The sequence below is a fragment of the Pedobacter sp. Leaf132 genome (assembly GCF_920984695.1).
Taxonomy (GTDB): domain Bacteria; phylum Bacteroidota; class Bacteroidia; order Sphingobacteriales; family Sphingobacteriaceae; genus Pedobacter.
The window spans coordinates 57,672-115,342 of record NZ_CAKLBO010000008.1 but is presented as its reverse complement, the minus strand read 5'-3'; the positions used below and the strand labels follow the sequence as shown (position 1 = coordinate 115,342).

The window sequence follows — 57,671 nt, the reverse complement described above, 5'->3', positions numbered from 1 at the left end:
AGCCCGATCCCAGATTTTTTCACCGTCAACTAATTTGTTAGATTGTTTCCAGAATTTAACTTCACTATCTGTGTCATCATACCAACCATTACCAACAATACCGGTTTGTGCCGGATATTGCCCCGTTAAGTAGCTTGATTGTACACTGGTGGTTACCGCAGGCAATAAAGGCTCTATATTACTTAAGTTTTTCTGCTCAATGTATGCTTTAAGAAAAGGCGTATGCTCGCCAATAACGGATGTTGATAAACCTACTATATTGATAACTACAGTTTTATTCATGAGGATGGTTTAAAATGTTTTTTACCCAATTTAATTCCCGAATGATAGATTCATTCAATGGTGCTTTAAGGTTCTCCGGCAAAACTTCCCAGGTGTAGGTTTCTACTTCAAGATGATTAGTGAAATGGTGTTTTTTGAATATGTTTAGCACCTCAATTATATCGTTTTGCGTAGATTGAATAAAGCCCATATCTGCTATAAAAATAGGCACATGAAAATGAGCACGCCATTCTTCGGCAAGGCAATTTTCATCATCATTTAGTGCTAAACTTAAATCCGGATAACGTTGTAAGCTGCCATCTGCTTTTTTAGCAATAACCTGATGCAGATAAGTTGGCTCATCAAACCTTGAAAGTTCAGCTTTAATTAAAGATCTGCTTTCATCAGTTGCCGGAAGTTTGGCCTTTAACGCTGCACTAATCTGAATTTTTCCAATTTGTATGCCTTTTTCTTTCAGCGTTTTGATAATTTCTTTATGAGGTTCATAACCAATGGCAAAATGACAAACATCATAACACAAAGTGATGTGTGTTTTTAAATCCTCAACCGATAAATTTTTATCTGCCGAAGGCAAAAGTACGTTTTCATACCATTGGATAAATTCTTCTCCTGATTCTAAAAAGCCATCTGGTTCCGGTTCAATATCCAGATGTAATATTTTTCCGGTTTGTTCTTTAATTGCTTTAAGGTTATGCGCAACTTCGATTATATTTTTAGTAGCGATATTAGTTGCTTCAATAGATTTTTCAGCTTCGTTAAACCAGGGTTTATAACTTAATGGAGAGGTTGAAATGCCGCCATCAATTCCATCAGGCAATAATTCGGCAAGTATTTTAAATAAATGGGTGGTATAATTTAAGCGCTCTGGCCTTGTCCAATCGGGCGCATGAACCTGATCCTTTACCCGCGTATTATGAAAGCCGCCATAAGGGAAGCCATTCATCGTAAACACATAACCGCCTGCTTCATCCAGCCAGGCTTTAAAAATGCTTAAATTATCATTTTCCAGAAGTTCTGTACTGGCCAGGTTTGATAAACGTAAACCAATTCCCATCGGTTCTGATGGTGAAAGTTGTTCTTTTAGTTTTGGAAAACTATCTTTTAAAACGGCAAAATGTGCCGCCCAATTTTCACCTGCGTATATATTGGTACAAAAGGTTAGCTGTGCTGAATTTATCTTCATACCTAATTAATGGGTTCAAGATTTGATAGTTTATTAAGTTGTAATGCAGCCTGTTGTAAAAATTTTGCATCCATTTCATGTACTTCTATACCAACACCAAGCTTACTCAAAAGCGTTATGGTTAGTTCGCCACCTAAATGCTCACGAAATTCTTCCAGACCTTTTAACAGCAAACTTTCATCACCATTAACTTGCAACAGGGGATGGGTAAGTTCGAAACCTAATGCAGTTAGCAAATTAAGTACACGATTTGTATCAGCTGTGCTGAGCATACCTGCTAAATTAGAATAAACGGTATCAAGCGCTATACCCAACGCTACTGCTTCGCCATGTCTAATTTCAAAGTTTGTTAAGTATTCTAATTTATGTGCGCTCCAATGTCCAAAATCTAAGGGACGGGCAGAACCGCGTTCAAAAGGATCGCCGCTTTTGATGTGATCCATGTGTAAAGCCGCACACTTCCAGATTTGATAATTCATCACCTCAAGGTTTCTGTCGGCCAGTTGTTTTGCATTGTTTTCCAGCCATTCAAAAAATGTCAGGTCTTTAATTAATGCTACTTTTACGGCTTCAGCAATCCCTGAACGCCAATCTCTATCGGATAATGTGCTTAGAAATTTTTCATCATTAAAAACGGCAACAGGTGGAGAAAACGTGCCAAGGAAATTCTTTTTATTGAAGTAATTTATGCCGTTTTTTACGCCTATACCCGAATCGTTTTGCGAAAGTACAGTTGTTGGAATTCGGATATGCTTAATGCCTCTATGCGCTACAGTTGCGGCATAACCAACCATATCTAGCAACGCCCCGCCACCAATTGCTGCGATGTAAGAATGCCGATCGATCCGGTAGTTGTTAACTGCATCTAAAACTGCATCAAAATGCTTGGTTTCGTTTTTTATAATTTCTCCTCCCGGGACGATTAGTATATTTTCTACTAGCTCAACCTGGTTATGCTTTTTAAAATAAGCTTTAATTTGCTGGCAAAGTTCAGGGTGTGCAGATGCTACACCACTATCCATCACAAAAAATATTTTTTTGGCTGCGCCTGAGGTATTCATTTCCTCCAGAAAATCGGCTATCAGCAAATTTTCTATAGAAAACAGGGAAGAGGTAAAAAAAACGTTAAAACGATATTCTACGGTAAAGGATTGTTTTAAATGCTCCATCTCAGGGAAATATTCTTATAAAATAAATTAGGTAACGGCAAAAAGTTTAGCCAGATACATAGATAAAGGCAATAAGGCTGCAATCACGATTGCAAGCAATAATGCATTGAAGGTTGCTGCCCATGCGGCGTCCATTAAAATCAAAGAGATAACGCCAGCTTTAACAGCGCCGCCAATATTTTTTCCAACGGGATTTTTTATTGCCTTGATTAAGGGATTAAAAATCATCACGGCAAACGGAATCAAAAATAGTAAAGCCCACAGTAATTGTCCGTTTGCGAAAGCAATATAAGTAATCGCCAAAATAACTAATGCATATAATACGGCTGCAATTTGCAGGTTTGTACGTTTTCCACCATGAACTTCGCCACGGCTGGTCATGGTTATGGAGAAAATATAAATTACCGGAATTATAGCCAGCCAGTAGTATTGAGGCAATGCTGCCGGAACAATGCTAATACCAAGCAATAAATTTAATCCTCTGCAGGTGCCCATATTTAAGGGGCCAAAGAAAGGATGATGCTTGCCGATTTTATTGTAAAGCAAGGCAAAAGCACTAATTGCTAAAGCAAAATAGCCAGAAATAGTATTGGTAAAAAATGCAAGCGTAACTCCGATTAGTAAGAGTACTGCACCTAAAATGCTGGCATTGGTAATGCTAACAATTCCGCTCGGAATGGCACGTTCTGGTCGCTCAATTTTATCAAGCTTTGCATCAAAAACGTCGTTGAAAACAATACCGCCTCCGTATAGGCAGGCAGTAGCCAGACAAAGGCTTAAGACTGGTATCCATAGCGTAGTGCCGTCATTAACTAATATTCCGGAAATGGCAATTCCCGCAAGGATATCTGCAACAGAGGTTACAATATTTGCAGGGCGCATCATACGCAGGTAAGCAACTAATTTCATCTGTTTAGCTGATTATGATAGAAGATTTATCAGTTCTTGGTTGCTGCCCGCCCCGCAAAATGGTATTGCCCTCAAACTTTCCAGATTGATCTATCGAAACTGAACCCGCAAAATCTGCTTCATCAATTTGTCCGCTTTGGGCGAAAGCATTTATCGCATTGCGATAAGTTACCAGTTCAATATCTTCATTGCTGATGCCTTTTAATTTCATTAAGGCTGCCGTTTTAGGCACAGCCAGTGGGTCGCTGATGCCCCAATCGGCAGCAGAGTTGACCATAATTTTGCTTGAACCGTACTGTTTAACGATGTCGACCATTCGCTCATTGCCCATTTTGGTAAAAGGATAAATTGTAAAAGCTGCATAAAAACCTCTCTCGAGCACTTCTTTTACAGTTTCCTCGTTATTGTGATCGATAATTATCTGCTCAGGGCTAAGGCCATGCTCCAAAGCGATATCCATACTACGCTGTGTACCTTTTTTCTTATCGCGGTGTGGTGTATGTACCTGAACGGGTAAGCCTGATTCTTTTGCGAGTTCTAACTGTAAACGGTAGTATTTTTCTTCCGCAGCAGTTTGATCATCAAAACCAATTTCCCCAATGCCAACAACACCTTCTTTGTAGATAAAAAGGGGTAAAATTTCCATCACCTGTTCGGCAAGGCGTTCGTTATTTGCCTCCCGAGAATTTAGTCCAATGGTACAATAATGTTTTATACCGAATTGAGAGGAGCGAAAGCGTTCCCAACCAACTAAACTGCTATAATAATCGCGAAAACTATCAATGCCTGTTCTTGGCTGGCCGAGCCAGAAAGCCGGCTCAACAAGGGCTACCACACCGGCATCAGCCATTGCCTGATAATCATCCGTTGTGCGGGATGTCATGTGTACGTGTGGGTCGAAAAATTTCATTCCCTTAACCACGCTAATATCGAAAGCTTCCGGTTCTCCCATCGTGGCCTTATCTCTTGCTATTGAATTGCTGCAACACATATCTTATGCTTTAATAATTTTAAAAATCAATTTATTTAGAAGATTCGGAAAAAGCTAAATCTTCCATATACCGCTTTGCCGGCTTATAATCTGATGATTTTATCGCTTCTGTTATTGCCATTTTATCAGCAGTATCCTGCTTTTGTAGCCCGATTTTCATCGCTTCAAAAATTTTTTCATCCAGAAATGGCGCAGTTAGTTGCCAAAGTGCAGGATTAACTTTGCGTCCGGCGGCGTAACGTTCTCGTGCATAATCACTAAGGGTTAGCGCTAAAGATGCATTTGCTCTTTCAGCAAGACCAATGATATTGTTTATGTTTTTCTCTGTGAAAAATGCTTTCAAAACCAATTGGTTCCAGGCAGCTTCAGATAAATATTTTGATGGGTAAGGATTATTTTCCATTATCGCCTCCAAAACAACACCGATATTGCTTCTAATTCCCTCGGTACATTGATTAATCCAGCTTTCAGGTTCTGATAAAAAAGGTATTGCCAAATAGAGTGCAACTGCTTCATTAACCTCTGCAGATAAAAATAAATTTTCTATTACCGCTTTAGCCTTGCCTGCTGGCTGATAACTTTGGCTGTGCAATAACCAAACCCGGGCCAGGCGGTCAACGGTCCATTCTTTTATCGTTGTTAACTCCAATTTTTCGATGGTTTTCAGCTGGTTTGAAGAAATTTTGATTATAAGTTTGCCAGTCTTTCTGGGAAGCAAGACGAAAGATTGCCCCAATTTAGTTAGTTCAGAAGCTTTACCGGCATGTTGTAGCCAGGCAAAGCTTGCTTCATCCAGGTTATCCTGTAAAATATCAAAAAACAGGTTGCTTATTTCTTTATAATTATCCGTAGCCATTACAAATTCTTAACTAAAAGTGCCGGAAGAAACCAGGTAGTTTATTAACAAGGCACCTGCAATTATAAGCAATCCAAAAAATTCTCTTGTTTGCTCTATGTAAGGTTTATCGGCTTGCATGCTTTCTACCAAACTTGGTTTATTGTATTTGCCAATCCAATCTCTTACTCCATCTTTCGCGAAGAAAATTTTAACCGCGTAAATTAAGTAAAAGGTAATTAAGGCCAGATACACGTTTGGATAGAAATAGCCTGCTGCGGCTAAACCACAACATATAGCTGCAGCCATATAAATCGGTACCCAAAGCCATGAATCTTTATCATTAAGATTAACATAGGCAAACCCGGTAAAGGCTATAGCAAAAATAATATTGATGATGAGTAATAACATTGTTCTATTTGGTGCTTAATCGTTTTAGCTGGCTAAAATAAGTATTATATTAGTAAATAAACTTAAGGTAGGCGTGTAAATGTATGTCACAAGTTAGTGGTTAATAGCCTAAGATAAGGGGAATGGATTTTTGAATCAAATATGATGTGAATTTATTTTATTCAGGCTTAAGTATTAAAAAATTTTACAATGCAAAGCATTGCTATGTTGATAAACTCAAATTGTTTATATCTTATCTAAGAAAAGCAAAACAAATACTAGGGCAAAGGGTTGTCATTGAAATTATAACCTCTATGAATAAAGAATTACAACCAACCGCTGATTTAAAAAAGTTTATTGAAAAATTTGAACCATCTAAATTTAAAATGCTTTCCCGCGGGATAGAAATTAGGGGCATCAAAGATTTAAACAGAAATATAAATTTTGCCAAAGAATTAATTGAGAAGCTAAAACTTAAATTATCGGTTTCACATAGTGCTGAAATGGCTATTTACGGAAGTTTCGAAGTAGTTTACAGCTAAGGCAGATTTAAAAATAAAAGCCTGTAAAATTAAAATTTACAGGCTTTTTTAATTTAGTAGATATTTAGCGCAAATCTATTTCCATTATTCTACTTTAGAATTCCAGATAAAACCTCATCTCTTCCATCAATCTTTTCATGATAAATGAGATTCAGAATTCTGGTGAGTAAAGGGTAAACGTGAATGTTTTCAAATGATTGAATTTGTTTGTTTTCTTTAAATGAGGGTCCCCATGCTATAAAGGTTGCTTGCATATCTCTGACCAATATTGGATCAAAACCATGATGCCCGATGCCTGGTCTCCGATTGGAAAATACACGTGGCCAGTCTGGAAGTAAAAGTATATCTCCAATCCTGTTCATGTAATCATCCGTGCTTCTGTAATGAAGATAATCTGGCATTTCGTCTCTCAAATATACTTTATAGCCATCGTTTTTAATCTTTAATTTATTATATAGAATGCTAACGTCAGCTTTGTTTTTCGCATGCACAACCATCATGGTTCCCGACGATGCGATAGTATATTTCGCAGTATCAATCTCATTCGGCGTTTTAATTGGGTTTTCTCGGTCCACCTCAGTCATTCCGTGGTCTGAAACAAAAATATAATTTACAGGAAGACCCAGAGGCTTAATTGCTTCTGTAAGTTTATAGATAGCTGTGTCAACTTTTTTTAACGCTTCAATCGTTTCTGGCGCCTCAGGGCCATAAATATGGCCAGTGTGATCGGGTTCAGAAATGTAGAAAGTAATTAAGTGTGGTCGTTTAGCTTCTGGTAAACTTAACCAGTTTTTGATGATATCTATCCGGTTATTAACTGTAATATTCTCAGTGTAATTAAAATAATAAGTTGGACGGATTCCTTTAATCTCTGCTTCAGAACCAACCCAAAACATATTTGCAGTTAGCATTTTTTGTTGCTCTGCCAATACCCAAATTGGCGTTCCGCCATACCATTTACCTTGACGCACTTTTGAAAATGCTCCCATAGAATATCTCTCTCCACTTTTTTCTTCCAAAAAGGAATTGTTTACCAAGCCATGATGGGATGGATACATCCCTGTTACAATACTATAATGGTTTGGAAAGGTCACGGATGGATATCCCGGAATCAATGATTTTGCTACCACACCACTTTTTCCAAAACTTAACAGATTTTTAGTTTGATATTTTGACGCATAGTCATACCGAAAACCATCTGCAGAAATAAGAATAACATAAGGCTTCTTTTGTTGCTTTAAAGCGTTTGCTCTATCTTTATTAATATGTTCTCTTCGCTCATTCTGTGCCCGAACCTGGCCAAGCAGCAGCGTTAAAATATTTAATATTAATGCAGTGCTGTAAGTCAGTTTGTTCATAATTATTGCGATTTCTTTTAACTTTTGTGTCTGTGGTATATACCTAGCTGACACAAATATCACGTTAAGAATTAATGTCTTATTAAAATTTTGTAAACAAAATTATTTAAAAGTATCATTATATGACTCTTCTGCTAAAACAATCAATAAAAACTTGTAGTAATTTCCCGATTTTAAAAAGGGTAAATTTACGGCATGATTGATTATGGTAAGTTGATAAATTTGTTAAAGCCTTACAAATCAAGTCATGACGAATCAAACTAAACTTGCAACATTACAATATCTGGTAATGAAAATTGAAATGATAAAAGTTTATGAGCCAGACAGTTTTAATGATATTTTAAGTATGTTAAGTAGTGTTCCACAACTACAATCTCCGGGTATTAAATTATTATTAAGAAAAACACCAACAGAGAAAAACTGGCTTTGCCTAAAATATAATATGTTAGAGGCTATGGTTGCTAAAGTAGGCGATTTTCTAAATAATTAACTGCCCTTCACATTCTCTTTTCTAAAATTTTGGAGTTAACTCCAGTGTTTATGTTCACTTTGCTAACACCATAACCATGGCTAATTCAGGTAATATTTTTAATACCGTTGTAAGTATAAATGGCCGTACTTGGTTGCTATCAAAAAATATTGATGAATGTCAATCAAATAATTTAAAAAGGGTGAAATTACTGTATTACTAGTTAGTAAAAACTTTAAATTTGTGGTATGGAAAATCTAAGTAGAAAATCAGCGCTCAGTTCTTTTCTGTTAAAAGTTAAACAGCTAAGGGGTTATGGCGATATGAATTCTTACAGTTTGGCTACAGAATTTAAAAGTATCGCTAATGTTTCAGATTCAATGATTAATCATATTATAGAAGATATGTCATCTCCGCAAACCTGGAATAATGGCAAGTCATTTTTTATTGAGACGGTAATAGAAAACATGTCGGAAAATTAATTCAAACTACTATTATATAGAGCCTTCAGTTAAAAATTGAAGGCTTTTTTTATACAGTATAATTTAACCACAAAAAACCTTATCTTCAATTAAACTTAATGATAATGAAGAAATTAATAACATGTCTATTTTTTACGGCCATTTTTTTTGTGGCTGATGCACAAAAGTTTGTGCCAGAAATAAAAACCGGAACGGTAATTAACGCCACTGCTGTAGTGGGTGGACAAGAGTTTCCCTTAGCTTTAAAAATTCTTAGTGCGTCAGCACCTTACAGTATAGGTTGGGGTGTTGATGGTTATGGCGAAGGTTCTTTCGAAATGAGTGAGAAAGCCTTTAACAGCGCTACAGAATTCTTGCAGGTAACGCAGCCAGCTTTAGGAAGTACTAAATTAAGTGATAATCAAACCTTTTCTGTAATTTCTAAAGATGCTTTTAAAATGCTGATGGATAAAAAAGCCTTTACCTACGGCGATAATAATTTTAAAATTAAAACACCTGAAACAGCCGCTATAAAGGTAAATGGAAGAGATGTTGATGTTATCCACGTTGTAAATGAGAAAGGTTCGCAGGAGTTATGGATTTTAAATAACCCGGCATTCCCTTTAATTATACAAAGTGCTGGCCAGGCTACGGATATCATAATAACAGAAATTAAGTAACGATTTTGAAACCTTAAAAAATATAAAGCCCGAAAGGGCTTTTTTAATTTCAAAGCACTATTTTTACGCCAATTATGGAAAACGACAAAAAAGAAATATTCGATAACGTAGCACAACGTTTAAAAATTGAAGGTTTTAATGTAGTAAACCGCGATGAAACTCGACCATGGGGAGGTTTTTTTGTTATTGATGAAGCACAAGCACAACAATTTGCTGATACTTATTTTGATGGTTTAGATGTTGAAAGCTTAAAAATTGGCGGTAAGCTAAGTCCGAAGATTTTAATTGTTGCACCCAATACCCGTTTATCTTGGCAATATCACCACCGCAGAGCTGAGATTTGGCAAGTAGTTACAGGAACTGTTGGTATTAAAACCAGTCAGACTGATGAAGAAGGCGAAGTTAAAAGTTACGGACCAAAAGATCAGATTAAATTACAACAAGGCGAACGCCATCGTTTAATTGGTTTAGATGATTGGGGCGTTGTTGCAGAAATTTGGCAGCATACTGATGCTTTAAATCCATCTGACGAAAGTGATATTGTAAGGGTTCAAGACGATTTCGGTAGATAATTTTTTTGCCCTGCTCTGAAATTTGAGCAGGATTTTTTTTATTTTAGAACACAAGATTAAACGTTGTAGAAACTAAATTCACTAAAATTTCGTTTGTATAGCATACACACAATAAATGATTATTCTAATATTTTTTCTTTGCCATTGGTTTTTATCTCTCTTTAGCCAAACATTTTTCCTTCATCGTTATTCATCGCATAAAATGTTTAAGATGGAGCCTTTCTGGGAAAAGTTTTTCTACTTGATTTTGTTAATTTCTCAGGGTTCATCTTTCTTAAATCCCAGAGCTTACGCAATTTTGCACCGTATGCATCATGCCTATAGCGATACGGAGAAAGATCCTCATTCACCACACTTTTTTAAAGATGTTTTCGGGATGATGATTGCAACTAAGAATATGTATATGAATTATTTGCATTTCAAAATACAGCCAGAACCTGCATTTCAAGGCAATTATCCTGAATGGCCTTTAATTGATAGAATTGGTGATTCGTGGTTTTGGAGAATTGGTTGCGTTTTATTTTACATTGGTTTTTACGTTATGTTTGCAAATTACTGGTGGATGTTTCTTTTACTACCTATCCATTTTTTAATGGGACCATTACATGGTGCAATTGTAAACTGGTGCGGACATAAATACGGCTATTCTAATCATGATAACGAAGATCATAGTAAAAATTCTTTACCATGGGATTTCCTTTTAATGGGCGAATTGTTTCAAAATAATCACCATAAAAAACCTAATAGTCCGAATTTTGCGACTAAATGGTGGGAGTTTGACCCAACTTACCCGGTTATGAAGGTTTTGCACTGGATGAAAATTATTAAGATTAGAAAGGTTTAGTTAGAATTATTTGTAGAATTTAGTTTCTGCAATTTGCATTCCCCTCTTTTAGTGGGGTGCCCGGAGGGCGGGGGGGGTTGCTTGTCTTGGCCAGACAGGCTTTTTTCTTTTGACAACAAAAGAAACAAAATTGCCGGCTGAAAATTTTTGTTTTGAAGTTTCTACTTCGGCTTTGACATTGCATCCCCAAAAATTTGTTAGGCCGGTTAAAAGTAGAACGGAGAAATATTGCTGTGGCTTTGTGAGGTAGAAATTAAAACTGCAAATAAAATGCTCATTGTTAGGTGTATGCTCATAAATAATAATGATAGCTAATCGGATTTTTAATTGAACTCCATGCGTGGTTTTAATTTTCCTTGCATTGTTTTTCGTATATTAAACCCGACAGTAGCGAGCACGAGTGTAACGAAGTAAAGCGGATGGCGGGACTTTCGTAACCGATAAAAACCGAACCTTGCTTTTCAACTCATTATAAATCGTTCCACTATGATAAACTTTCTAAAAATTATTTTTTCGGCACTTTTCGTTTTTATGTGCTACAAAGTTATTGCAACTTCTCTTGAAAGCAATTTGTTTGATGAATGGAATTTTCTGGGCAGCATACCGTGGATGCGAGCTACACTATGGGACTTTTATGCCAATATTTTCATCATTACTTTGTGGATGTTTTATAAAGAAAAAAGCATTATTCTTAAAATCTCTATCGTAATTTTATTCGTATGTTTAGGTAGTATTGGCACTTTAGGCTATATTTTAGTTAAATTATTTCAACTCAAAGATGGCGAAGGTGTAAATGAATTACTTAGTAAGGCTTAGGGTTTGAGCTTAGTGGTATTGGGTATCTTGCTAGGGGTTTCAGTTATGCGAATTGGCTTTTTGCCTTAAACCTTTTACCTTAAACCTTATGCCTTTTCAAGTACGAGATCTACTTTTTATTGCGCTAATTTCATTAATTGCCTGTTGTACCATTATGTTTTTGGTTTGGCTTTGGGCAAAAAAAATAAAAAATGCGGGTGTGGTTGATGTTTTTTGGGCGCTCAATTTTCCCGTTATCACTATTATCACTTTCTTTTTATCTGAAGGATTTGAAACCAGAAAAATTTTAATTTGCGGCATGTTTCTTTTGGCCGAATTACGCCTGGGTTTACATTTATGGCAGCGTGTAATTGGTCATATTAGTGAAGAAGAAGGCCGATATCAACAGTTAAGAAAAGAATGGGGCGATAAAGCCGAAAGGAATTTCTTTGTGTTTTTTCAGTTTCAGGCCATTTCAAATGTGCTTTTAGCTATTCCGTTTTTTATAATTACAGCCAATCCTTCAAAACAGATTGCCGTTTGGGAATTTATTGGCCTAGGCATTTGGATTATCGCTTTTTTTGGAGAAATGATTGCAGATAAACAGCTTGCCGCATTTAAAAAAGATCCTAATAATAAAGGAAAAGTTTGCGATACCGGTTTGTGGAATTACAGCAGGCATCCAAATTATTTTTTTGAATGGCTAACCTGGATAGCGTATTTCGTTTTTGCAATCGCATCGCCATGGGGCTTTCTTGCAATAATAAGTCCGGCAATTATTTTTTATTTATTGATGTATGTTACCGGGGTTCCAAATAATGAAGAACAAAATTTGAGGAGCAAGCCTGCTGCCTATAAAAAATACCAACAAACAACAAGCGCCTTTTTTCCGTGGGGGAAAAGAAAGGATTAGGCCGCTGGCTAAATGGACGATGGGCAATACCGCTCTTAAATCCTGTATCCAATTTACATCGTATATTAACATTTTCCACTATACATTAACCATCTTACATTTTCCATAACCATGTGGTACGATAAACTTTTAGAAAACGATAAACTTCCTGATACGGCTTTGCGTATGGGCATTAGAAAACTTTGCAAGCAACGTTTGGATGACGAAACTTTGGGTGATGAGGAGTTGCAGCAAGAAAAATTTATGGACCTGGTTGATGAATTAAAGCAATCGCCAATTGCCGTAAATACTAGCGAAGCTAACGAGCAACATTATGAATTGCCAACAGAATTTTTCCAATATTGCCTGGGTAAAAATCTTAAATACAGCAGCGGTTACTGGAAACCGGGTGTAAAAGATATTGATACATCTGAAGATGATATGTTGGCCTTAACCTGTAAACGGGCAGATTTACAAAACGGACAAAATGTGTTGGAATTGGGCTGTGGTTGGGGTTCGCTTTCTTTGTACATGGCGGCAAAATTTCCGAACAGTACATTTACAGTAGTATCAAATTCGGCTACGCAAAAAATTTTTATTGATAAAACGGCAGAAGAAAGAGGCATTCAAAACCTGACGGTTTTAACAGCCGATATGAATACGTTTACCATCGCCGATAAATTTGATAGAATAGTTTCTGTTGAGATGTTTGAGCACATGCGTAACTATAAATTTTTGATGAATAAGGTTGCAGGTTTCTTAAAAGCTGATGGAAAGTTATTTGTACATATTTTTACCCATAAAACTTTAGCCTACAAATTTGAAGTAATTGATGAAACCGACTGGATGAGTAAATATTTCTTTACCGGCGGAATTATGCCTTCAAACCATCTGTTTTTTTATTTTAACGATGATTTAAAAATTGATAAACACTGGGTTGTAAACGGTACTAACTATGGCAAAACATCTGAGGCCTGGTTAAGCAATATGGATAAACATAAAAAAGAAATTATGCCAATTTTCGAACAGACTTACGGTAAAGAGCAGTCTGTAAAATGGTGGGTTTACTGGCGTTTATTTTACATGAGTTGTGCCGAATTGTTTAATTATAATAAAGGCAACGAATGGATGGTTTGTCATTATTTATTTAGCCCCGCCCGGCATCCCCGGATTGAAGGAGCATAAGCGCAAAAATTAATTTTTAAATAGCGAATCAAAATTTATATGGAATATACAAACTCCTCTCCTCTGGAGAGGTCGGGAGGTGCTAAGCTTGCCATAATTGGCTCCGGAATAGCAGGAATGGGTTGCGCTCATAAATTGCAACATAAATATGATATTACCATTTTTGAAGAAGCAGATTATATTGGTGGTCATACAAATACGATTACACTTGAAGAAGATGGAAAACCAATTTATTTGGATACCGGCTTTATGGTTTTTAATTATGAAACCTACCCAAATTTGACTGAAATGTTTGCGGAAATTAATGCGCCAGTTATTAAAACCGACATGTCTTTCAGTGTACAGTTTTTACCAAAAAAGTTAGAATATAGCGGTTCAAGTTTAAATCATTTATTCGTACAGCGGAAAAACATCTTTAATATTTCATATTTAAAAATGTTGATGCAGATTAATCGCTTTAACAAACAAAGTATAGAGATTTTAGATAAACCAGAATATCAGGATTATTCGATTGGCAAATTTTTTAAAGAATTTGGTTATAGTGATGATATGCTTTGGCAGTATCTTATCCCGATGAGTGCTGCGGTTTGGAGTGCACCGATGGAGCAGATTTTAGATTTTCCGGCGGTAACGTTGATTCGTTTCTTTAAAAACCATGGTTTTTTGGGCTTAGATACTCAGCATCAATGGTATACGTTGCAAAATGGTAGTCAGGCCTACCGGGAGAAATTGATTGCTCCATTTCGCGACAGAATTAAAATCAGAAATAAGATTGTTGCTGTTAGGCGATTAGAAGACGGTAAAGTGGAGGTAGAAAATTCAAGAGGTGAAAAATTTGAATTTGATAAAGTAATTATGGCTTGCCATGCCGACCAGACCTTTGAAATTGTAAAAGACAAAACTCCGTTAGAAGCTGAATTGCTTTCGAAATTTAAGTACCAGTTAAACAAAGCCGTTGTGCATACCGATGAGCAGCAAATGCCTGGAGCAAAATTAGCCTGGAGCAGTTGGAATTATCGTGTAGAAAAGCATGGTGATAAATTGTTGCCAAGTACAATTTATTGGATGAATAATTTACAAGGTGTTTCTAAAAAAACGAATTACTTTGTATCTATAAATCCATCGGCATCTTTAAATCCCGCAAAAATTGTAAAACAAATTGATTATCATCACCCGTTATTTGATGTACCTGCAATGCAAGCGCAAGCTGAGTTGCATAAACTTAACGAAAGCGGTCCGATTTACTATTGCGGCAGTTATTTCAAATATGGTTTTCATGAAGATGCTTATAAAAGTGCGGTTGATTTGACTAAGGAACTTTAGATGTCATAAATCGTCATTGCGAGGTACGAAGCAATCTTTTTATCAGATTAATATCAACTTTTAGATTGCTTCAATCGATGAAAAATCGATTTCGCAATGACGGAAAAAACATCATTATCGATGTGAACAATATGTAATTGATGAAATGCTGCGAATAATACATACATATCAATGAGATGTGTATGTTGGTATATATAGGTTAAAGATTCTTCGCTGCACTCAGAATGACAAACTACTTGGACAATGTCGGGTGCACTTGGCCAACGGTTAAATAAATTTTGTAAATTGTAATTATAAATGTCTTTTAAATCATCTATATACACCGCAAAGGTTATGCACCATCGCTTTGCGCCAAAAAAGCACTCGTTTTGGTACAACGTATATATGTTCTATATTGATTTAGATGAAATCGATACTTTATCAAAAAAACTTAGGTGGTTTAGCAGAAATAAATTCAATTTATTTTCTTTTAGAGATGCTGAACACCTACAACTTCCTAAAGATAATCCCGATAAAACTAAAAGTAACCGCGAACATTTAGAGGATTACTTAATGGAAAATGGAATAGACAGGAAAAATTTAAAAATCAAGTTGCTAACAAACCTTAATGTTTTAGGCTATAATTTTAATCCGGTTTCTTTTTATTTTTGTTTCGATGAAGCAGAAAATCCAGTATGTTGTGTAGCTGAGATTAGTAATACCTATCGGGAAATGAAACTTTTTTTCTTTGGTAAAGAGGATTTGCAAGGGGATGTCTTTAAAAAAATTGCAACTAAATATTTTTATGTTTCGCCATTTATTGATCATGATGATACCTTTGATTTCAGTTTAAAAATACCCAATGATAAGTTGGAAATTAAAATAGACGATATTGATAAAAACGGCAATCGTTTTTTTATAAGCACATTAATGGGAAAAAAGCAAGCATTATCTAATCGTAATTTGCTCAAAAGTTTTTTATCTATACCACTAATCCCTTTGCAAATAATGGGAATGATACACTGGCAGGCGTTTAAACTTTGGTTAAAAAAAATACCTTTTCATCCTAAAGCCGAAAACCCTGAGCTGCAACGTAACGTATATAAACCCTATAAGCCATAAAACAAACCTCTCCTTAATTATGAACACCTTTGCCGCAACCAAAACATCAAATGGATTTTTTGATAAAATAGTGCTTAATGCGCTATCAAAAATGACTTTGGGTAAGCTTGAACTTACTTTGCCAAATGGCGAGGTTTTAGTTTATGGTGATGGCGTAAACAATATCGAAGCTAATATTCAGGTCAACCATCCCGATTTTTTTAAATCGATTGCACTTTATGGCGATATTGGTTTTGGCGAGGGTTACACGCTGGGCTTATGGGATACATCGAACATTACAAACGTAATTAAGTGGGTGCTTTTAAACATCGAAAATGCTCCATCGGTTACCGGAAGTAAAGTTAAATCATTAGCCTTAAATCTTTTTAGGGTTGTTAACAAGCTTACACATTTACGCAGAGCGAATACTTTAGCAGGTTCTCAAAAAAATATCTCAGCGCATTACGATTTGAATAATGATTTCTTTGCTACTTTTTTGGATAAAACCATGACTTACTCCAGCGGCTATTTTATGCCCGAAGATTTAAGTTTAGAAGCATCTCAATATGCAAAATATGATAGATTGGCCAAACAATTAAAGGTTAAAGCATCAGATCATGTTTTAGAAATTGGTAGCGGTTGGGGCGGCAATGCAATTTTTCTTGCAAAAAACTATGGTTGTAAAGTAACTTCTGTAACCATTTCCAAAGAGCAGCAAAAATTCGCTGTAGAAAGAGTTAAATCAGAAGGTTTAGAGGATAAAGTTTCAATCATTATTCAGGATTACAGGAACATCGAAGGAACATTTGATAAAATAGTTTCTATAGAAATGTTAGAAGCAGTTGGTCATCAATATTTAGAAACCTATTTCGAAAAATGTCAATCGCTGTTAAAACCCGATGGGATTTTCGCATTTCAGGTAATTACTTCTCCTGATAGTCGTTATAAGCAATTGCGTAATGGAGTCGATTGGATTCAAAAACATATTTTCCCAGGTTCGTTGTTACCTTCAGTAGCTGCCATAAACAACGCAATTAATAATACTGGCGATTTAACCATGGTTGATTTGAAAGATATAGGCTTAGATTATGCCAAAACACTTCACCTTTGGTTTATAGAATTTAATAAAAGTGCAGATAAAGTTAGGGCGTTGGGTTTTGATGATACCTTTATTCGTAAGTGGAACTATTATTTAAATTATTGTGAAGCTGCTTTCGCCATGCGAAATATTAATGTAATGCAGCTGGTTTATTCCAGACCAAATAATACCTCTAGGTAGGATTTGATGATGTAAAAGGTAATGATGTTAAATGGAAGGTGTGATGATGTAAAATGGAAGATGTTTGGGTGGATGAGGTGTTTAATGATCAGAAAAAATATTAAGTGGATAATGAACGATTAGTTTGCTATCCATTTTTTACTTTCACGCTTTTTATATAATCTATAAAACATTTTAAATTATTCATTTTTTTTACCGAGAAAAACCCCACCTTTGCCGACTAATTTTTATTAGTCGCGTTAAAAGTATTTTAATGTATTGTAACAAAACGCAATTTGCGCAGACTAATTACCAAATACTATTATTATACATGAAACGAATTCTACTATTAACCTTCATCCTCGGTTTATTTTTTAATGCGAATGCCCAGTTTGGCATGGGTGGTCCGGCAAAACCATCAGTAACCGGCCGGGTATCTGTTACAGTTATCGATTCGCTAACTAAAAAGCCAATCGATTACGCTACTATTTCTTTAATATCTATAAAAACTTCAAAATCTGTTAATGGTGGTGTTACTGATGAGAAGGGGAAACTAACAATTCAAGGCATTGCACCAGATGCATATAAATTAATGATAGGCTTTATGGGCTACAAAACTAAATCTGTTTTGGTAACCACAACGCCATCAAAACCCGATGCTAATCTTGGTAATGTTGTCATTTCTTCAACGGAAAATAACTTAGCCGATGTGCAGGTTGTTGGCACCAAGGCGGTTATCGAAAATAAAATTGATAGAATGGTTTATAACGCAGAAGCGGATGGAACTAACGCCGGTGGCGATGCAACTGATGTAATGCGGAAAGTGCCAATGCTTTCTGTTGATATGAATGGAAACGTTCAACTACGTGGTGGTGCAGTGCGTGTTTTAATTAACGGAAAGCCATCAGGTACAATGGCAAGCAGCGTTGCTGATGCATTAAAAATGATTCCTGCTGAACAAATTAAAACTGTTGAGGTAATTACCAGTCCGTCAGCAAAATACGATGCAGAAGGTTCTGGTGGTATAATCAACATCATCACAAAAAAATCAAATGCTCAAGGTGTAAGTGGTTCGGTAAATGCATCTGTGGGCACTCGTCAAAATAACGGCTCATTTAATTTAACTGCTAAAACCGGTCGTTTAAGTGTTAATACAAACTTGGGTACTAACTTAGCTTATGCTCAAAAATCAAGAGTAGTTATTTTAAATCAAACCACATTAAACAACGGAAGCTTAAATAGTGTGTCTCAGGATGGTTTTTCTAAATGGAGTCGCCAGGGTTATAATGGTAGTTTTGGTTTAGATTACGATTTTAATGCTTACAATAATTTAAGTACTACTGTTAAAATGAATAGCTTTTCTAACGGTGGTCCAGGAGAATCGAACTACATCATTAATGGTTTGCCAGCAACAAATGTTAGCGATATGGACATGAGCTTCAGAAACTTAGATTGGAATGTTGATTATAGAAAAACCAGCAAAAAAGAAGGTGAGGAATTTTCGGTTTCAGCGCAGTTATCAAAAGGCAGAACGCCTACAAGTTTCAGTAATATTTTAACTTCTGCAACTTTCCCTAACGGATTTCAAACCATCAGTAACAACACAGGAAAGAATAACGAATATACTTTCCAAACCGATTACACTTATCCGATAAGCAAAGCTACTATTTTAGAAATTGGCGCTAAAGCCATCTTACGTGATATTAAAAGTCAGTTTGATAACGCAGCACAAGATTTCGAATACAATCAGGATGTTGCATCATTATATGGTGTAATTAGTTTCGACCTTACAAAAAAATTAAAATTTAAAGGTGGTTTAAGAGGTGAATACACTCAAATCGATTTCAATACACAGAATAGTGGATTACAGAAAAACGATTACCTGAATTTATTTCCAAGTGCCATTATATCACAAACCTTAAAAGGCAGCACTACATTAAAATTAAGCTATAACCGTCGTTTACAAAGGCCAGGTCAGTCTTACTTAAACCCTTTCCGTAATGAAAGTGATCAGTTTAACATTATGCAGGGTAATCCTCAGTTAAACCCCGAGTTGAGCGATAATTTTGAATTGGGTTACAGCACTTACATTAAAGGCTCGATTATTAATGCATCAATTTTCTATCGTCGTACAGGTGGTGTAATCGAGAGTTCAATTTCACCAATCTCTGAAAACGGTGTAAATAAAACTTATACATCATACATTAACGTTGGTACTGCGCAAACTTACGGCGCTAACGTTTTTGCATCATACAATCCTAAACCTAAATGGACTTTAATGTCGAATGTTGGTTTAAATACATACGAAGTAAGCAATGCACTTACCAATGTGAGCACGGGTACTTTCTTAAATTATAACATATTTGCAAGATCTGCTTATGGTTTTGGTAAAGGTTACAACTTTGAGTTATTTGGTGTGGTTAACTCGCCAAGAAGAACTTATCAAGGTAAAACTGCTTCAATGGTGTTTTATGGGGCCTCAATGAAAAAGGAAATCCTTAAGAAAAAAGGAAGCATTGGTATTAATACCTTAAATCCATTTACCCGCGATTTGCATATAGAAACGGTTAATAATTCAGTTACCGCAACTGGTACCGTTTTCCAAAGTCAAAATATATACTATCCGCTACGTTCTTTTGGTGTTAATTTTAGTTATTCTTTTGGTAAGCTTAAATTTACTGAGAAGAAAAAAATTAAAAATGATGATACCAAACAAGACCAGCAACAAGGTGGCATGGGTGGTGTGCAACAATAATTTAAACCCAAATTAATATTATCACAAGCCTTTCTAATTTTAGAAGGGCTTTTTTTGTGAAATATAAAATCAAATGCCGCTAAGTGTATTAATTACACCACCAAAAAAATTACAAAGCAGCTGATTTTTTTGGATTGAGTTGTTTTTGCGTTGTTTTGTTGCTTTATGCTCATGCTGTTGCTGGTTTGGGCTAAATTATTGAGTAAAACTTGCGAGAATTTGCAGTATTTATTAGATTTAATTGTGTGATTATGTTTCTAAAAAACATATATTGCATGTAACTAAACAAAAATTAACCTAAACAACAGAGATATGAGAAAAATCTTTACCTCACTATTTTTTCTGTGTGTACTTTTTGCAGGCCTTTCTACAACGGCTCAGGTAAAAACCATTACCGGAAAAGTAACCTCATCAGACGATGGTCAACCCTTACCCGGTGCGAGCGTAAAAGTTAAAGGAACTTCTACAGGAACTTCAACGGCAGGAAATGGAAGTTTTACTTTACAAGTACCACAAACAAACGCAGTTCTTGTTATTAATGCGATTGGATATACCACTCGCGAAATTAGCGTTGGAAATCGAACTTCAGTTGATGTTTCTTTAGTTGCTGATGCGCAAGAGCTACAAGAAGTTACTGTATCAACAGGTTTGGGTATTACCAGACAAGCAAAATCTTTAGGTTATGCGGCGCAAACCGTAAGATCAGAAGAATTAAACTTTAACCGTCAGCCTAATTTAATTAATGCTTTACAAGGTAAAGTTGCGGGTACAACCATTTCCAGTATGGGTGGTGGTCCTGGTCAGGGTGCAAATATTAGAATCAGGGGTGTAAATTCAATCGATCCAAATACGCCAAGTGATCCGCTTTACGTAATTGATGGAGTTCAAATTGATAATACTACATCTACTTTAGGTGCAAATCCCGGAGGTACAGCTTATGGTGCCAGAGGTGTAAGTAATCGTGCTTCAGATATTAATCCAGATGATATAGAAACCATTAATATCTTAAAAGGTGGTGCTGCTACGGCTCTATATGGTTTAAGAGGGGCAAATGGTGTGGTTGTAATCACAACTAAAAAAGGAAAGGCGGGCGGTATAAGCATCAATCTAAACAGTAGCTATGGTTTTGATGAAGTGTTAAAGAAACCAGCGGTTCAAAAAGAATATACTCAAGGTGTTTTAGGTGTTTATGCAAATCCTCCAAGTGGTATTGGACCGGCATGGGGACCAACAATAGCTGAGGCAAAACTGATAGATCCAACACATCCTGATCAACTATATGATAACTATGATAGAGCATTTGGAACTGGTCAGCAAGTTAAAAACTCGGTATCAGTTGCAGGTGGTAGCGAAGCCGTTCGGTTTTTCTCTTCTGTTTCTCAGTTATATCAAAAAGGTATGATGCCAAACACCGATTATAAAAATCTATCTGGAAGATTAAATACAGATTTTACCATCAGCCCAAAATTTAAAGCTGCGGTAAATATGAACTTCAGCAACGCTGGCGGTTATACTTACAGTGCTGATAGGTTTGGTGAAGGTTTGGCTTATTGGTCGCCACGTTATGATGTTGCAGATTACATTAATGAAAATGGTACTCAAAAATACATAGGTACAAATAACCCAATCTGGGGTACAGCAACCAATCAGCTCAAAGGTGATGTAAACCGTTTTATTGCTGGTGCTTCATTAAGCTACGAGCCTGTAAAATGGTTAAACTTATCATATCGTTTTGGTTTAGATACCTATAATGATAACAGAGTTAGAACTGCACCGGGCCCGATGGGTATTGCTGGCGAGCAGGTTTATGATAACGACCAAGGTTTTTACGGTGAATACAATGCAAAATCCAGAACTTTGAACGGAACATTTATCGCAACGTTAACATCAAAATTAACTAGCGATATTACGGGTACCTTAAGGTTAGGACAGGAGATGTACGATTCTAAAATCAAGAACATCGGTACGTTGGGCAGTCAATTAAGTATTTATAATTTTTATAATCTTGCAAATGCAAAAATAATTAGCGTTTCTCAAGGCTTTGAACAAAAAAGATTGATAGGCTACTTTGGTGAGGCAACTTTCGATTATAAAAATTATTTGTTCTTAACCGTAACCGGAAGAAATGATATCACTTCAACCTTGTCAAAAGAGAATAGGTCATTTTTCTATCCTTCGGCGAGTTTAAGTTATGTATTTTCAGATCATTTTAAATTACCAGCTTCAATCAGTCAGGCAAAATTAAGATTGTCTTACGCGAAGTTAGGTAAAGATGCGCCAATTTATGCGGGTACATCATCAGGTTTTGCAACTTACACTGGTTTGCCAACAGGCTCAACAGGATTAACATTAGCATCCAATTTAGGAAACCCAAATCTTCGTCCGGAGTTTACCAATACTTATGAAGGTGGTTTAGAAATGTCGTTTTTTAAAGGTCGCTTAGGTTTTGATTTCAGTTACTATTATTCATTAAGTAAAGATCAAATCGTAAGAGCTCAAATCACATCAGCAACTGGTTACGTTACAACATCAATTAATGCAGGCAACATTCGTAATCGTGGTGTTGAGCTAGTAATAAACGGTAAGCCTGTTGATGGTCAGAACTTTAAGTGGGGTGTTAATTTAAACGTATCTGCAAACCGCAATAAAATTTTGTATTTACCTACTGAAATCATTTATGGTTCAGCAAGAGGATACGGAAATGCAGGTGTAACCATGAAACTTGTACAAGGCGAATCATTTGGTAATATCTACGGCTCTTATTTCAATAGATATTCTGGTGGCCAACCTCAGGATGGAAACTTCTTAGATAAAAATTTACCGCTCCTTATCGGTGCAGATGGTTTCCCAATCATTTCTGGCGGTACACAAAGAATACTTGGAAACTCTCAGCCAGACTATGTAATTGGTATGGGTAATAATTTCACTTATAAAAGATTTAGCTTAAATGTTTTGTTTGATGCTCGATTAGGGTTTGAAAAATACAACTGGCTTGAAGATTTTTATTCTGCTTTTGGTTTACCTGATTATACTGCCGACAGAAGAACAACAAGAATTTTTGAAGGTGTTTTAGCGAATGGACAACCAAATACTAAACCTGTTTATATGGGTCAGCGTTTTGGTCCTGATGGTGTAGATTATGGCGAGGGTTATTACCGCAGATTCTATAGAAACGTATCCGAACCATTCGTAACCGATGCATCTTGGGTTCGTCTTCGTTCTGCAAGTTTAACTTATGCATTGCCTACAAGCTGGTTGCCTAAAAAAGCAATCCGTAATGCATCCGTTTCGGTAACGGGTAATAACCTTTGGTTATGGACTAAATACTACGGTGTAGATCCAGAATCAAGTTCTTATGATGCAGGAAGTAATAATGATGGTTCTGCCGGATTCACTTATCCAACTGCCCGTACAGTTATGTTTTCACTAAACGTTGGTTTTTAATTTGATAACGATGAAAAAGATTTTAAAATATACGATGTTATCAACCTTGGTGGTTAGCGTTGCCTTTCAAGGTTGCAAAGACAGCTATTTTGATGATGTTACTAAAAACCCAAATCAGGTAACAACGCCAACATTGGCTTCTTTACTTGCAACATCAACAAGTAAGGCTGGTGTTAATAATTACAATGTAGCCAGTGCTATTGCGCCATACGTTCAATATACAGCCAACCCGGCTGCTGTTGGTGCAGGCGATACTTATCAGGCAATAGATTTCAGCGGAACCTGGGATGCGCTTTATTTCGCAATGGCTGATGCAACAGAAATGAAAAAAATGGCTATTGCACAAGGCTCTAGCGAGTATAAAGGCGTAGCCAATGTACTTATTGCATATAACCTGATAATGGTAAATGACATGTGGGGAGCTGCACCATTTTCTCAAGCTTTCGACATTACAAACTTTACCCCGAAATATGGTACCGCCCAGGAGGTTTACAATCAAACCATGGCCTTAATTGATGAAGCAATTGTAGAATTAGCTAAAACCAATGCAACTGTTAAACTATCTGCAGCCAGCGATTTAATTTATGGTACTACAGGTGTAAATGAAAGAGCAAATTGGTTAAAATTTGCATACGCACTAAAAGCAAGGTTGTTAAATAAAGTTAGTAAAACAGCTACCTACAATCCAACTGCTGTATTGGCTGCAGTAAGTAATTCTTTTACTTCAAATGCTGAAGATGCTCAAATGTCAACATTCAGCATTAGAAATTTCTGGGCAAGTGTTGCCATTAGTAATGCATCGCAATCTCTTGGAGGATGGCTTTCAGAACAATTAGTTGATCATTTAAATGGAACAACTTATGGTTTGTTCGATCCAAGAATTGCAAAAATAACCGACCGAACAATTAATAATGTTTACATTGGAACTGTAAATGGTGCGGGAAACAGATTGCCAGGCGCAAACACACTAAAAGATGAGTGTTACATTTCAGTTAACTCACCATGGACCAGCCCAACTTCTCCAATCTTTATTGCCACTTACGCAGAGCTGAAATTTATTGAAGCCGAAGCCGCATTTACAACCGATAAAACTAAATCTTATAATGCTTATCTTGCTGCTATTGGTGCGAACATGGATAAATTTCAAGTGGCTTTAAGCGATAAAACTACGTATTTGGCCGATCCAAGAGTTGCAGTAGGTGTTGCAGCCTTTACTAAAGATTTAATCTTTAAGGAAAAATATGTTGCAACATACTTAAACCCTGAAGCCTGGAATGATGCCAGAAGATTTGACTATAAATACAAGGATTTTACGCTTCCTGTAAACGTAACCTTGCCAGATTTTATACGTAGAAATGATTATCCTCAGGGAGAAAAAAGTAAAAACGGTGCGAACGTTCCAGCTGAAGTTCCAAGAACAACAAAACTATGGTGGGATCAGTAACATTTTTATAAAAAATTACCCTCTAGGCCCTTTCCGTTTATCGGTTAGGGCTTTTTTATTTAATTTATTAGAAATTTTTAGATAATGAAAAAAGTAATACTGGTTTCGGTAATAATTATATTTTCAATTCAGCTTTATGGACAAAAGTATAGCCTGCAATCTGTCTTAAGTTACCCGTTTCCAAGTCAGTTGGTTGCGGCGCCATCGGGTTCTAAAATAGCTTGGGCAGCTAATGAACAGGGTAAAAGAAATATTTACGTTGCAGAAGCACCAGATTACAAAGCAGTAAAAATTACTGATTATAAAGAAGATGACGGGCAAGAGTTAAGCAGCTTATCGATATCAGCTGATGGTAAGTGGGTTGTTTTTGTTCGCGGTGGCGACCATGGCGGTAGAGATGGCGGACCAGTGAATGCGCTAAGTATGCCTTTAATGCCTAAAGTTGAGGTTTACTCAGTTCCATTTACCGGAGGTAAAATAAATCTAATTGGCGAAGGCGATAATCCTGTAATTTCTCCCACAGAAAACAGAGTCGTATTCTCAAAATCTGGTCAGTTACTAATGGGTTCGCTGGATACGGCTATTCCTGCGAAAGCGATTATAAATATGAAAGGCATTCAGTCGGGCTATAAATGGTCGCCAGATGGTAAGATGCTAGCATTTGTTTCAAACCGGGTTGACCATTCCTTTATCGGTATATATACAAATACACAAACTCCAATTAAGTGGATTTTGCCTTCATTTTCGAAAGATGCTGCGCCAGTTTGGTCGCCAGATGGTACAAAACTAGCTTTCGTTCGCACACCTGGAAGTGGCGGTGCAACAGATTCTATCTTAACTAGAAAACACCAACCATGGGCAATTTGGGTAGCTGACGTAAATAATGGTAAAGGAAAGCAAATCTGGAAGGCACCAGAAACAATAAGAGGTTCTTATCCGTCAATTGATGGTGGCACAAATTTATTATGGGCTGATGGAAAAATTGTTTCCGCTTCTTATGAAGACGGCTGGCCACATCTATATTCAATGAATACTGATGGATCTGGCAGAATTCTTTTAACCCCGGGAAATTTTGTTGTCGAAAATGTGGAGTTAAGCAATGATAGAAAAACCTTGATTTTTGCAACAAACACGGGCAAAAATGCCGATGATTTGGATCGCAGGCATATTTATAAAGTTTCGGTAGATAAAGCCGATATGGCCGCGTTAAGTTCTGGTTTGGGTATAGAATCTTATCCTGTAATTTCTGGTGATGATAAGGCTGTTTTCTGTTTAAGCTCCACCGCTCAAAGACCGCTATTGCCTGCTGTTTTAAACAATAAACAAATCGATTTAATAGGAGAAGAGTTAATTCCAAAAGATTTCCCGATTAAGGATATGGTTATTCCAAAGCATGTAAGTTTTAAAGCCGCAGATGGAAATACAGTTTACGGACAATTATTTTCGCCAAAAGATAACGCTAAAAAACATCCGGCGATTGTTTATGTACATGGTGGCCCGCAAAGACAAATGTTTTTAGGTTGGAACCCAATGGATTATTATTCTATTGATTATGCTTTAAACCAGTATTTGGCCGAATTAGGTTTTACTGTTCTTTCTGTAAATTATCGCTTGGGCTTAGGCTATGGTTACGATTTTCATAAACCTTTAAATGCTGGCGCACAAGGCGCTTCAGAATATCAGGATGTAAAAGCCGCCGGAGTGTGGTTAGCCACACAGCCAAATATTGATAAATCTAAAATTGGAATTTATGGCGGCTCTTATGGAGGTTATTTGGTTGCCTTAGCTTTAGGTAAAGATTCGAACCTTTTTGCTGCGGGTGTAGATATTCATGGCGTTAATAACCGCTTTAGCAGCAATAATGGTGATAATAGAGAACCAGCTCCGGATGCCGCATTAGCCGCAAAAATTGCTGCCGAATCTTCGCCAATTACTTACCTAAATACATGGACTTCGCCTACATTAATTATTCATGCTGATGATGATAGAAATGTTGCTTTTAGCCAAAGTGTTGATTTAGCTAAAAGGTTTGAGGATAAAAAATTTGAATTTGAATTTTTGTCTATTCCGGATGATACGCACCACTGGATGAAATTCTCTAACGGAGTTAAAGTTAGCGAAGCTACAGCAGAATTTTTAAAACGAAAACTGATGAATAAATAACGTTATGTCTTCTTTATGTATTTTAGAATCATCAAACTTAGCGGGTTTAGTTGATACCCGCTAATGTTATTCTGCAACATCACTACCGATTGATCGTAAAAAACCGGAACAACCGGCGAATAATCCATTACCATCTGATCCATTTTTCTATATAACTGAAAGCGTTTTTCGTTGTTTGTTTCGTAATAACTTTGCTCAAAAAGCTTGTCGAATTCTTTATTATAGAAGGCCGTATAATTCGGTCCGAAGGGAACCTTGTTTTTAGAATAAAACATCGACAGATAGTTTTCGCCGTCCGCATAATCTGCAATCCAGCTTCCGCGGAAAAAGTTAACATGGTTTTTAGAAATCAAATCTCTTAAACTTGTACTTGGGCTAACATCAATCTTCGTTCTAATACCGATAGCAGAAAGCTCACTTTGAATAAATTCTATTAAATCTTTATAAGTTGTTGTAGTGTTCAAGGTAATTTCGCCCATGCCTTTCCCTTCGGGGTAACCAGCTTCTGCCAATAATTTCGCTGCTAATTTTGGGTCGTAATGATATCCATGAACTGCTGAACTATCAAAACCAGGCATCCCTTCGGGTATAAAACCAGATGTTGCAGCTATGCCAATACCATTTCTTAAATACTTGATGAGTTTATCTCTGTCGATGGAATAATTTATCGCCTGGCGGATTTTTTTGAGCTTTAATGGCGAATTTTTAACTATCGCCAAATTGGAATCAACCAGAATGCCTACATATTCAGTGCATAAATAAGGGCTTTTAGTTAATTGAAATTTACCCTTATATTTCGAAGTCATATTTCCACTTTTAGTCAAAATATCATCGCGGTAACTTCCATCAACACTATAATAAAAATCTAAATCCTTTTTCAAAAAGCTCATAAATCCACTTTGTTTATCGCTGATGAATGAGGCTTTAAGTGCATCTATATAAGGTAATGGTTTTCCTTTTGTATCTTTTTCCCAGTAATGTTCGTTTTTCAAAAGCACCAAAATTTCGCCTTCCTTCCAATATTTAAATTTAAAAGGGCCGGTTCCAACCGGGTGACTTCTAAAATCTTTACCATAATGTTCTACAACCTCTTTTGGTACAACAGAACAATATTGTGAGGTAAGTAAACTCATAAAAGGTGGGAATGGTCGCACCAGTTTAATCTGGAAAGTAGTATCATTTACCGCAATGAAATTGGTTTGATCTTTTACTTTATCGCTAAAAATCCAGCCACCAGATGAGGCAACTTTGGGGTCAATTAAACGGTAAAAACTGTAGGCAAAATCTGCAGCAATAACTTTTCTGCCTTTTCCGTTTTTAAAAGCCTGGTCGTCATGAAAGTATACATCATCACGCAGGTTAAAAGTATAAGTTAAGGCATCATCAGAAATTTTCCAGCTTTTTGCAATACACGGAATGGTTTGTAATGTCGAATCGATTTGTACCAAACCATTAAAAACCTGATTGGTCATCCATATTGCATTTTGATTTCGGGCAAATGCAGGATCTAAAGATGTTAAGCCTTGATCCAAATTGATATTAAATACTTTTTTATTGTTTTCATCTAACTTTTTCTGACAAGAAAACAGCGTAACGGTGCAAAAAAAATAAAATATATACTTAAATGAGTCCTGCATGAATTAAGGATTGTTATTTTTGCACAAATTAATAAATTTAATGCAGATGTCTTTTTTAAACGATTTATTTATTGGTCTGGATGAGACCCAAAAAGAGGATTTACAAGAACGTTTAGAGATTGTAGCGCACAAAATTAAGTTTATGGATAAAATTCCTGTTGCTTGTTTGGATGCGGGCAACAATTCAAATTACTTATTGTCCGAAGAAATTTCGCAAGCTGGGGGAATGTTCGAAACAGATGTTTTTAGTGCTGCATTTATTATTTATTACCAACCCGGCAAAACACTTACCGATTTAATGCGTGAAGTTCCTTCAGCTTTAAATTCAGATTGGCAAGCGGTTAAAAATAACAGAATTATATTGTTAAATGATGATGTAAACAGATTAAGAACTGCAGAAAATGCAGTTTCTTTGATAGAAGATTTAGCAGAAATGATTCATCCGGGTTCATTTATTTTTGGCCACGAGGGCGATAAATGGATTAGGTTTGGAGCGTAAATTAGATGGAAGATGTGTGATGGAAGATAGATGATGTGTGATGGAATAATTAACAATAAAATTGTAAAATTCAATTAACCATGAGAAAATTTGCTTTTATCAGCTTACTTGTATTGTTTTCTTTCCTAACAAAGGCGCAAACTGTACCAACCTTAACTGCAGATGTAGCTGAAAAGCTTTCCATAATGCCTTTAAAATGTATTGGTCAAGAGTTTCCAAATAAAACTTCGCATGTTGCCAATACTGCACTTGATGGCAGATTATTACCAAGCGAATTGCACCCGGCTTTTTATGGTTGTTTAGATTGGCACAGTTCTGTTCATGGCCATTGGATGTTGGTGAGGCTTTTGAAAACAGTTTCTGGTTTAAAGAACAAAGCTGAAATTACAGCGCTTTTAAACAATACTTTCACGCCCGAAAAAATGAAGGCTGAAGCAGAATATTTTACAAAATATCAGGTAGCAAACACTTACGAGCGTACGTATGGTTGGGCATGGTTATTAAAATTAGATCAGGAATTATATACCTGGGATAATCCGGATGCAAAAAAATGGTATGCAGCACTACAGCCTTTAACCAAACAAATTTTAACGCTTTGGAAAGCTTATTTACCAAAGCAAACTTACCCAAATAGAACAGGTGTGCATCCAAATACTGCATTTGGTTTGGTGTTCGCTTTAGATTGGGCTAAGACATTTAAAGATGTTTCTTTTGAGGCGCAAATTAAATTAAAAGCTAAATCTTTCTATTTAGATAATGTTGCAACGCCAGCTTACCTGGAGCCCGATGGCTCAGATTTCTTTTCGCCAAGCTTAGAAATTGCCGATTTAATGCGTAGGGTTTTGCCAAAAGCAACTTTTGTTAATTGGCTTAATAAATTTTATGAGGAGCGCAGTTTAAAACGCATAAGCGATTTGCCTGTGATTAGCGATATTAACGATTATCAAGGTGTGCATTTGGTGGGGCTTTCTTTTACCCGAGCCTGGTGTATGAAAGGAATTGCCAGAGAATTGCCGAAAGGACATAAATTAAAACTTCGTTTTGAAAAAACTGCTGAAAAATTTCTTGCAAATGCTTTACCATTGGTTTTTGCGGGTAATTATGGCGGCGACCATTGGTTAGCATCTTTTGCGGTTTATGCCTTGGAATAGCCGACAATACTTGAGTCGTGTCTTCCTGAGCTTGTCGAAGGATTTGTTGGATATTATTAAAAAAAATCTGTTTTTAGATGGTGTTCGTTTAGCCGAGATTTTTTTTGAAAAGCAAGCTTCGGTGTGTATCGGTTTCGCAAGTCCCGTTATACGCTTTATCCCGAGAAATACGGGATGCTCGCTTCTACCGGGTTTATTTAACCTAAAACTGTGTTTCAAAAGCCAGATTCGACAGATTAGTATGGTATAAATCTAATCCCTCGGTTTGTGTCTCCACAAAACGAAACATTAATAGGGTAAAAATAATTGTCTGTGGAGACACAGGCAATGGCAGAATGAATAATAAATTTGCAATAATTCCTCGGTTTGTGTCTACACCGACCGAAACCGTTGAGTTTTTCAGTTTTATGCAAAGAATTAAGTACTTAAACCCGGTTGCAGCGGTACCCTGCAGCGAGGAAGCATGACGAAGCGAAGCGTACAAGCGCAAAACGGGACTAACAATAAAATGAAATGCAGGTTTTGCTTTTCAAATTAATGATTGAATTTTGATTGATAGAAGGTTTGAATAAAGGTTAAAATTTGATGAACTTTTCTATTTGCTCATCAATAAAACTAAGTGTGTCTTCTTTTATCAATTTGCCTTCCAAATCGAGCTCGTTTTTAATGTTTGGGATATGTAAACGCAAGGGTAAAACATTAAGATGTACGTAATGGCAAACACCTGTAAAATGCTCAACACCACGAATGTTGCCATATTTTCCTGAAGAAATACCGACCAAGGCAGCTTTTTTATCGTAAAAACTATCAGGGAAATTACTGGCATCAATTAATACCTTCAGTACGCCAGGATAACTACCATTGTACTCAGGCATTACGAATATGAATTTCTCTGCATTGTAAATCAAATCTTGAATCTCTTGAAACGCTTTAGATCTTTTACCGTACATGTCGGTATTTAAAACATCGGCAGGCAAATGCTCCAAACTAAAAACTGTAGCCTGCAAGCCTTTTTTTAAAAGTTCAGACTGGTAATATTTGGCAACTTTTAGCGTATTGCTATTAGGTCTGTTGGTTGCCGCTATTATTGTTATCATGAAGTAAATTGTTAATAAGATGTTTAAAACGCAAATACTGTAATTGCTAAAATTGCCATATAGTTTGTATCTTAGCTGATTGACAAAAAGGGCTTAAACAAAGCAAAAATAGAACATTTTGCCGATTATAAGGCATTAAATAAAGAGCCCTAACGTAAGCGTAAAGTAAATTTCGGACATATAGATGAGCAAAATAATTGCATTAGCAAATCAGAAGGGTGGTGTTGGTAAAACAACTTCATCAATTAACCTGGCGGCAAGTTTAGCCGTATTAGAATATAAAACCTTGTTGGTTGATGCTGATCCTCAGGCAAATTCAACTTCAGGTATCGGCTTTGATCCCCGAAATATAAAAGACAGTATTTATGAGTGTATTATAAATGATATTGACCCTGCACAGGCAATTCAGAAAACAGATACGCCAAATTTAGATTTATTACCGGCACACATTGATTTAGTTGGTGCAGAAATTGAAATGATTAACCTTAACAACCGCGAGTACAAAATGAAAGCGGTTCTGGAGAAAATTAAAGATCAATATGATTTTATTATTATTGATTGTTCACCATCGTTAGGTTTAATTACCATAAACGCTTTAACCGCTGCAGATTCTGTTATTATTCCGGTTCAATGCGAATATTTCGCATTAGAAGGTTTAGGCAAATTATTGAACACCATAAAAATTGTGCAAAACCGTTTAAATCCTGAATTGGAGATTGAAGGTATTTTGCTAACCATGTATGACGTTCGTTTGCGTTTATCAAACCAGGTGGTTGAAGAAGTAAGAACACATTTTAACGAATTGGTTTTTGAAACCATTATTCAGCGTAATACTCGCTTAAGTGAAGCGCCTAGTTATGGTGTTTCGGTTATTATGCATGATGCAAATTGCAAAGGCGCAATAAATTACCTTAACCTTGCCCGCGAAATTGTAAAGAAAAACGGCTTGTTAAAGGAAGAGGAAAATATAGGAACGGAAAATTATAAATAATAGATGACATCTTTTCAGCGAAAAACAGGATTAGGCAGAGGATTAAGTGCGCTTTTAGATGATAGCGAATCGGCACATCCGCCTAAGCAGCAGGTAAATGCGGTTAGTGAAACGGAGCAGATTGGCAATATAAGCCATGTAAGTTTAAATGAGGTTGAAACCAACCCTTACCAGCCACGTACCGAATTTGACCAGGTTGCATTAAACGAACTTGCTGATTCGATTAAGGTGCAGGGATTAATACAACCAATTACGGTTAGAAAAATCGGTGCAAATAAATACCAGCTAATTTCTGGTGAGCGAAGATTTAGAGCGTCTAAATTAGCAGGTTTAACGCAGGTTCCGGCATATATTCGTAGCGCTAACGACCAACAAATGTTGGAAATGGCGCTTATCGAAAACATTCAAAGAGAGAATTTAAATTCTATAGAGGTTGCTTTAAGTTTCCAGAGAATGATTGATGAAGTGGGTTTAAAGCAAGAGCAACTAGGCGAACGTGTTGGGAAAAACCGTACAACGGTTACCAATTATTTACGTTTACTAAAATTACCGCCTGCAATACAAGCTTCCATTCGCGACCAACGCATTACAATGGGCCATGCAAGAGCATTAATTAATGTTGATGGCGTTGATAAACAATTGTTTATCCATCAGGAGATTTTAGACAAAGGTTTGTCGGTTCGTAAAGTTGAGGAGTTGGTTCGCAACCTTCAGCACGCACCGCTAAAAACTGCTGGAAAATCTAAAGAAAAAGGTAATTCTTTTCAATATCAAAAATTACAAGATGATTTAGCTTCAAAATTTGCTACTCGTGTAAAATTAAAGGTTACACAGAATGGAAAAGGGGCCATCGAGATTCCTTTTGTAAGTGATGAAGACCTTAACAGAATTTTAGAATTATTAGATTGGTAATGTTAAATAACAGGATTGTAATAACGTTATCTCTGGTATGTGTTTTCTTTTCAAATCTAGCTTCGGCTCAGGTACAGGATACTTTATTAAAACCAATTGACACTGTAAAGGCTACACCCATTAAAGCTGTACCCATGGATACCGTCCGCAAAAAAGCAGATACGGTTAAGTATGTAAATCCTGGAAAAGTTGCCGGGAGAAAAGCTGTTTTTAAATCGATGTTGATTCCCGGATGGGGACAGTTATATAACAACCAGCTTTTGAAAGATAAGTTAAATGCAAAAGGTGAAAAAACAGGTCATTTTTGGCAAAAAACTTACACTTTGGGTAAGGTTGGGTTGATATACGGTGGTTTTGGTGCATTAACTTTATCATATATTGAAAGTCGTAAAAATTATAAAATTTTCTTAACTGAGGCACAAAACAGAGCATTTAATAATGCTCAAACCGATCCGGCACTAAAGAGGGACCTTAATACGGAGTTATCAAGATATGATGATACCAACGTTTTAAATGCCCAGGCAATCTATAAAAGAAACGGACAAATTGTTATCTTTTCTTATTTTGCACTTTATGGTGCTCAAATTATTGATGCTTACGTTGCGGCCAGACTAAATTTTTTCGATGTTGATGATAAGCTTTCATTTAATGTGAGTCCAACTTTGATAAATAATCCAAATGCCATGTATGGTTTTAATAATGCGCCTGCTTTAAAACTTTCTATAAAATTTTAATATATAAATCACCTAAACTTATAAATAACCGATGAAAATTGCGCTTTTAGGATATGGCAAAATGGGACAAATTATCGAGAAATTTGCGCTTGAACGTGGTCATGAAATTGTTCTAAAAATTTCTATCGATAATCAGGAAGATTTAACCCGTCAAAACTTAAAATCGGCAGATGTTGCCATTGATTTTAGTACACCAGATTCTGTTCTGAAAAACATTGATGTTTGTTTTGATGCCAATGTTCCTGTTGTGGTAGGTACTACAGGTTGGTACGGTAAATTACAGGAAGTTAAAAATGAATGTAATAGCAGTAACAATACTTTACTTTATGGGTCTAATTTCAGCATTGGCGTTAACTTATTCTTCAAATTAAACCAAACTTTGGCTAAGTTGATGAATAATTATCCTGCCTACGAAGTTCAGGTTGAAGAAATTCATCATACTCAAAAGCTTGATGCACCAAGCGGAACAGCGATAACTTTAGCAGAAGGTATTGTAGATAACTTGGAGCGTAAATCTGAATGGTTGAACGAAGTAGTTGGAACAAATGTGGAGGTTTTTCCGAAAGGAGAACAGTTGCTAATTGAATCGCATAGAATTGAAAATATACCGGGTACGCATACGGTAATTTACAGCAGTGAGGTTGATGATATAGAAATTAAGCACACGGCACACAGTAGAGCAGGTTTTGCATTAGGTGCAGTGGTTGCGGCAGAATGGTTAAAGGACAAGAAAGGTTTTTTCAGCATTACTGATATTTTCGAGTAGGCTGATTTTAATAAACAGATAACGGTTAACTGATTTTAATTTTAAATCGTTAACAACTAAACAAGATATATGAATTACAAATTCTGGCAAAAAAAACAGGATGCCACCAAAAAGAAAAAAACTAAAACCCGCGAATGGGTTGATGCCATTGTTTTTGCCGTTGTTTCAGCAACAATAATCAGGGTTTTCTTTATTGAGGCTTATACCATTCCGTCTGGTTCCATGGAGCGCTCATTATTAATAGGCGATTTTCTTTTTGTAAGTAAAGTAAACTATGGCGCTCGTATCCCGATGACACCGGTTGCCTTTCCTTTTGCACATCATACCATGCCAATTACTGGTACAAAAGCCTACTGGGATGGCGTTCAGTGGAAATATCATCGCTTACCTGGTTTATCAGATATAAAAAGAAATGATGTTGTGGTATTTAACTTCCCGGAAGGTGATACGGTTGCTTTAGAAAACCAGGTGCCAAGTTATTACGATTTGGTTAGGCAAAGTGGACGCGAAGCGATTCATAGCCAATATACAATTGTTAGTCGCCCGGTAGATAAACGCGAAAATTTTATTAAACGCTGTATCGGTATTGCGGGTGATGTTATCAGCATGAAAAATGGTATTGCAAACATTAACGGTAAAGATGAGCCTTTAATAAACACCGGAATGATGCCTTACAAAATCGAATTTAAAACCATGGAATTTAATTATGGTGTGTTTGATGATTTAAAAGTAAAGCTCGGCGATATGCAACTGATTGGTGATAATACCTATGTTGGAGATTTATCGCCAGAATTAGCCGAAAAAATTAGAGCCTTTGATTTTGTAAAATCTGTTAATATGTTTGCCGCTACTGCATCTGATGTAGAGCCAGGAGGCACTTTCCCTCACGACCCAAAACGTGTTTGGAACAGAGATAACTTTGGTCCGATAAAAATTCCTGCTAAGGGTTGGACGGTTAATATAAACAGTAGCACAATGCCTTTATATTACCGAGCAATTAGAACTTATGAAGGCAATAAAGTGGAGGAAAAAGCCGGAGTATGGTACATTAATGATAAACCTGCTACAAGCTATACTTTTAAAATGAATTATTACTGGATGATGGGCGATAACCGCCATAATTCTGCCGATTCTCGTTATTGGGGATTTGTGCCAGAAGACCATGTTGTTGGTAAAGCATTGTTTATTTGGATGAGTTGGGATAGTGAAGGCAGTTTCTTAAATAAAATCCGTTGGAATAGATTATTACGAGGTATTAAGTAAAATTAAACACACATATCCAAACAAAAAAAGGCTTAAAGAGATTTAAGCCTTTTTTTGTTTGGTAACTAACTTTTAAAAAAAATTAATAAGTTTTTAAATGTTTTAAATTTATTTATTAAGTTTGTTATAACTAAACCAAACTAATGTCTGTTATAATTGAGAAGAATCAGCGCTTACGTGCAGATATCATAAAATATCTTTATTATAAAAATGCATTGTCATTAACCGATTTGAGTAAGCTTACAAGTAAAAGTTTGCCATTGGTTACCTCTATTGTTAATGGTTTAATAAATGAAAATTTTATTATAGAACAAGGTTTAGCGCCTTCTACAGGTGGCCGCCGAGCTTCCATTTATCTGCTAAATCCCAATAATCAAAAATTTACAGTTGCTGTTGCTATGGATCAATTAGTTACCAGATTGGTGATTTATGATTTATCACGAAAAATGGTGATACCTATGCAATATCTTGATTTCAACATGTCTGATGAAAGCAGTGATGTTGATGTGCTTGTCAATTTTATTAATAAAAGTATTCAAAGCTCAAATATCAACAGAAAAGATATTATTGGAGTGGGCATAGGTATGCCGGGCTTCGTAAATGCAGAGCTTGGTGTGAATTCATCTTATTTGCCAATTAAGGGCGGTACAACAATTCGTGATTATTTAAGAAAGAAGATAAAGCTTCAGGTGGAAATAGATAACGACTCGAGTTTAATCGCGCTGGCTGAACTAAACTTTGGTGAAGCGGTAGGCCTGAAAAACGTAATGGTTGTTAATATTGGTTGGGGAACAGGTTTAGGAATGATTTTGAACGGGCAGCTTTATCGTGGAAGTAGCGGCTATGCAGGCGAATTTAGTCATATACCATTATCAGATAGTAAAAATTTATGCTCGTGTGGTAAAAAAGGCTGCCTGGAGGTCGATACATCTCTACTCGTTATGGCAGAAAAGGCCGAAAAAGCGTTAGCTGAAGGTACAGTTTCGAGCATGAGTGAGTTGTTTAAAGATAAAAGTAAACATCCACGGGAGCATTTTCTGGACGCAGTTAATGCGCAAGATCCTTTAGCAATTTCTATTCTCTCCAAAGCAGGTTTTCAATTGGGTAAAGGGTTGGCTACGCTCATCCATATCTTAAATCCAGAGTGCATAGTGCTAAGCGGTAGAGGTGCGAAAGCAGGAAAAATGTTAGTTCCGCCTATACAACAAGCTATAAATGAGTTCTGCATACCTCGTATTTCAGAACAAACAAAAATAAAAATATCGACACTAACAGATGAGGCAGAGCTTTTTGCTGCTGCAAGCTTAATAATAGAGAATTCTCAATTCGATTAACTTAAAACCAAGGCGTATGGATAAATCAAAAAACAACTAACCTTAAATTCCTAATTAAATAAACAAACTTAAACTAAACAATATGAACAGAATATACTACAAGTGCTTGAGTATATTGTTATTTACCATGCTGGCGATAACAACTTTTGCACAAAATAAAATTACCGGTACGGTAAAAGATGCATCTGGGCCTTTTCCCGGAGCAAGCGTTTCCGTTAAAGGAACAATGAGAGCAACACAAACCGATGCAAACGGAAATTTTACCATTGCAGCACAGCCAAACGAAACATTAATTTTTACAGCTGTTGGTTACAAAAGAACAGAAGTTGCAATTAATAGTCAAACTACGCTAAGCGTAACCCTTACCGAAGATGCAAATTCACTTAATGATGTGGTTGTTACAGCCTTAGGAGTAAAGAGGGATGCAAAAGCCTTGGGTTACGCAGTTAGCACTATATCCTCAAAAGAGTTAACACAGGCAGGTGCAACAAACTTTGCAGGCGCAATGTATGGTAAAGCTCCGGGTGTGAGAATTTCATCAGCACCGGGTGGCGCAACAAGTGGTGTAAACATTAACATTCGCGGCGTAAATTCAATTACTAATAAAACCCAGCCACTAATTGTATTGGATGGTGTGCCTATTCGCGATGGTGAGTATGCAAACAGCGATTATTGGGGCGATCAGCGTATGCGTGGTAACGGATTACTGGATATCAACAATGAAGATATTGAAAGTATTTCCATTCTAAAAGGCGCCTCTGCAGCTGCACTTTACGGTTCAGAAGCAGTAAATGGTGTGGTTTTAATCACTACAAAGAGTGGTAAAGGTGCAAAAGGATTTAATGTAGATTTTAATGCAAATTATACCAATGATAAGGTGGCTTATTTGCCAAGATATCAGAACGTACGCGGGCCAGGTATCGATCCATTTTACTCAAACGCCGGACAAGCAGCTGATGGTTTTGTTTATCAGGATTTAGATGGTAACGGAACCAAAGAAACCAGAGGCGTTGGTGCATTTTCTATCAACTTTGGGCCAATCTTCGATGGTAAACCTACATTAGCATGGGATGGACAAATGAGGCCATACGATGCACAGATTGACAATTACGCTAAGTTTTTTCAAACAGCAAATAACTCAAATGTAAATGTTGCAATATCTAACACAACTGATAATTCTAATATACGTTTATCCCTAACCCGTCAGGATAATCAGGCGGTAAGTTATGGCACTAAAAACGAAAAAAATATAGTAAACCTAAACACTTCATTTAAATTAGGTAAGCGGTTTACAACTGATTTAATTGTAAACTATATTAATCAGTACACTCATAATCGTCCATTTCTGGTTGACCGTATGATTAACAATTTTACAGGTATGATCGGTAGATTCGATAATCCGGAGTGGTACAACGCAAGGTATAAAACCAGTAGAGGTTATAAGTTTGTAACCGGAACAAACCAAAGTTTAACTCCGGCAGAAAATATTATTTACCCAGGATTTAAAGCCGATGTTGCAGACTATATCTGGAATGTTAGAGAAAATAATGAAAACGAATTCAGCGACCGTGTTATCGGAAGTTTGACCAATACCTGGAGTATTACAGACGACTTAAAGTTAAGGGCTCGTGTATCATCTGATATTACTTCTCAAAAAACGGAAACATCAAAACCAAACGAAGTTCCAATCGCATTTAATCCTAATTCAGGCTTTTTTGGTTTGATGAACTACAATAGCAAAATTCTTTATGGTGATGCCTTGTTAACCTATACAAAAAAAATCACTAAAGATGTTGGCATTACCGCAATGGGAGGTTATACAGCTACCCGCGAAACTTACAACTCAGTTCAGCGTGAAACAAATGGTGGTTTAAGTGTAGAAAACTGGTTTGATTTAAGTGCTTCTAATAATATGGCTACGTTTAACAATGGTTTAAACTATCGCAGAACATTAGTTAAAGATGCCTTTTTAGGTACCTTGAATGCCAGTTTTAGAGATTACTTATTTGTTGAAGGAACTGTTCGTAGAGATAGAACATCTACCATGAATCCTAACGACAATAGTTTTGTTTATCCATCAGTTAACTCAGGTTTTGTTTTCTCAGAAGCGTTTAAAATGCCAGAAGCAATTAGTTATGGTAAAATAAGAGCATCCTGGGGTATTGTAGGTAACTATCCATCTATTTATTTAGCTAATGTTGCATATTCACAAAACACATTAGGTACTCAAGGCGGTTCTAGTTCAGTGCTTTACACAACTATTCCAACATCATATGGTAATGAACTTATAAAACCAGAGCGTAAAAAAGAGCTTGAGTTTGGTTTGGAAATGCGCTTTTTGAAAGACCGTTTACGTTTAGATGTATCGTACTATAATGCTCAAATCAACGATCAGATTTTACCTCTAACCATTCCTTCATCTTCAGGAGCAACATCAATTCTGGCAAACGTAGGTACCTTAAGAAATAAAGGTATTGAGGTTGCTTTAAGCGGAACGCCGGTTAGAACGGCTTCATTCAGCTGGAATTCTACAATTAATTTCTCGAACAATAAAAACGTTGTAGAGAAATTGGCAAATGGCGCTACAGAACTAATTCATGCAGATTATGATGGTAATGCAGCTCAATTAAAATCTATTGTTGGACAACCAATGGGCGATATTTATGTGCACCCAATTGCTAAAGACGCAAGAGGAAACGATATTGTTAACAGCGATGGTTTATACAAGCTTGATGCAAATAACATGGTTAAAGCCGGTAACTCTATGCCAAAAATGATTGGTGGTTTTATCAATAGCTTTGCATACAAAAACTTCTCTATGGATGTTGTAATGGATTTCCGCTATGGTGGTCACGTAATGCCTACTGGTATTAATTGGATGATTAGCAGGGGTTTATTGGAAGAAAGCTTAAACTTTATGGATGAGGCCAGCGGTGGTTTAAGATATTACAGAAATGCGGCAGGCATTGGTGTACAAACTACCGGTGCCCAGGGTCCGAATGGTGAAAAAGTTTTTACTGATGGTATGTTGATGGGTGGCGTTTTAGAAAACGGACAGCCAAATACAAACGTAATTTCTCAATCTTATTACTATTGGAATACTTACAACTGGGGTGGTCCTCAGTACAGTTCAGCTCGTTACGAATTGTATGTAATTAAAAACAATTACGTTAAAATGCGTGAAATTACATTAGGATATAAAATTCCGGTTAGTTTGGCTAAAAAAATAGGTGCTAAAAACTTACAAATCTCTGCATTTGGAAGAAACCTGTTTTACTTATACAGAACTATTAAGGACTTAGATCCGGAGCAATTGACATCAGGTTCAAGATGGACACAAACCATTACAAACGCAGGTTCTAATCCGGCAACTAGAACTTTTGGTTTTATGCTTAGAGCGGGCTTTTAATAAGTGCTAATTGTAAAGAAGATTAAAATGAAAAAGATATTATCAAATATAGCGATAACACTATGCTCTGCGTTGGTTATCACCTCATGTAAAAAATCAGAATTTAATGATGCTTACAGAGATCCCTCAAAAGTAACTACATCATCAGTAGCGAAACAATTTGCGGGCTTAATTTATACTAATAGGGAATATGTTGTACCAAGTTACTGGAATTATTTTGTGGTGCAGCGTACATCGGTTAACCAATATACACAAGCTGTAGGTTGGGCTAATGCTATTGGTCAGTATGTTCCACCATCGGGTGGTGTTAACGATAGATGGTCTAATTATTACAATTTTTTGGCTCAATACAGAGAGTTACAGAAAATTTATAATGCATCTAGCGCTACAGAACAAGCCGATAATCGCATTTTCATGATTACTGCGGCAATTTACTTTTATGATCATACTCAAAAAGTGGTTGATTTGCACGGAGATATTCCATGGATGGATGCCGGCAAACTTAGTTCTAATGGTGGCGATTACAGCGCTTCGTATGCAAAATATCAAGGTGCAGAAAGCATTTACACAACCATGTTAGATGATTTAAAGAAATTTTCTGATGATTTATCTACCATTACCGTTCCTGCTGCATCTTTAACTGCATTCAAAACTCAAGATCTAATTAACAAAGGTAACATCGTGATGTGGCAAAAATACTGTAACTCACTCCGCCTTCGTATATTATCACGTGTTTCAGCGGTAGGCAGCCTTTCTGCCAGATCTAATACTGAAATTGCTGGCATTTTAGCAAACTCGGCTAAGTATCCATTATCATTGGTAAATGATGACAATATACTTTTAAAAGTTACTGATGTAGGTAGTGATATCAATGCTAAAGGTTTTCAGACTGGTTTAGAAGACTGGAACGGAAACATCGCAGGTAAAAGAATGATCGATCACATGAAAACCAATGCTGATCCGCGTTTAAGAGCATTATTTGAACCGGGTGCAAATGCAGCAGGGGTATATAATGGCTTAGATCAGTCTTTAGATGCTACAACTCAAACCACCTTAATAAACGGAGGTACGATTTCAATTTATAATCGCTCAACGGTTAGTCGCAACCAGTTTTTTCCAGGTGTATTAATTACTGCTGCCGAGGTTAATTTTCTTTTGTCTGAATATTATCTAAAGGCAAATAATGATGCAATGGCAAAATCAACATACGAAGCCGGAATAAAACAATCTGTAAATTTTTATTATTGGGTTAGAACCGTAAGTAACGATAATACAGCCGGTGCTTTAACTGCTACAAACGATACTGAAATAGGTCAATATATTGCAAAACCTGCTATTGCATGGGCAGGAACAAATGCAGCAAAATTAGCTTTGTTAGCAAACCAAAAATGGTTACACTATAATGTTATCGAACCAATTGAAGGATGGGCAGAGTTAAGAAGATTGGATTTGCCAGCTTTAACTTATCAGGTAGATAATTCTAGTCAGCAGAAACAACCACCTTTTAGATGGGTGTATCCTGCACAGGAAATCTCGTTTAATGCTGCAAATTATGCTGCGGTTGCTTCAAAAGATAATTTAACCACCAAATTGTTTTGGGACGTTAATTAGTTGGATTAGTTGTTTTGTAGGGCAGGAAAATTCCTGCCCTTTTTTATTTTCTTTGTATGATGAAATCTCTTATATTTTCAATCTTATTCTTTTGTTCAGCAATTACTTTTGCTCAGCAAAACGACATTATGCCTCAATCTACCCATTACGAATGGCCTAAAGACCCATTGGTTAAAGAGAAATTAAATAACTGGCAGGATAAAAAGTTTGGTATGATTGTGCATTGGGGCTTGTACGCCGTTCCAGGTATAATCGAATCGTGGTCAATTTGCTCTGAAGATTGGATAGAAAGAGACTCTACAATTTCTTACGAGAATTATAAAAAATGGTATTGGGATTTTAGCAACAAATTTAACCCAACAAAATTTAACCCCGAGCAATGGGCTGCAGCAGGCAAAAATGCAGGAATGAAGTATCTTGTTTTTACCACCAAACATCATGATGGTTTTGCCATGTTTGATACGAAACAAAGCGATTTCAGCATTGCAAGAGGCCCATTTGCAAATAATCCAAAGGCTGATGTAGCAAAATATGTTTTCGATGCTTTTAGAAAAGAAGGTTTTATGATTGGTGCATACTTTTCTAAACCTGATTGGCATTCTCAATATTACTGGTGGCAAAAATATGCTACAGCCGATAGAAATAACAATTACGACATTCGGAAATATCCATGGAGATGGAATAAGTTTAAAGACTTTACCTACAATCAAATTGGGGAGCTGATGAACAATTATGGTAGTGTTGATATTTTATGGTTAGATGGAGGCTGGGTGCGTCCGTTAGAAACAGTTAACGAAGAAGTGCTTTCCTGGGGTGCAAACATCCCAAAATGGAGCCAGGATATCGATATGCCGAAAATTGCAACTATGGCCAGAAAGGCACAACCGGGTTTATTAATGGTAGACAGAACGGTGCACGGTCCTTATGAAAATTATCAAACACCAGAACAAAGAATTCCCGATAAACAATTGGATTATCCATGGGAAAGCTGCATGACTTTAGGTGGCGCATGGGGATTTGTACCAAATGATAATTACAAACCTGCAGCCGAAGTGGTGCATAAACTTGTAGAAATTGTAGCCAAAGGCGGAAGTTTGCTTTTAGGAATTGGTCCGAAACCTGATGGAACTTTGCCGGATGATGTGCTGAAAAAATTAGCAGATATTGGAAAATGGACATCGGTAAACGGCAAAGCCATATACAATACCAGAACAGCTAAAAACTATCATAGTGATAAAACATGGTTTACGCAGAGTAAAGATGCTAAAACGCGTTATGCAATTTATTGTTTGTTAGCTGATGATAAACAAACTGAAATCTCGTGGAATGGGAATACGCCAAAAAAGGGGACAACAGTTAAACTAATTTCCACCGGGCAAAAAGTTACCTGGAAAAGCGTTGGGGATAAAACAACGATAAAATTGCCTGGTAATGTTAAGAACCAGCCGGCTTTAGCTTTTGAATTTGAAGCAGTTGATTAATCAGTCAGCGCTTCAATTTCTAATTTTGCTGCGAGTTCATTCAAATCGTTTACTACAACATCAATTAGCGGTATTCCGCTAATTTTTCTTTCTTGTTCAAACTCATGTTCCGGTTCTCCGGGTATAATTACTTTTTTAGATTCATCAACTGTCTTCGCACTTTTAAATCTCTCTATCCAATTGTCTAAATGATTCTTAAAATCTGCGGCAGGGCGGAAACCATCCACACGCATGGCGCCTAAAAAGTGACCTAAACCTTCGCCTACCGGATTTGCAGAAGGCTCTAAAAAAGCGACAAATGGCGGAACCCATGGGCCATAATTTGCGCCAGAAAGCACTGCTGATAAAATATCTACAGTTGCGCTTAAACCATAGCCTTTATGGCTTCCATGGTCTTTATCGCTTCCCAAAGGCAATAATGAACCACCATTTTTTAGCTCGTTCGGATTGATGGAGTTTTTACCATTTTTATCCTGAACCCATCCATCAGGTATATCTTTATTTCCCCTTTGAGCAATTTCTAATTTTCCATTTGCTGCGGCAGATGTAGCCATATCAACAATTAATGGTGGGTATTTTCCTGCCGGGAAAGCATAACACATCGGGTTTGTACCCAACAAGCGTTCATTTGCATAAGTTGGTGCTACCAGCGGACTAGCATTAGTCATGCTGATGCCAATCATATCTTTTTCTACAGCCATTAAAGCGTGGTAACCTGCAATACCAAAATGATTAGAGTTTTTAACCGAAACCCATCCACTACCATATTTTTCAGCTTTCTCCATCGCAACTTTCATGGCAAAAGGCGCAACAACTAAGCCTAATCCAGCATCTCCATCTACCGTTGCCGTTGTTGGCGTTTCGTGTACAATTTTAATATCTGGTGTTGCGTTAATTCTATTTTTCTCCCAAAGGCGAACATAACCACTTAATCTGGCTACGCCATGCGAATCAATTCCACGTAAATCTGAGCGGATTAAAACATCGGTAGCCAGCGTTGCATGCTCATCAGAACAACCGATTTTTTTAAATACGTTATGGGTAAAAGTCCTGAGCTTAGCTTCTGTAAAGGTTATGAAGTTCATTTAATACGATTTGTCGTCATTGCGAGGTACGAAGCAATCTCTAATTGGTGCAGATTGCTTCGTACCTTGCAATGACGGAGTTTTATTTAAGGCAACAATAAAGTGAAATCTCCGCCCAGCGGTTCGAAATTTTCTATGCAGGTAGACAGAAAATCTTCGCCATAATTAACGTACATGGGGGCAATATTCATTGTTCTTTCCTGCATGGTTCCGTTAGGGAAAAGCCTTTTCTTTACGTTTTCAATTTGAATTAAAGCTGTTTCATGCTTTCGCTTTTCGGCTCTGAATAGCTTTTTCTCCAGATTGGCTAATAAATGGTTTGTTTTCTGTTTGGCTGTATCTGTGGAAACTGAAAGCGTTTTGTCAATTTTATAAGCATTCAATTTAATCTGGTCGAAAATGCTGTTTATGGCTCTGGTTTCATCGGCAAGAATAAGTTGCGCCGTAGAATTCTTCCTAACACAAATGTTTTTTAATTCTTCAACAGGTAAGAAGATATCTTCCAGCTTAAAACCCAAATTATATAAATTTTCGGCACTACGTTTATCAATCAATAAGGCCGAATTACGAAGTAATAACACCGGGAAATCAACCTTATAATAATCGAAATTAGCTTTTAATTGCATCCAGTAAGCAACTTCTGCACCTCCACCAATATAAGCGATGTTTGGCAATATCACTTCCTGGTACATTGGGCGCATTACAACATTCGGACTAAACCTTTCAGGATGCAGGTCGATTTCCTCCTTTAATTCATCTTCAGTAAAACTGATGTCGGTATGGTTAACCAGATATTTACCATTTTCGAAAACCAAACGCTCACGTAAATCGTCTTTTAAATAAAAGAAATTTATATCGCGTCCATTAACCTGCGTTTTATAACCAAGCTCTTCTAAGTCTTTTGAACTGTTATCGATATTTTTAGAACTATTGTGTTCAATAATATCGGCTTGGATTACGGATTTAAAAAGCGTTTTAAGTTTCTTATCATCGGCATTTACAATTACTAATCCATATTTTTCGAACAGATTATTAACTAAATATCGGGTTGCATCAGCCAGGTTATCGTGTTCCAAATAAGCTTTTTCTACCAGTTTGGCAATGTGCCTGCCATTTTCAGAAATACCTAAATATCCTTTATAGGCGGTAACTGCTGCGGTAACGGTTTTTGTACTCAATCTACCCGTTGCACCGTTGGTTGTTTGTATCCAGCTAATGTTTTTCTCATCAACATTTACATGATTGATTTCATCAAAATCATGGTCTTCCGTTGCCATCCAATAAATCGGAACAAAATTCTTATCGGGATGCGCAATTTTAAGTTCGATGGCAAGATTTATTGCTGTTACAATTTTATAGATAAAATAAAGCGGACCAGTAAATAGGTTTAATTGATGGCCTGTTGTTACCGTAAAAGTATTTTCTAAACCTAAAAGCTCAATGTTTTTGCTAACAGATTTATTGGGGTTAAGATGCTCATATTGAGTTTTTAGAACGTCAACTAAAATACTTCTGTCGCCTAAAAATTTTCTATTGCTAATGGCTTGGCTCAATCCATCCATATCCGGGCGATAACTGTAAAAAGCCTTGAGCGCTTCTTCGTTATTAATATAATCTAAAACCAGTTTTGAAAACGAACCGGTTTCCTGATAGGAAATATATTTTGCCTGCATAATTAGCGAAAGTAATGCAAATAAAGCACATTCATAAAGCTGAATAACTATTTTACAATTTTTAAATATTACTGGTTGTTCTCAATAGCACCAATCTTTTCTCTATATAATTTTATTGGTCCATCCAAAAGTACAGCAATAACGGTTAAATCTTTATCCAGCTTTTCTTTGGGTATATCAATATAAATTATGCCGGGAATTTTACTCCAATATAATTTGTTATAGATGTTATGATTAAGCATTGTACCTTCACCAACAACCCTAATTCTGCTGATATTATTATCTAAACCCTTTATAGAAATTGGTCCGGTGGGTTTGCCTTCTACAAAAAGATAAAGCGTTTGTTTATCTTCAGATAGTACTGTTTTACCTTGATAATGTCCTTCAGGAATACCAGCAGTGGTATTGTATAAAGCCTCTGCATTTTTAACTACCCAATTATTTACCGCGTTTTTTGAATTACTTATACCAGATTTAAAGCCTAAACCATCTGCTGAGAGGTTAGTGTTTTTAAAAATATTTATGCCATCGTTTAAGTTTTTGGCTAATGTCAGGTAATTCAGGTTTGTAAAATCCATTGCATGGCCAACTTCAAATAAGTTTTGCAATGAAATGGGTGCTTGTTTTTTATCAGATAATTTAACTTCATCATTAAACGTAACTTTTAGTACCGTTAAATCATTATCAAAATCACTTTCATCTATATCTAAAATATAATCTGTATCATTAAATTTTGTGTATTTAACCGGTTTGTTAAGGCCAACTAATTCCACTTTATTCACCTTTGATTCTATCCCAGATAATAAAATTCCATGCTCGGTTTTGAAGTCTACATAGATATAAAGTTGTTTTTTATCTTTTGATAAAGCTGTTTTGGCATTTATATGGCCTTCTGGTATTCCTGCCTGTGTAGCGTAAATTGCTTCTTTGTGTTTGCTTGTCCATCTACCTAAATCCTTTAATATTTTAACTTGATTTGCAGGAATTGTTCCGTCGGGCTTAGGTGCGATATCCAGTAACAAATTTCCACCCATGCTAATACAATCAACCAAATTTCTGATAATCATATTGGATGATTTGTAATGTGTGTCGAAAGGTTGATAGCCCCATGAATCGTTCATGGTGTAGCAAAGTTCCCAGTATCTGGCATTGGGTTTTACTACCGGAACACATTGTTCTGGTGTTTCATAATCTCCATAAGCACCAAGTCGCGAGTTGAAAATTACGTTTGGATTATCTTTGCTGAGGATATTTTTTATTTTTGGTACCTGCCATTCTTCGGCACTGTGTTCCCAATCGCCATCAAACCAATATAAATCTGGGCGATAATTATTTAATTCTTTAAGCTGAGTTTGCTGGTAATTTATAAACTGATTCCATTTTGAAATGTCCTTTTTAGAATCGTACCTTTTACGGTCGCGGGTAAAAACATCATAGTAAGGATGGCTCCAATCGGGCAAAGAATAATATAAGCCGGTTTTCAAACCCGATTTTTTTAGCGCTGCTACAAATGGGCTTAGCAAATCCTTTTTTGCCCTACTGCTGTTAGCTGTGGTTATGGCTTTTTCTGCATTACTGTTCCATAATGAAATGCCATCGTGGTGTTTAGTGGTAATAACTGCATATTTTGCGCCGCTTTCTTTTATCAGATTTACCCATTCCTGCGGATTATATTTTTCGGCAGTAAATCCGTTAAGCTGCTTCATGTAATTATCATGATTGATATAATTATTATAAAAAGCCCAGGATTCTGAAATACCATTTACAGAATAAATTCCCCAGTGAATAAAAATTCCGAGTTTAGCATCTGCAAACCATTGCATTTTTTCCTTATTATCCGGGTTGTTTTGTGCTTTGGTTTGTAGGTTTAGCAGAAAAGCAAAGGTTATTAGCAGGCACTTAAAAATTCTCATATTATTTTTTGATGTGGCTTAAATATAGTGCTTTGATTCTAAAAAATTAAGGGTGATAATTTTTTATGATGGTTAATGATTTGGCAAGAAAAACGATTAATAGTAGTAATGACTTGAGTATTTAAACGGGATAGGAGTGATATCCTTTTTGGCTTTTAATAAAATTTAAGAAGTTTCCTGAGCACTGTCGTAAACAGGTTTTGTAAGTTTAAGTTTTGTGCCAAAAAGATTTAACGGATAGCCCGACTTTCGTGTATTTTAGCAGGATTTTGCTTTTCAAAATGGAAATTAACAGGCATTACTTTTTAATAATAAATGCTTCGCTATGGAGCAAAAAAAAGCCGCCCCGAAATTTCGGGACGGCTTATAGAATATTTGGTTTAGTGATTTACCATTTTTTGCGACGTTCGCCGCTTCCACCTTCACGATTTCCGCCTTCTCTGCGTCCACTTCCACCTTCTCTGCTTCCACCTTTTTCATCACGGCTACGGCCAGAGAAATCTCTGAAACCGCCACCACCTTCACGATTTCCACCTTCACGTCTGCCGCTACCGCCAGAACTTCTTCTGTCGCCACTGCCACTTCCACCACGGTAACCACCGCCACCGCCGCTTCTGCGTTCACCGCCGCCAAATCCACCGCTACGTCTTTCACCGCCACCGCGTCTTTCGCCTGCACCTTCACCACGTCCACCATCTCCGCTTTTTTCAATGCGAACCTGGCGACCATTAAATTCAACAGCTTTAAAGCCTTCAAAAACTTTATCAGCAACTGCATCTTCAACTTCAAAGAAAGAGAAAACACCTTTTAAATCGATTTTACCAACGCTTTTGCCACCAATCTTACCGTTGTTACAGATAAATGATAACATATCGCCACGGGTAAATTCATCTACCGAGCCTAGATTGATGAATAAACGAGTGTAACCTTCGCTACCACGTCCGCGTCTTTCTCCACGCTCACCTCTTTCGCCACGTTCATCGCCAACAGCTGCATTTAAATCAGGTGCTTTAGAATAGTAGTCTAAGAAACGGTTAAATTCTAATGAAGCAAAACGTTTGATTACATCCTCTTTAGATAAATCTTTAAATTCATCCATAATACGAGGAATGTATTGGTCAATTTGCTCTACATTAACTTCTACGTTATGTACTTTGTGTACTAAAGAGAATAGTTGTTTTTCGCAAACATCAAATCCGGTTGGTAACTCAGCTTTAGTAAATTGTTTACCAATAATACGCTCTAGTTGACGGATTTTACCTGTTTCTTTAGAGTTAATGATACAGATTGAAATACCAGTTTTACCTGCACGACCAGTACGGCCAGAACGGTGGGTATAACTTTCAATTTCATCAGGTAAAGAGTAGTTAATTACGTGAGTTACGCCACTTACATCAATACCACGAGCAGCAACATCAGTAGCAATTAACAATTGCATGTTACGCTCACGGAAACGTTGCATAACTTTATCACGTTGTTGTTGCGATAAATCGCCGTGTAAAGCATCAGCATTGTAACCATCTTTAATTAAATGCTCAGCAATATCCTGAGTATCTAATTTTGTTTTACAGAAAACAACACCGAAAATATCAGGGTTAAAATCTACAATACGTTTTAAGGCAGCATATTTATCACGTGCACGAACAATATAATATTCGTGTTCGATGTTTACGTTACCTGTATTTTTTGTGCCCATGGTTAATTCTACAGGGTTATCCATATAGTTTTTAGCTATACGGCGAACTTCTGCAGGCATTGTAGCCGAAAATAACCAGGTTTTTTTGTCATCAGGTGTAGTTGATAAAATGTCGTTAATGTCATCCTGGAAACCCATGTTTAACATTTCGTCAGCTTCATCAAGCACAACATATTTAACGCTCGAGAAATCAATTGCCTTACGGCCAATGATATCTAACATACGGCCGGGCGTGGCCACTACAATTTGAACGCCTTGGCGTATCTCGCGTAGTTGTTGCATAATGTTCGCGCCACCGTAAACGGCAACAACGTGGGCATTAGCAACGTTTTTAGAAAAGTTTTTAAGGTCGTTAGCGATTTGTAAACATAACTCACGCGTTGGGCATAAAATTAATGCCTGCGGTTTTGTTACTTTAAAATCGATTAGTTCTAACAGCGGCAAACCAAATGCGGCTGTTTTTCCTGTTCCTGTTTGGGCCAAACCAACAAAATCATTAGTGCCTTCTAACAGTACAGGAATACTTTGCTCCTGAATAGGCGTTGGAGTTTCAAATCCAAGGTCCTTTACGGCATTAACGACGTCATCACTTATCCCCAATAATTGAAATGGGTTTGTCATTCGTCTTTTTATTTATAATTAAGCCGCAAAGGTACGCTTAATAATCCGTATTTTATTGATAGTTAAGGAAATAGTTTTTTAAGCTAAATCTTTGAAAATAAGGAAGAAAGAAATGGTGTAAAATGGGATATGGAAAATGGATGATGGGAATGGAGTATTTTCTCAGCGTAATGTTTGTAAATGTCTGTTAAAATTAGAAAATCAAAACCTGCATTTATCGGTTAATGCAGCCCCGCTTTACACTACAATCTTTTTCAAACCTGTAAGGTTTTAAAAACCTTATAGGTTTGAGAAAAAGTATTTCCGCTACAATCGGGTTTAAAGGGCAAAAACAGCATAAATATTAACGCAACCTTTCGGCAGAGCGTATTAAACTTTCATCTTTATTAATACCGAAAATAGCTAATACAAGGAATAAAATTGCAACCGCAGGCATGTAAGCGCCAATGCCAAAACTTGCACCCTCTATACCGCCAGGAAGTTGTTTTATATAAATACCGCACCAAAAAGCAAAACCTATAATTGCGGCAATTGTAAAAATAATAACTCTTTTTTGTAAGCTTCTTTTTCTAAAATTAAAAATATTTATAAAGCAAATCACAATTAAAGTAATGTTCGTTGTTAACATCGGAATATTAGTCTTCACAAGCAAACCATCTCCACTAAACGATTGCTGCATACCTTTTATATAAATGGCTGTTTCATTACCTTCAACAGTCTTGGTTGCAATTGGTAAAAACAGCATCAAAATAAGCGTCAGCGTTGCTAAAAAAAGCCAGATAGATTGTATTCTTTGTATCATGTTAATTTAATAAATTGTACAAATATATATTTAATTCCATTTTACAAGCTTATCTAATAAAAGGAAAAAGTATTTTTGCATCGCTTTGAGTAAAAAAAGGTATTTCATACAAATCGCTTATGATGGCAGCTTATACCATGGCTGGCAAATTCAACCAAATGCAGTAACTGTACAAGAGCTATTGGATAAAGCTATGTCTATATTTTTTAGGCAACCAATAGAAACTTTAGGTTGCGGCAGAACCGATTCTGGCGTACACGCTACTGATTTTTACGCTCATTTCGATGTTGAAAATATTAGTGAGGAAAAAGTTTTAGCAGCAGTTGGAGGCATAAATGCAATGCTTCCTTATCAAATTGCTGCAAAAAGAATTATAACTGTGACTGATGATGCCCATGCCAGGTTTGATGCCACCGCCCGGGCTTATAAATATTACATTCATTTCGAGAAAGATCCTTTTAAATTTAACCGTTCGTGGCTGGTAAAGGATGGGCTCGATGTGGATTTAATGAATCAGGCGGCAAAAGAATTACTAAATTATACAGATTTCTCTTGTTTCAGTAAATCAAACACTCAAACCTTTACTAATAATTGTAAAATTGTAAAGGCTCAGTTTGAAGAAGAAAACGGTAGCCTGGTTTTTACCATAGAAGCCGATCGTTTTCTGCGGAACATGGTTAGGGCCATAGTTGGAACATTGGTAAGAATTGGTAAAAAAGAAATCAATTTGGAGGATTTTAAAAACATTATTGATAGTAAAAACAGAAGTAATGCAGGTCAATCGGTTCCGGCTTGCGGTTTGTATTTGGTAAAAGTGGAGTACCATTATTTAAAATAAATGGCGGAAGCTTTAAGGTATAAGGCACCGCCGTCGAATTAGCTGATGGCTTAAAGCAGGATTTAGTATAGACCTGGAAAAATAAGATCTGAAACTACTTTGATAAGAAACATATTATTATTTATATTTTAAGATGATGTAAGGCCTTAAACTCTAAGCCTTGCACCCAAAACCCCATAAATGGCAGTAACAGGCGACGTATATAACACAGGATTGCTTAAACGTATTTTTAAATATGTGAGGCCTTATCGTGCTGTTTTTGTTTGGTCGGTTATTTTAACCATTTTGCTTGCGGCTATTTCTCCCGTTCGTCCTTTTCTTATCAAATTTACACTCGATAATTATATTTTAGCAGGCAATTACGGTGGTTTGGTAAACATGACGATGCTCATGATTTTTATGCTGATGCTGCAATCTTTAATTCAGTATAGCCACACCTTACTCACCAATACTTTGGGTCAATCGGTTATACGCGATTTACGAATTAACGTTTTTAACCACATTACGCAGTTACGCTTAAAATATTTCGATAAAACGCCTATTGGTCAACTAATAACCCGAACTGTTTCAGATTTAGAAACCATTGCAGATATATTTTCAGAGGGTTTAATTTCGATGATTGGCGATTCCTTACAAATTGTTGTAATTGTTGCCGTAATGCTCTTTACCGATTGGGAACTCAGTCTTGTGGTGCTTTTGCCAATTCCCTTACTTATAATTGCCACAAGGAAGTTTCAAAAAGCAATAAAGGTTGCCTTTCAGGAAATCAGGAATGAGGTATCGAACCTGAATACCTTTTTGCAAGAACATATTACTGGCGTTTCTATTGTTCAATATTTTGCCCGTGAGCGCCAGGAGTATAAAAAATTCTATGCCATCAATAAACGCTATCGCGATGCAAATATTCGCTCAAACTGGTATTATTCAATCTTTTTTCCGGTTGTAGAGTTAATTTCGGCCATGTCTTTAGGTCTATTGATTTGGTACGGCTCAAAAAGTATTTTAGCTAAACCTTTGGATGTAACGCCCGGCACCATCACGCAGTTTATCATGTATTTGGGTATGGTTTTTACGCCAATTCGCCAACTGGCGGATAAATTTAATACCCTACAAATGGGTATGGTTGGTGCAGAGCGTGTTTTTAAAGTTTTAGATACCGATGAAAAAACACCAAATACAGGGAAACTGACACCCTCAAAACTCGATGGAAATATCGAATTTAAAAACGTTTGGTTTGCGTATAACGATGATAATTATGTTTTAAAAGATTTAACTTTTGATGTTAAAGCAGGCGAAACTGTTGCACTTGTGGGTGCCACTGGCGCAGGAAAATCATCAACCATAAACATTTTAAACCGTTTCTACGAAGTAAAAAAGGGCAAAATTACAGTGGATGGTATTGATATCCACGACTTAGAATTGAATTATTTAAGAAGTAATATTGCCACTGTTTTACAGGATGTATTTCTTTTTTCTGATACGATTTTAAATAATATTACTTTAAATAATGCCGGAATCAAGCTGGAAGATGTTGTAAATGCAGCTAAAAAAGTTGGTGCGCATGATTTTATCGAACGTTTACCGGGCGGATATCAATACAATGTAATGGAAAGAGGTTCTACGCTTTCTGCCGGACAGGCGCAATTGATTTCATTTATCCGGGCATTGGTTCATAATCCGGCAATTTTAGTTTTAGATGAAGCAACTTCATCCGTTGATACGGAAACCGAATTGCTCATTCAAAAAGCAATTGATAATTTAATGGAAGGCAGAACATCAATCGTTATTGCTCACCGTTTATCAACCATTCAAAAAGCAAATCAAATTATTGTTTTAGATAAAGGTGAAATTAAAGAAAAGGGTACGCATCAGCAATTATTAAGGCTAAATGGCTATTACAAAAAGCTATACGATTTGCAATTCTCATCAGAAGGTATTGCTAAAGGCACTTAAAATGACTATGTTTGGTTTCCTAATAGTCTGAATTTTTGGAATCCTGCAGAAAAAGTGAGAACGATTTACACCTCTTTGATTTATTAAAACAAGGAAACGAACAGGCTTTTAGCAAAATCTACAAACTTTACTGGGCCGAACTCTACAATGCTGCCTACAAGCGCTTGCCAGAAAAAGAAAAATGTCAGGATGTAATTCAGAACGTGTTTGCTGATTTGTGGAACAGAAAAGCAGAACTCGATTTACAAAAACCTTTAGCTTACTTACATACGGCGGTAAGGTTTCAAGTGTTAAAACACATTCAAAGAGGCAGTAAAAACAGTTTTTTATATCAAGCATTTGAAGGGAAATTAATCTCTCCATTACGGGCAGATGGCGAATTATTAGAGAAGGAAGCCAAAGATTTAATAGAACTGTTTATTAAAGCCCTACCAAAAAAGAGAAGGAAAATCTTCATTCTTCATTATTTTGAGGGTTTATCGACAGCAAAAATCTCTGTTGATTTAAATATTTCTCAAAAAACTGTTCAAAATCAGTTAACCACCGCAACACATGCTTTAAAATTTCGGCTAACACATATTTTTCTCACCATTGCCGGTAGCTTATTGTACCTTTTTTGAATAATTTCTAAAATTTAATATTTTTTTTGGGAGATTTTCTATCTGCTGGTACATAGATATAAAAACCAGAGAAAATGAATTCATTTCCTAGCCGAAAAGATTTAGATAAAATATTAAAACGCTATTTATCTGGCGAAGCCAATGCCGAAGAAATTAAGTTTGTTGAGGAATATTATAAGTTTCTTGGTAAATCAGGCGGTAATTTAAATCCGGCCAAAGAAATTGAAGATTTTGAGGACTCAAATTATCAAGCAATTCAAAATAAAATAGCTTCAACTCAACAATCAAAGATAAAACCGCTTTATAAATATATTTCTGTTGCGGCTGTAATGGCTTTAGCATTCGGTGGGTTTTATTATGCTCAAAACGATAAAAGTTCAAATACAAAGGATTTGACTCAACATCAGAGTAAGACTTTTGATATTTTGCCCGGTGAAAATAAGGCTACTTTAACACTTGCTGATGGCTCTAAAATCATCTTGGATGAAAACACAGCTACAAATATTAGCGACCGCGATGGTATTAAAATTTCGAGAGAGCAAGATGGGCAGTTAGTATATACAATTGTGAATAAAGCTGTGATTAATGCTGGTAAAAATATTGCTTATAATACTATCGAAACGCCCAAAGGCGGTCAATATCAGGTTATATTACCCGATGGCAGCAAAGTTTGGCTAAATGCTGCATCATCTTTAAAATACCCCGAAGCATTTGTAGGCAAACAGCGTTTGGTAGAACTTAAAGGCGAGGCCTATTTCGAAGTCGCTAAAAATAAGCAAATGCCATTTCGTGTTCAAAGTCAAAATCAAAACGTAGAAGTATTAGGTACGCACTTTAACATCAATAGCTATTTAGACGATAACACAGTTAAAACCACTTTACTGGAAGGAAGCATTAAGGTTAGCAATTTGAAAAGCTCTAAAATTTTAAAGCCAGGTGAACAATCGGTTAATGGTCTTGCTCAAAATGCTTTAATAAAAGTGGTAAATGATGTAGATACTGATGATGAAATTGCCTGGAAAAATGGTTTGTTTCAATTTAATGATTCTGAACTAAAAACCATTCTGAATCAATTAGAAAGATGGTACGACATTAAGATAGACTATGACAATGTTCCTGCTAAAAGATTTAATGGAATGGTGCCCCGAAAATCTAAGCTATCTGAAGTATTGAAAATGCTCGAAAAAACAGGAAACATAAAATTTGAGCTTTTGGAAGGGCGAAAACTCAAAGTTTTATCAGAAAAATAAACTAACCAGATAGATGGCAAAAAGCCAATATGTAACTAATCAATTTAACCTTTAAACCAAACTGAATGTATGAATTTTTACACTCGAAGTAGTAAATCCGCTGTGGATAAGCCAAAGGATTTTACTCCAAATTATTTTAACCATCAATTTCTTAGGGCTATGAAATTATTTATTTTCATAATGACGGTTTTATGCTTACAGGTAAGTGCAAATGCATTTTCTCAACGCATAAATATTAGTCAGAAAAATACGCCGTTGGTGAAAATTTTAAAAGAAATTAAACGCCAAACCGGTTATTTCTTTTTGTACGATACCGATCTAATTCAGCAGAAATCGAAACCTGTAACCATCGATTTAAAAAACGCTGAACTTAAAGATGTTTTAACTCAAGCATTAAAAGCTCAACCATTTGGATGGGAAATTAAAGAAAACACCATCTTAATTTTTCCGAAAGTTAATATTAATGAACAAGCTAAAGCAATTGATGTTACCGGAAAAGTGGTGGATGAAAGCGGAAACCCAATGCCGGGTGCTTCTGTTCGGGTTAAGGGGCAATCGGCAATTTATGTAACGGATAGTAACGGTAACTTCACCATCAGAAATGTTGATGAAAATGCGGTATTGGTGGTTTCTTACATCGGTTATGCCGATAGAGAACTTACAGCCAAAGCCCAAATGGGTTCTTTAAAGTTAACGCCTTCGGCGGGAACATTAAGCGATGTTGTGGTTACTGGCTACACCAATTATACTAAGTCACAATCTGCAGCGGCGAGTTCTTTGGTAACTGCAGAAAAAATTAATACTGTGCCAGGCTTAACTGTAGACCAGATTCTGCAAGGTCGCGTACCGGGTATGAGTGTAATTTCATCATCAGGGCAACCAGGCCAAAGTGCAGCAGTTGTAATTCGTGGTATTGGAAGTGTAAATGGTTCTTCGGCACCTTTGTATGTTTTAGATGGCGTGCCAATAGAAGCAGGCTATTTTCAAACCATTAATCCTGAAGATATAGAATCGGCCACGGTTTTAAAAGATGCTTCAGCAAAAGCTTTATATGGCTCAAGAGGTTCGAATGGTGTTATCGTTTTAACAACTAAAAAAGGTAAAGCCGGTAAACTTGCTGTTAATTATACATCGCAATATGGTTTCTCTAATTTGAGTAGACCAAACTTTACCATGATGAATACTGAACAACGCTTGCAGTTTGAAGAAGAAATTGGCGCAAGTTTTGGTCGTAACATTGGTCCGGGCTGGACATATTCTCCTAAAAACCCAACTTATGCTGCAGGTACTGCAACAACAAGAGCCAGAGCA

The 57,671-nt window shown here is 36.4% G+C and carries 47 protein-coding genes (2 of these 47 cut by a window edge); 32 read left to right on the top strand and 15 right to left on the bottom strand.

From position 1 onward, the window contains the following. The 7 genes in view from LUA86_RS14675 to LUA86_RS14645 are tightly spaced (at most 31 nt apart) and all read right to left on the bottom strand, a layout consistent with a single transcriptional unit that may run on beyond the window. Window positions 1-282, bottom strand: partial view of an alkaline phosphatase family protein gene (locus LUA86_RS14675; RefSeq protein WP_231464030.1) — the start only. The gene continues 1,068 nt to the left of window position 1, outside the view; the window shows 282 of its 1,350 coding nt (coding positions 1-282); the start codon lies at window positions 280-282; the stop codon falls past the left edge of the window. Continuing rightward, entirely contained in the window at window positions 275-1,465 is a 1,191-nt protein-coding gene (gene eboE, locus LUA86_RS14670; protein ID WP_231464028.1) for a metabolite traffic protein EboE, read from the bottom strand. Before eboE ends, LUA86_RS14675 begins: the two co-directional genes overlap by 8 nt. Before the next feature lie 2 nt (window positions 1,466-1,467). After that, on the bottom strand, window positions 1,468-2,634 hold the full coding sequence (locus LUA86_RS14665; RefSeq protein ID WP_231464026.1) for a 3-dehydroquinate synthase: 1,167 nt from the start codon (window positions 2,632-2,634) through the stop codon (window positions 1,468-1,470). Between the two features lie 27 nt (window positions 2,635-2,661). Next, a complete protein-coding gene (gene eboC / locus LUA86_RS14660; protein ID WP_231464024.1) occupies window positions 2,662-3,543 on the bottom strand; it encodes a UbiA-like protein EboC in 882 nt (293 codons plus the stop codon). Between the two features lie 4 nt (window positions 3,544-3,547). Beyond that, complete coding sequence (locus tag LUA86_RS14655; RefSeq protein ID WP_231464022.1) at window positions 3,548-4,534, bottom strand: TatD family hydrolase; 987 nt, start codon at window positions 4,532-4,534, stop codon at window positions 3,548-3,550. Window positions 4,535-4,565: 31 nt separating this feature from the next. After that, window positions 4,566-5,390, bottom strand: a complete 825-nt coding sequence (locus LUA86_RS14650) for an EboA domain-containing protein (protein ID WP_231464020.1) — start codon at window positions 5,388-5,390, stop codon at window positions 4,566-4,568. Between the two features lie 9 nt (window positions 5,391-5,399). Next, on the bottom strand, window positions 5,400-5,780 hold the full coding sequence (locus tag LUA86_RS14645) for a transmembrane 220 family protein (protein ID WP_231464018.1): 381 nt from the start codon (window positions 5,778-5,780) through the stop codon (window positions 5,400-5,402). Between the two features lie 146 nt (window positions 5,781-5,926). Here LUA86_RS14645 and LUA86_RS14640 point away from each other — a divergent pair, with 146 nt between their 5' ends. Next, the gene (locus LUA86_RS14640) at window positions 5,927-6,301 is read left to right on the top strand and encodes a hypothetical protein (protein ID WP_231464017.1); all 375 of its coding nucleotides are present in this window, start codon (window positions 5,927-5,929) and stop codon (window positions 6,299-6,301) included. Window positions 6,302-6,390: 89 nt separating this feature from the next. Here the strand turns inward: LUA86_RS14640 and LUA86_RS14635 are convergent, their stop codons facing one another. Then, on the bottom strand, window positions 6,391-7,659 hold the full coding sequence (locus LUA86_RS14635; RefSeq protein ID WP_231464015.1) for an ectonucleotide pyrophosphatase/phosphodiesterase: 1,269 nt from the start codon (window positions 7,657-7,659) through the stop codon (window positions 6,391-6,393). Window positions 7,660-7,906: 247 nt separating this feature from the next. Between LUA86_RS14635 and LUA86_RS14630 the strand changes: the two genes are divergently transcribed. The 15 genes from LUA86_RS14630 to LUA86_RS14560 all read left to right on the top strand — a co-directional run bounded on the left by LUA86_RS14630 (window position 7,907) and on the right by LUA86_RS14560 (window position 27,024). Continuing rightward, complete coding sequence (locus LUA86_RS14630) at window positions 7,907-8,149, top strand: hypothetical protein (protein ID WP_231464013.1); 243 nt, start codon at window positions 7,907-7,909, stop codon at window positions 8,147-8,149. Window positions 8,150-8,376: 227 nt separating this feature from the next. Continuing rightward, a complete protein-coding gene (locus LUA86_RS14625; RefSeq protein ID WP_231464011.1) occupies window positions 8,377-8,610 on the top strand; it encodes a hypothetical protein in 234 nt (77 codons plus the stop codon). 104 nt (window positions 8,611-8,714) lie between these two features. Then, window positions 8,715-9,269 carry a hypothetical protein gene (locus LUA86_RS14620; protein ID WP_231464009.1) on the top strand — a complete coding sequence of 185 codons (555 nt, stop codon included), beginning with the start codon at window positions 8,715-8,717 and terminating at the stop codon, window positions 9,267-9,269. Between the two features lie 74 nt (window positions 9,270-9,343). Next, a complete protein-coding gene (locus LUA86_RS14615; protein ID WP_231464007.1) occupies window positions 9,344-9,841 on the top strand; it encodes a phosphoheptose isomerase in 498 nt (165 codons plus the stop codon). A 115-nt stretch (window positions 9,842-9,956) separates the two neighbouring features. Next, complete coding sequence (locus LUA86_RS14610) at window positions 9,957-10,685, top strand: acyl-CoA desaturase (RefSeq protein ID WP_231464005.1); 729 nt, start codon at window positions 9,957-9,959, stop codon at window positions 10,683-10,685. 486 nt (window positions 10,686-11,171) lie between these two features. Further along, window positions 11,172-11,501, top strand: coding sequence for a DUF1475 family protein (locus tag LUA86_RS14605; protein WP_231464002.1), 330 nt, complete (start codon window positions 11,172-11,174; stop codon window positions 11,499-11,501). An 88-nt stretch (window positions 11,502-11,589) separates the two neighbouring features. After that, complete coding sequence (locus tag LUA86_RS14600; protein WP_231463999.1) at window positions 11,590-12,393, top strand: DUF1295 domain-containing protein; 804 nt, start codon at window positions 11,590-11,592, stop codon at window positions 12,391-12,393. Window positions 12,394-12,504: 111 nt separating this feature from the next. After that, the gene (locus tag LUA86_RS14595) at window positions 12,505-13,557 is read left to right on the top strand and encodes a cyclopropane-fatty-acyl-phospholipid synthase family protein (RefSeq protein WP_231463997.1); all 1,053 of its coding nucleotides are present in this window, start codon (window positions 12,505-12,507) and stop codon (window positions 13,555-13,557) included. A gap of 39 nt (window positions 13,558-13,596) precedes the next feature. Next, window positions 13,597-14,880, top strand: coding sequence for an NAD(P)/FAD-dependent oxidoreductase (locus tag LUA86_RS14590; RefSeq protein ID WP_231463995.1), 1,284 nt, complete (start codon window positions 13,597-13,599; stop codon window positions 14,878-14,880). A gap of 297 nt (window positions 14,881-15,177) precedes the next feature. Continuing rightward, window positions 15,178-15,981: a DUF1365 domain-containing protein gene (locus LUA86_RS14585; protein WP_255713478.1), complete on the top strand. Its 804-nt coding sequence runs from the start codon at window positions 15,178-15,180 to the stop codon at window positions 15,979-15,981. Between the two features lie 19 nt (window positions 15,982-16,000). Beyond that, window positions 16,001-17,239, top strand: coding sequence for a cyclopropane-fatty-acyl-phospholipid synthase family protein (locus LUA86_RS14580; protein ID WP_231463993.1), 1,239 nt, complete (start codon window positions 16,001-16,003; stop codon window positions 17,237-17,239). Between the two features lie 310 nt (window positions 17,240-17,549). Further along, complete coding sequence (locus LUA86_RS14575; RefSeq protein WP_231463991.1) at window positions 17,550-19,973, top strand: TonB-dependent receptor domain-containing protein; 2,424 nt, start codon at window positions 17,550-17,552, stop codon at window positions 19,971-19,973. Window positions 19,974-20,285: 312 nt separating this feature from the next. Beyond that, entirely contained in the window at window positions 20,286-23,417 is a 3,132-nt protein-coding gene (locus LUA86_RS14570; protein WP_231463989.1) for a SusC/RagA family TonB-linked outer membrane protein, read from the top strand. Window positions 23,418-23,427: 10 nt separating this feature from the next. Further along, on the top strand, window positions 23,428-24,861 hold the full coding sequence (locus tag LUA86_RS14565; RefSeq protein WP_231463987.1) for a SusD/RagB family nutrient-binding outer membrane lipoprotein: 1,434 nt from the start codon (window positions 23,428-23,430) through the stop codon (window positions 24,859-24,861). 84 nt (window positions 24,862-24,945) lie between these two features. Next, the gene (locus LUA86_RS14560) at window positions 24,946-27,024 is read left to right on the top strand and encodes a prolyl oligopeptidase family serine peptidase (protein ID WP_231463985.1); all 2,079 of its coding nucleotides are present in this window, start codon (window positions 24,946-24,948) and stop codon (window positions 27,022-27,024) included. Window positions 27,025-27,026: 2 nt separating this feature from the next. Here the strand turns inward: LUA86_RS14560 and LUA86_RS14555 are convergent, their stop codons facing one another. Further along, entirely contained in the window at window positions 27,027-28,661 is a 1,635-nt protein-coding gene (locus tag LUA86_RS14555) for an ABC transporter substrate-binding protein (RefSeq protein WP_231463983.1), read from the bottom strand. A gap of 46 nt (window positions 28,662-28,707) precedes the next feature. Here LUA86_RS14555 and LUA86_RS14550 point away from each other — a divergent pair, with 46 nt between their 5' ends. Beyond that, the gene (locus LUA86_RS14550; RefSeq protein WP_231463981.1) at window positions 28,708-29,160 is read left to right on the top strand and encodes a hypothetical protein; all 453 of its coding nucleotides are present in this window, start codon (window positions 28,708-28,710) and stop codon (window positions 29,158-29,160) included. An 80-nt stretch (window positions 29,161-29,240) separates the two neighbouring features. Next, entirely contained in the window at window positions 29,241-30,311 is a 1,071-nt protein-coding gene (locus tag LUA86_RS14545) for a DUF2891 domain-containing protein (protein ID WP_231463979.1), read from the top strand. A 575-nt stretch (window positions 30,312-30,886) separates the two neighbouring features. Here LUA86_RS14545 and LUA86_RS14540 read toward each other — a convergent pair. Beyond that, window positions 30,887-31,408 carry an NADPH-dependent FMN reductase gene (locus LUA86_RS14540; RefSeq protein WP_231463976.1) on the bottom strand — a complete coding sequence of 174 codons (522 nt, stop codon included), beginning with the start codon at window positions 31,406-31,408 and terminating at the stop codon, window positions 30,887-30,889. A 184-nt stretch (window positions 31,409-31,592) separates the two neighbouring features. On the opposite strand from LUA86_RS14540, the gene LUA86_RS14535 reads away from it, so the two are divergent. The 9 genes from LUA86_RS14535 (at window position 31,593) to LUA86_RS14495 (ending at window position 43,909) form a co-directional block, all read left to right on the top strand. Continuing rightward, complete coding sequence (locus LUA86_RS14535; protein WP_231463974.1) at window positions 31,593-32,399, top strand: ParA family protein; 807 nt, start codon at window positions 31,593-31,595, stop codon at window positions 32,397-32,399. A gap of 3 nt (window positions 32,400-32,402) precedes the next feature. Beyond that, window positions 32,403-33,311, top strand: a complete 909-nt coding sequence (locus LUA86_RS14530) for a ParB/RepB/Spo0J family partition protein (RefSeq protein ID WP_231463972.1) — start codon at window positions 32,403-32,405, stop codon at window positions 33,309-33,311. Next, window positions 33,311-34,045: a DUF5683 domain-containing protein gene (locus LUA86_RS14525; RefSeq protein ID WP_231463970.1), complete on the top strand. Its 735-nt coding sequence runs from the start codon at window positions 33,311-33,313 to the stop codon at window positions 34,043-34,045. The genes LUA86_RS14530 and LUA86_RS14525 overlap by 1 nt, the downstream gene beginning before the upstream one ends. 31 nt (window positions 34,046-34,076) lie before the next feature. After that, window positions 34,077-34,811: a 4-hydroxy-tetrahydrodipicolinate reductase gene (gene dapB / locus LUA86_RS14520; protein WP_231463968.1), complete on the top strand. Its 735-nt coding sequence runs from the start codon at window positions 34,077-34,079 to the stop codon at window positions 34,809-34,811. 69 nt (window positions 34,812-34,880) lie between these two features. After that, window positions 34,881-36,074 carry a signal peptidase I gene (gene lepB / locus LUA86_RS14515; protein WP_231463966.1) on the top strand — a complete coding sequence of 398 codons (1,194 nt, stop codon included), beginning with the start codon at window positions 34,881-34,883 and terminating at the stop codon, window positions 36,072-36,074. 143 nt (window positions 36,075-36,217) lie between these two features. Next, window positions 36,218-37,408, top strand: a complete 1,191-nt coding sequence (locus LUA86_RS14510) for an ROK family protein (protein WP_231463964.1) — start codon at window positions 36,218-36,220, stop codon at window positions 37,406-37,408. Between the two features lie 82 nt (window positions 37,409-37,490). Then, window positions 37,491-40,817 (top strand): SusC/RagA family TonB-linked outer membrane protein, encoded by a 3,327-nt coding sequence (locus LUA86_RS14505; protein WP_231463962.1) that lies wholly within the window; start codon window positions 37,491-37,493, stop codon window positions 40,815-40,817. Between the two features lie 27 nt (window positions 40,818-40,844). Beyond that, window positions 40,845-42,428 carry a SusD/RagB family nutrient-binding outer membrane lipoprotein gene (locus LUA86_RS14500; RefSeq protein WP_231463960.1) on the top strand — a complete coding sequence of 528 codons (1,584 nt, stop codon included), beginning with the start codon at window positions 40,845-40,847 and terminating at the stop codon, window positions 42,426-42,428. A gap of 56 nt (window positions 42,429-42,484) precedes the next feature. Next, complete coding sequence (locus tag LUA86_RS14495; protein ID WP_231463958.1) at window positions 42,485-43,909, top strand: alpha-L-fucosidase; 1,425 nt, start codon at window positions 42,485-42,487, stop codon at window positions 43,907-43,909. Here LUA86_RS14495 and LUA86_RS14490 read toward each other — a convergent pair. The 5 genes from LUA86_RS14490 to LUA86_RS14470 form a co-directional block, all read right to left on the bottom strand. Continuing rightward, complete coding sequence (locus LUA86_RS14490) at window positions 43,906-44,994, bottom strand: Ldh family oxidoreductase (RefSeq protein ID WP_231463956.1); 1,089 nt, start codon at window positions 44,992-44,994, stop codon at window positions 43,906-43,908. The genes LUA86_RS14495 and LUA86_RS14490 overlap by 4 nt on opposite strands. An 86-nt stretch (window positions 44,995-45,080) precedes the next feature. After that, window positions 45,081-46,667 (bottom strand): bacillithiol biosynthesis cysteine-adding enzyme BshC, encoded by a 1,587-nt coding sequence (gene bshC / locus LUA86_RS14485; RefSeq protein WP_231463954.1) that lies wholly within the window; start codon window positions 46,665-46,667, stop codon window positions 45,081-45,083. Between the two features lie 68 nt (window positions 46,668-46,735). Beyond that, entirely contained in the window at window positions 46,736-48,580 is a 1,845-nt protein-coding gene (locus LUA86_RS14480; RefSeq protein ID WP_231463952.1) for an alpha-L-fucosidase, read from the bottom strand. A gap of 388 nt (window positions 48,581-48,968) precedes the next feature. Continuing rightward, on the bottom strand, window positions 48,969-50,897 hold the full coding sequence (locus LUA86_RS14475; protein ID WP_231463950.1) for a DEAD/DEAH box helicase: 1,929 nt from the start codon (window positions 50,895-50,897) through the stop codon (window positions 48,969-48,971). 343 nt (window positions 50,898-51,240) lie between these two features. Next, the gene (locus LUA86_RS14470) at window positions 51,241-51,699 is read right to left on the bottom strand and encodes a DUF4293 domain-containing protein (protein ID WP_231463948.1); all 459 of its coding nucleotides are present in this window, start codon (window positions 51,697-51,699) and stop codon (window positions 51,241-51,243) included. Between the two features lie 85 nt (window positions 51,700-51,784). Between LUA86_RS14470 and truA the strand changes: the two genes are divergently transcribed. The 5 genes from truA to LUA86_RS14445 form a co-directional block, all read left to right on the top strand. After that, the gene (gene truA / locus LUA86_RS14465) at window positions 51,785-52,537 is read left to right on the top strand and encodes a tRNA pseudouridine(38-40) synthase TruA (RefSeq protein ID WP_231463946.1); all 753 of its coding nucleotides are present in this window, start codon (window positions 51,785-51,787) and stop codon (window positions 52,535-52,537) included. Window positions 52,538-52,717: 180 nt separating this feature from the next. Further along, a complete protein-coding gene (locus tag LUA86_RS14460) occupies window positions 52,718-54,490 on the top strand; it encodes an ABC transporter ATP-binding protein (RefSeq protein ID WP_231463945.1) in 1,773 nt (590 codons plus the stop codon). Window positions 54,491-54,525: 35 nt separating this feature from the next. Then, entirely contained in the window at window positions 54,526-55,110 is a 585-nt protein-coding gene (locus tag LUA86_RS14455) for an RNA polymerase sigma factor (RefSeq protein WP_231463943.1), read from the top strand. Window positions 55,111-55,184: 74 nt separating this feature from the next. Then, window positions 55,185-56,360, top strand: coding sequence for a FecR family protein (locus tag LUA86_RS14450; protein WP_231463941.1), 1,176 nt, complete (start codon window positions 55,185-55,187; stop codon window positions 56,358-56,360). A gap of 159 nt (window positions 56,361-56,519) precedes the next feature. Beyond that, window positions 56,520-57,671, top strand: partial view of a SusC/RagA family TonB-linked outer membrane protein gene (locus LUA86_RS14445; protein WP_231463939.1) — the 5' portion only. It continues 2,157 nt past the right edge of the window; the window shows 1,152 of its 3,309 coding nt (coding positions 1-1,152); its start codon is at window positions 56,520-56,522; the stop codon falls past the right edge of the window.

Excerpts from the sequence above, each read along its gene's own strand:
- LUA86_RS14475 (WP_231463950.1), bottom strand. The coding sequence starts at position 50,897 with ATGACAAACCCATTTCAATTATTGGGGATAAGTGATGACGTCGTTAAT.
- LUA86_RS14560 (WP_231463985.1), top strand. The coding sequence starts at position 24,946 with ATGAAAAAAGTAATACTGGTTTCGGTAATAATTATATTTTCAATTCAG.
- LUA86_RS14645 (WP_231464018.1), bottom strand. The coding sequence starts at position 5,780 with ATGTTATTACTCATCATCAATATTATTTTTGCTATAGCCTTTACCGGG.
- LUA86_RS14525 (WP_231463970.1), top strand. The coding sequence starts at position 33,311 with ATGTTAAATAACAGGATTGTAATAACGTTATCTCTGGTATGTGTTTTC.
- LUA86_RS14595 (WP_231463997.1), top strand. The coding sequence starts at position 12,505 with ATGTGGTACGATAAACTTTTAGAAAACGATAAACTTCCTGATACGGCT.
- LUA86_RS14625 (WP_231464011.1), top strand. The coding sequence starts at position 8,377 with ATGGAAAATCTAAGTAGAAAATCAGCGCTCAGTTCTTTTCTGTTAAAA.
- LUA86_RS14655 (WP_231464022.1), bottom strand. The coding sequence starts at position 4,534 with ATGTGTTGCAGCAATTCAATAGCAAGAGATAAGGCCACGATGGGAGAA.
- LUA86_RS14600 (WP_231463999.1), top strand. The coding sequence starts at position 11,590 with ATGCCTTTTCAAGTACGAGATCTACTTTTTATTGCGCTAATTTCATTA.
- eboC (WP_231464024.1), bottom strand. The coding sequence starts at position 3,543 with ATGAAATTAGTTGCTTACCTGCGTATGATGCGCCCTGCAAATATTGTA.
- LUA86_RS14605 (WP_231464002.1), top strand. The coding sequence starts at position 11,172 with ATGATAAACTTTCTAAAAATTATTTTTTCGGCACTTTTCGTTTTTATG.
- LUA86_RS14470 (WP_231463948.1), bottom strand. The coding sequence starts at position 51,699 with ATGATACAAAGAATACAATCTATCTGGCTTTTTTTAGCAACGCTGACG.
- LUA86_RS14630 (WP_231464013.1), top strand. The coding sequence starts at position 7,907 with ATGACGAATCAAACTAAACTTGCAACATTACAATATCTGGTAATGAAA.
- LUA86_RS14530 (WP_231463972.1), top strand. The coding sequence starts at position 32,403 with ATGACATCTTTTCAGCGAAAAACAGGATTAGGCAGAGGATTAAGTGCG.
- LUA86_RS14650 (WP_231464020.1), bottom strand. The coding sequence starts at position 5,390 with ATGGCTACGGATAATTATAAAGAAATAAGCAACCTGTTTTTTGATATT.
- eboE (WP_231464028.1), bottom strand. The coding sequence starts at position 1,465 with ATGAAGATAAATTCAGCACAGCTAACCTTTTGTACCAATATATACGCA.
- LUA86_RS14635 (WP_231464015.1), bottom strand. The coding sequence starts at position 7,659 with ATGAACAAACTGACTTACAGCACTGCATTAATATTAAATATTTTAACG.
- bshC (WP_231463954.1), bottom strand. The coding sequence starts at position 46,667 with ATGCAGGCAAAATATATTTCCTATCAGGAAACCGGTTCGTTTTCAAAA.
- LUA86_RS14480 (WP_231463952.1), bottom strand. The coding sequence starts at position 48,580 with ATGAGAATTTTTAAGTGCCTGCTAATAACCTTTGCTTTTCTGCTAAAC.
- LUA86_RS14550 (WP_231463981.1), top strand. The coding sequence starts at position 28,708 with ATGTCTTTTTTAAACGATTTATTTATTGGTCTGGATGAGACCCAAAAA.
- LUA86_RS14450 (WP_231463941.1), top strand. The coding sequence starts at position 55,185 with ATGAATTCATTTCCTAGCCGAAAAGATTTAGATAAAATATTAAAACGC.
- dapB (WP_231463968.1), top strand. The coding sequence starts at position 34,077 with ATGAAAATTGCGCTTTTAGGATATGGCAAAATGGGACAAATTATCGAG.
- LUA86_RS14500 (WP_231463960.1), top strand. The coding sequence starts at position 40,845 with ATGAAAAAGATATTATCAAATATAGCGATAACACTATGCTCTGCGTTG.
- LUA86_RS14505 (WP_231463962.1), top strand. The coding sequence starts at position 37,491 with ATGAACAGAATATACTACAAGTGCTTGAGTATATTGTTATTTACCATG.
- LUA86_RS14615 (WP_231464007.1), top strand. The coding sequence starts at position 9,344 with ATGGAAAACGACAAAAAAGAAATATTCGATAACGTAGCACAACGTTTA.
- LUA86_RS14575 (WP_231463991.1), top strand. The coding sequence starts at position 17,550 with ATGAAACGAATTCTACTATTAACCTTCATCCTCGGTTTATTTTTTAAT.
- LUA86_RS14565 (WP_231463987.1), top strand. The coding sequence starts at position 23,428 with ATGAAAAAGATTTTAAAATATACGATGTTATCAACCTTGGTGGTTAGC.
- lepB (WP_231463966.1), top strand. The coding sequence starts at position 34,881 with ATGAATTACAAATTCTGGCAAAAAAAACAGGATGCCACCAAAAAGAAA.
- LUA86_RS14570 (WP_231463989.1), top strand. The coding sequence starts at position 20,286 with ATGAGAAAAATCTTTACCTCACTATTTTTTCTGTGTGTACTTTTTGCA.
- LUA86_RS14495 (WP_231463958.1), top strand. The coding sequence starts at position 42,485 with ATGATGAAATCTCTTATATTTTCAATCTTATTCTTTTGTTCAGCAATT.
- LUA86_RS14580 (WP_231463993.1), top strand. The coding sequence starts at position 16,001 with ATGAACACCTTTGCCGCAACCAAAACATCAAATGGATTTTTTGATAAA.
- LUA86_RS14535 (WP_231463974.1), top strand. The coding sequence starts at position 31,593 with ATGAGCAAAATAATTGCATTAGCAAATCAGAAGGGTGGTGTTGGTAAA.
- LUA86_RS14540 (WP_231463976.1), bottom strand. The coding sequence starts at position 31,408 with ATGATAACAATAATAGCGGCAACCAACAGACCTAATAGCAATACGCTA.
- LUA86_RS14620 (WP_231464009.1), top strand. The coding sequence starts at position 8,715 with ATGAAGAAATTAATAACATGTCTATTTTTTACGGCCATTTTTTTTGTG.
- LUA86_RS14490 (WP_231463956.1), bottom strand. The coding sequence starts at position 44,994 with ATGAACTTCATAACCTTTACAGAAGCTAAGCTCAGGACTTTTACCCAT.
- LUA86_RS14460 (WP_231463945.1), top strand. The coding sequence starts at position 52,718 with ATGGCAGTAACAGGCGACGTATATAACACAGGATTGCTTAAACGTATT.
- LUA86_RS14555 (WP_231463983.1), bottom strand. The coding sequence starts at position 28,661 with ATGCAGGACTCATTTAAGTATATATTTTATTTTTTTTGCACCGTTACG.
- LUA86_RS14585 (WP_255713478.1), top strand. The coding sequence starts at position 15,178 with ATGTCTTTTAAATCATCTATATACACCGCAAAGGTTATGCACCATCGC.
- LUA86_RS14610 (WP_231464005.1), top strand. The coding sequence starts at position 9,957 with ATGATTATTCTAATATTTTTTCTTTGCCATTGGTTTTTATCTCTCTTT.
- LUA86_RS14665 (WP_231464026.1), bottom strand. The coding sequence starts at position 2,634 with ATGGAGCATTTAAAACAATCCTTTACCGTAGAATATCGTTTTAACGTT.
- LUA86_RS14510 (WP_231463964.1), top strand. The coding sequence starts at position 36,218 with ATGTCTGTTATAATTGAGAAGAATCAGCGCTTACGTGCAGATATCATA.
- LUA86_RS14545 (WP_231463979.1), top strand. The coding sequence starts at position 29,241 with ATGAGAAAATTTGCTTTTATCAGCTTACTTGTATTGTTTTCTTTCCTA.
- LUA86_RS14590 (WP_231463995.1), top strand. The coding sequence starts at position 13,597 with ATGGAATATACAAACTCCTCTCCTCTGGAGAGGTCGGGAGGTGCTAAG.